This window comes from Halomonas sp. I1, from assembly GCF_032334135.1.
Taxonomy (GTDB): Bacteria; Pseudomonadota; Gammaproteobacteria; order Pseudomonadales; family Halomonadaceae; genus Halomonas.
In genome coordinates, this window is the sequence record NZ_JAVXUS010000021.1 from 1 (window position 1) to 57,097 (window position 57,097).

At 65.2% G+C, this 57,097-nt stretch carries 50 protein-coding genes (1 of these 50 cut by a window edge); 27 read left to right on the top strand and 23 right to left on the bottom strand.

The window, feature by feature from the left end; all coding sequences use genetic code 11:
• Window positions 1–267: 267 nt before the first annotated feature.
• Genes RSO41_RS16480 through RSO41_RS16490 form a run of 3 tightly spaced genes read right to left on the bottom strand, consistent with a single transcriptional unit; the run spans window position 268 to window position 3,499 of the window.
• Window positions 268–1,671 (bottom strand): bifunctional DedA family/phosphatase PAP2 family protein, encoded by a 1,404-nt coding sequence (locus tag RSO41_RS16480; protein ID WP_315620310.1) that lies wholly within the window; start codon window positions 1,669–1,671, stop codon window positions 268–270.
• Between the two features lie 15 nt (window positions 1,672–1,686).
• Window positions 1,687–2,637 carry a GGDEF domain-containing protein gene (locus RSO41_RS16485; RefSeq protein WP_315620311.1) on the bottom strand — a complete coding sequence of 317 codons (951 nt, stop codon included), beginning with the start codon at window positions 2,635–2,637 and terminating at the stop codon, window positions 1,687–1,689.
• Window positions 2,630–3,499, bottom strand: a complete 870-nt coding sequence (locus tag RSO41_RS16490; protein WP_315620313.1) for a hypothetical protein — start codon at window positions 3,497–3,499, stop codon at window positions 2,630–2,632. Before RSO41_RS16490 ends, RSO41_RS16485 begins: the two co-directional genes overlap by 8 nt.
• A gap of 91 nt (window positions 3,500–3,590) precedes the next feature.
• Between RSO41_RS16490 and RSO41_RS16495 the strand changes: the two genes are divergently transcribed.
• The 11 genes from RSO41_RS16495 to lipB all read left to right on the top strand — a co-directional run bounded on the left by RSO41_RS16495 (window position 3,591) and on the right by lipB (window position 14,035).
• Window positions 3,591–4,904: a glutamate-5-semialdehyde dehydrogenase gene (locus tag RSO41_RS16495; RefSeq protein WP_315620314.1), complete on the top strand. Its 1,314-nt coding sequence runs from the start codon at window positions 3,591–3,593 to the stop codon at window positions 4,902–4,904.
• A complete protein-coding gene (nadD, locus tag RSO41_RS16500) occupies window positions 4,885–5,574 on the top strand; it encodes a nicotinate-nucleotide adenylyltransferase (protein WP_315620315.1) in 690 nt (229 codons plus the stop codon). Before RSO41_RS16495 ends, nadD begins: the two co-directional genes overlap by 20 nt.
• A gap of 134 nt (window positions 5,575–5,708) precedes the next feature.
• Entirely contained in the window at window positions 5,709–6,080 is a 372-nt protein-coding gene (gene rsfS, locus RSO41_RS16505) for a ribosome silencing factor (RefSeq protein ID WP_315620317.1), read from the top strand.
• The gene (gene rlmH / locus RSO41_RS16510; RefSeq protein WP_315620318.1) at window positions 6,077–6,544 is read left to right on the top strand and encodes a 23S rRNA (pseudouridine(1915)-N(3))-methyltransferase RlmH; all 468 of its coding nucleotides are present in this window, start codon (window positions 6,077–6,079) and stop codon (window positions 6,542–6,544) included. The genes rsfS and rlmH overlap by 4 nt, the downstream gene beginning before the upstream one ends.
• A 33-nt stretch (window positions 6,545–6,577) precedes the next feature.
• Window positions 6,578–8,488 (top strand): penicillin-binding protein 2, encoded by a 1,911-nt coding sequence (mrdA, locus tag RSO41_RS16515; protein ID WP_315620320.1) that lies wholly within the window; start codon window positions 6,578–6,580, stop codon window positions 8,486–8,488.
• A gap of 1 nt (window position 8,489) precedes the next feature.
• Window positions 8,490–9,650, top strand: coding sequence for a rod shape-determining protein RodA (gene rodA / locus RSO41_RS16520; RefSeq protein ID WP_315620321.1), 1,161 nt, complete (start codon window positions 8,490–8,492; stop codon window positions 9,648–9,650).
• Window positions 9,651–9,724: 74 nt separating this feature from the next.
• Window positions 9,725–10,780, top strand: a complete 1,056-nt coding sequence (gene mltB, locus RSO41_RS16525; protein ID WP_315620322.1) for a lytic murein transglycosylase B — start codon at window positions 9,725–9,727, stop codon at window positions 10,778–10,780.
• Window positions 10,777–11,670: a septal ring lytic transglycosylase RlpA family protein gene (locus RSO41_RS16530; RefSeq protein ID WP_315620323.1), complete on the top strand. Its 894-nt coding sequence runs from the start codon at window positions 10,777–10,779 to the stop codon at window positions 11,668–11,670. Before mltB ends, RSO41_RS16530 begins: the two co-directional genes overlap by 4 nt.
• A gap of 52 nt (window positions 11,671–11,722) precedes the next feature.
• Window positions 11,723–12,952 carry a D-alanyl-D-alanine carboxypeptidase family protein gene (locus RSO41_RS16535; RefSeq protein WP_410000353.1) on the top strand — a complete coding sequence of 410 codons (1,230 nt, stop codon included), beginning with the start codon at window positions 11,723–11,725 and terminating at the stop codon, window positions 12,950–12,952.
• 112 nt (window positions 12,953–13,064) lie between these two features.
• Window positions 13,065–13,379, top strand: a complete 315-nt coding sequence (locus tag RSO41_RS16540) for a DUF493 domain-containing protein (protein ID WP_315620326.1) — start codon at window positions 13,065–13,067, stop codon at window positions 13,377–13,379.
• Window positions 13,376–14,035: a lipoyl(octanoyl) transferase LipB gene (gene lipB / locus RSO41_RS16545; RefSeq protein WP_315620328.1), complete on the top strand. Its 660-nt coding sequence runs from the start codon at window positions 13,376–13,378 to the stop codon at window positions 14,033–14,035. Before RSO41_RS16540 ends, lipB begins: the two co-directional genes overlap by 4 nt.
• Before the next feature lie 89 nt (window positions 14,036–14,124).
• On the opposite strand, the gene lipA is transcribed toward lipB, so the two are convergent.
• Together lipA and RSO41_RS16555 are read right to left on the bottom strand one after the other, a co-directional pair.
• Window positions 14,125–15,192 (bottom strand): lipoyl synthase, encoded by a 1,068-nt coding sequence (gene lipA, locus RSO41_RS16550; protein ID WP_315620329.1) that lies wholly within the window; start codon window positions 15,190–15,192, stop codon window positions 14,125–14,127.
• A 155-nt stretch (window positions 15,193–15,347) separates the two neighbouring features.
• Window positions 15,348–16,337 (bottom strand): LysR family transcriptional regulator, encoded by a 990-nt coding sequence (locus RSO41_RS16555; RefSeq protein ID WP_315620330.1) that lies wholly within the window; start codon window positions 16,335–16,337, stop codon window positions 15,348–15,350.
• 94 nt (window positions 16,338–16,431) lie between these two features.
• On the opposite strand from RSO41_RS16555, the gene RSO41_RS16560 reads away from it, so the two are divergent.
• From RSO41_RS16560 to RSO41_RS16585, 6 genes are all read left to right on the top strand, one after another.
• Window positions 16,432–17,340 carry a hypothetical protein gene (locus RSO41_RS16560; RefSeq protein ID WP_315620331.1) on the top strand — a complete coding sequence of 303 codons (909 nt, stop codon included), beginning with the start codon at window positions 16,432–16,434 and terminating at the stop codon, window positions 17,338–17,340.
• Between the two features lie 146 nt (window positions 17,341–17,486).
• Window positions 17,487–19,733, top strand: coding sequence for a DUF3141 domain-containing protein (locus tag RSO41_RS16565; RefSeq protein ID WP_315620332.1), 2,247 nt, complete (start codon window positions 17,487–17,489; stop codon window positions 19,731–19,733).
• A 276-nt stretch (window positions 19,734–20,009) separates the two neighbouring features.
• The gene (gene topA / locus RSO41_RS16570; protein ID WP_315620333.1) at window positions 20,010–22,646 is read left to right on the top strand and encodes a type I DNA topoisomerase; all 2,637 of its coding nucleotides are present in this window, start codon (window positions 20,010–20,012) and stop codon (window positions 22,644–22,646) included.
• Window positions 22,643–23,116, top strand: a complete 474-nt coding sequence (locus RSO41_RS16575) for a DUF6586 family protein (RefSeq protein ID WP_315620334.1) — start codon at window positions 22,643–22,645, stop codon at window positions 23,114–23,116. The genes topA and RSO41_RS16575 overlap by 4 nt, the downstream gene beginning before the upstream one ends.
• Before the next feature lie 293 nt (window positions 23,117–23,409).
• Window positions 23,410–24,054 (top strand): L,D-transpeptidase, encoded by a 645-nt coding sequence (locus RSO41_RS16580; protein ID WP_315620335.1) that lies wholly within the window; start codon window positions 23,410–23,412, stop codon window positions 24,052–24,054.
• Window positions 24,055–24,264: 210 nt separating this feature from the next.
• Window positions 24,265–24,528 carry an Lpp/OprI family alanine-zipper lipoprotein gene (locus RSO41_RS16585; RefSeq protein WP_315620336.1) on the top strand — a complete coding sequence of 88 codons (264 nt, stop codon included), beginning with the start codon at window positions 24,265–24,267 and terminating at the stop codon, window positions 24,526–24,528.
• Window positions 24,529–24,649: 121 nt separating this feature from the next.
• Here RSO41_RS16585 and RSO41_RS16590 read toward each other — a convergent pair whose 3' ends face one another.
• The gene (locus tag RSO41_RS16590; RefSeq protein ID WP_315620337.1) at window positions 24,650–25,717 is read right to left on the bottom strand and encodes a L,D-transpeptidase family protein; all 1,068 of its coding nucleotides are present in this window, start codon (window positions 25,715–25,717) and stop codon (window positions 24,650–24,652) included.
• 125 nt (window positions 25,718–25,842) lie between these two features.
• Window positions 25,843–29,289, bottom strand: coding sequence for a transcription-repair coupling factor (mfd, locus tag RSO41_RS16595; RefSeq protein ID WP_315620338.1), 3,447 nt, complete (start codon window positions 29,287–29,289; stop codon window positions 25,843–25,845).
• 181 nt (window positions 29,290–29,470) lie between these two features.
• Here mfd and RSO41_RS16600 point away from each other — a divergent pair, with 181 nt between their 5' ends.
• The 8 genes from RSO41_RS16600 (at window position 29,471) to nqrM (ending at window position 37,636) form a co-directional block, all read left to right on the top strand.
• A complete protein-coding gene (locus RSO41_RS16600; protein WP_315620339.1) occupies window positions 29,471–30,934 on the top strand; it encodes a glyceraldehyde-3-phosphate dehydrogenase in 1,464 nt (487 codons plus the stop codon).
• 294 nt (window positions 30,935–31,228) lie between these two features.
• Window positions 31,229–32,578 (top strand): Na(+)-translocating NADH-quinone reductase subunit A, encoded by a 1,350-nt coding sequence (locus RSO41_RS16605; RefSeq protein WP_315620340.1) that lies wholly within the window; start codon window positions 31,229–31,231, stop codon window positions 32,576–32,578.
• The gene (locus RSO41_RS16610; RefSeq protein WP_315620341.1) at window positions 32,578–33,804 is read left to right on the top strand and encodes an NADH:ubiquinone reductase (Na(+)-transporting) subunit B; all 1,227 of its coding nucleotides are present in this window, start codon (window positions 32,578–32,580) and stop codon (window positions 33,802–33,804) included. The genes RSO41_RS16605 and RSO41_RS16610 overlap by 1 nt, the downstream gene beginning before the upstream one ends.
• On the top strand, window positions 33,804–34,616 hold the full coding sequence (locus RSO41_RS16615) for a Na(+)-translocating NADH-quinone reductase subunit C (RefSeq protein ID WP_315620342.1): 813 nt from the start codon (window positions 33,804–33,806) through the stop codon (window positions 34,614–34,616). The genes RSO41_RS16610 and RSO41_RS16615 overlap by 1 nt, the downstream gene beginning before the upstream one ends.
• A gap of 2 nt (window positions 34,617–34,618) precedes the next feature.
• Window positions 34,619–35,287, top strand: coding sequence for an NADH:ubiquinone reductase (Na(+)-transporting) subunit D (locus RSO41_RS16620; protein WP_315620343.1), 669 nt, complete (start codon window positions 34,619–34,621; stop codon window positions 35,285–35,287).
• Window position 35,288: 1 nt separating this feature from the next.
• Window positions 35,289–35,906 (top strand): NADH:ubiquinone reductase (Na(+)-transporting) subunit E, encoded by a 618-nt coding sequence (gene nqrE / locus RSO41_RS16625; protein ID WP_064701539.1) that lies wholly within the window; start codon window positions 35,289–35,291, stop codon window positions 35,904–35,906.
• 69 nt (window positions 35,907–35,975) lie between these two features.
• A complete protein-coding gene (gene nqrF, locus RSO41_RS16630) occupies window positions 35,976–37,208 on the top strand; it encodes an NADH:ubiquinone reductase (Na(+)-transporting) subunit F (protein ID WP_315620344.1) in 1,233 nt (410 codons plus the stop codon).
• Between the two features lie 173 nt (window positions 37,209–37,381).
• Complete coding sequence (gene nqrM / locus RSO41_RS16635; RefSeq protein ID WP_315620345.1) at window positions 37,382–37,636, top strand: (Na+)-NQR maturation NqrM; 255 nt, start codon at window positions 37,382–37,384, stop codon at window positions 37,634–37,636.
• A gap of 160 nt (window positions 37,637–37,796) precedes the next feature.
• Here nqrM and RSO41_RS16640 read toward each other — a convergent pair whose 3' ends face one another.
• From RSO41_RS16640 to leuS, 6 genes are all read right to left on the bottom strand, one after another.
• A complete protein-coding gene (locus tag RSO41_RS16640) occupies window positions 37,797–38,228 on the bottom strand; it encodes a DUF488 domain-containing protein (RefSeq protein WP_315620346.1) in 432 nt (143 codons plus the stop codon).
• Window positions 38,229–38,345: 117 nt separating this feature from the next.
• The gene (locus RSO41_RS16645; RefSeq protein WP_315620347.1) at window positions 38,346–39,290 is read right to left on the bottom strand and encodes a PA2778 family cysteine peptidase; all 945 of its coding nucleotides are present in this window, start codon (window positions 39,288–39,290) and stop codon (window positions 38,346–38,348) included.
• 16 nt (window positions 39,291–39,306) lie between these two features.
• Window positions 39,307–39,696, bottom strand: a complete 390-nt coding sequence (locus RSO41_RS16650; protein WP_315620348.1) for a PA2779 family protein — start codon at window positions 39,694–39,696, stop codon at window positions 39,307–39,309.
• Window positions 39,697–39,831: 135 nt separating this feature from the next.
• The gene (holA, locus tag RSO41_RS16655; protein WP_315620349.1) at window positions 39,832–40,890 is read right to left on the bottom strand and encodes a DNA polymerase III subunit delta; all 1,059 of its coding nucleotides are present in this window, start codon (window positions 40,888–40,890) and stop codon (window positions 39,832–39,834) included.
• A 10-nt stretch (window positions 40,891–40,900) separates the two neighbouring features.
• A complete protein-coding gene (gene lptE, locus RSO41_RS16660) occupies window positions 40,901–41,392 on the bottom strand; it encodes an LPS assembly lipoprotein LptE (protein WP_315620351.1) in 492 nt (163 codons plus the stop codon).
• Between the two features lie 21 nt (window positions 41,393–41,413).
• Window positions 41,414–44,008: a leucine--tRNA ligase gene (leuS, locus tag RSO41_RS16665; RefSeq protein ID WP_315620352.1), complete on the bottom strand. Its 2,595-nt coding sequence runs from the start codon at window positions 44,006–44,008 to the stop codon at window positions 41,414–41,416.
• A 313-nt stretch (window positions 44,009–44,321) separates the two neighbouring features.
• Between leuS and RSO41_RS16670 the strand changes: the two genes are divergently transcribed.
• On the top strand, window positions 44,322–44,843 hold the full coding sequence (locus RSO41_RS16670; protein WP_315620353.1) for a zinc ribbon-containing protein: 522 nt from the start codon (window positions 44,322–44,324) through the stop codon (window positions 44,841–44,843).
• Window positions 44,844–44,848: 5 nt separating this feature from the next.
• Here RSO41_RS16670 and RSO41_RS16675 read toward each other — a convergent pair whose 3' ends face one another.
• The 10 genes from RSO41_RS16675 to RSO41_RS16720 form a co-directional block, all read right to left on the bottom strand.
• On the bottom strand, window positions 44,849–46,189 hold the full coding sequence (locus tag RSO41_RS16675; RefSeq protein WP_315620354.1) for a hypothetical protein: 1,341 nt from the start codon (window positions 46,187–46,189) through the stop codon (window positions 44,849–44,851).
• A 63-nt stretch (window positions 46,190–46,252) separates the two neighbouring features.
• On the bottom strand, window positions 46,253–47,266 hold the full coding sequence (locus RSO41_RS16680; RefSeq protein ID WP_315620355.1) for a GlxA family transcriptional regulator: 1,014 nt from the start codon (window positions 47,264–47,266) through the stop codon (window positions 46,253–46,255).
• 9 nt (window positions 47,267–47,275) lie between these two features.
• On the bottom strand, window positions 47,276–48,010 hold the full coding sequence (locus tag RSO41_RS16685; protein ID WP_315620356.1) for a class II aldolase/adducin family protein: 735 nt from the start codon (window positions 48,008–48,010) through the stop codon (window positions 47,276–47,278).
• A 186-nt stretch (window positions 48,011–48,196) separates the two neighbouring features.
• Window positions 48,197–49,690: an aldehyde dehydrogenase family protein gene (locus RSO41_RS16690; RefSeq protein WP_315620357.1), complete on the bottom strand. Its 1,494-nt coding sequence runs from the start codon at window positions 49,688–49,690 to the stop codon at window positions 48,197–48,199.
• 24 nt (window positions 49,691–49,714) lie between these two features.
• Window positions 49,715–50,665 carry a PDR/VanB family oxidoreductase gene (locus tag RSO41_RS16695; protein WP_315620359.1) on the bottom strand — a complete coding sequence of 317 codons (951 nt, stop codon included), beginning with the start codon at window positions 50,663–50,665 and terminating at the stop codon, window positions 49,715–49,717.
• 9 nt (window positions 50,666–50,674) lie between these two features.
• The gene (locus RSO41_RS16700) at window positions 50,675–52,339 is read right to left on the bottom strand and encodes a choline dehydrogenase (RefSeq protein WP_315620361.1); all 1,665 of its coding nucleotides are present in this window, start codon (window positions 52,337–52,339) and stop codon (window positions 50,675–50,677) included.
• A gap of 190 nt (window positions 52,340–52,529) precedes the next feature.
• Window positions 52,530–53,471: an ABC transporter substrate-binding protein gene (locus tag RSO41_RS16705; RefSeq protein ID WP_315620362.1), complete on the bottom strand. Its 942-nt coding sequence runs from the start codon at window positions 53,469–53,471 to the stop codon at window positions 52,530–52,532.
• Window positions 53,472–53,508: 37 nt separating this feature from the next.
• Window positions 53,509–54,276 carry an SDR family NAD(P)-dependent oxidoreductase gene (locus RSO41_RS16710; protein ID WP_315620363.1) on the bottom strand — a complete coding sequence of 256 codons (768 nt, stop codon included), beginning with the start codon at window positions 54,274–54,276 and terminating at the stop codon, window positions 53,509–53,511.
• A complete protein-coding gene (locus RSO41_RS16715) occupies window positions 54,273–55,430 on the bottom strand; it encodes an aromatic ring-hydroxylating dioxygenase subunit alpha (RefSeq protein WP_315620364.1) in 1,158 nt (385 codons plus the stop codon). The genes RSO41_RS16710 and RSO41_RS16715 overlap by 4 nt, the downstream gene beginning before the upstream one ends.
• Before the next feature lie 192 nt (window positions 55,431–55,622).
• On the bottom strand, window positions 55,623–56,519 hold the full coding sequence (locus RSO41_RS16720) for a LysR family transcriptional regulator (RefSeq protein ID WP_315620365.1): 897 nt from the start codon (window positions 56,517–56,519) through the stop codon (window positions 55,623–55,625).
• A gap of 391 nt (window positions 56,520–56,910) precedes the next feature.
• Between RSO41_RS16720 and leuC the strand changes: the two genes are divergently transcribed.
• A protein-coding gene (leuC, locus tag RSO41_RS16725) for a 3-isopropylmalate dehydratase large subunit (protein ID WP_315620366.1) crosses the window boundary here: on the top strand, window positions 56,911–57,097 show its beginning. The gene runs 1,253 nt beyond the window's last position; only the first 187 of its 1,440 coding nucleotides appear in the window; it begins with the start codon at window positions 56,911–56,913; the stop codon falls past the right edge of the window.

The window sequence follows — 57,097 nt, forward strand, 5'->3', positions numbered from 1 at the left end:
CCCGGGCTTCGCCCGGAGCTGTAAGCCTTAAGCTATAAGCGGTAAGAACCCCCTGGACCCGAAAAGGGCTGGGGGTATGCTGCCTACGAGCTACGAGCTACGAGCTACGAGCTACGAGCTACGAGCTACGAGCTACGAGCTACGAGATACGAGATACGAGATACGAGATACGAGATACGCTGCCTTGGGGTTGCCCTTCGAATCTCGTGGCTCGATGCTCGCGGCTTACGGCTTACGGCTTACGGCTTACGGCTTACGGCTTACGGCTTACGCCGGCCCCAGCCAGGCGACTCGGGCGGTGATGAGGGCGAGGGAGGCGGTGCCCAGTATCAACCAGGGACAGGGCGAGAGCCGGGGCCGTTCGTGGCGTTGCCAGGCGAGCTGGACCAGGGCGCAGACCACCAGTCCCAGCAGGGCGCCGCCGATCAGATCGCTCAGCCAGTGCACGCCGATCACCAGGCGGGAGAGTGCCATGGGCACGGCCAAGGCGATCGCTCCCCAGTAGGCCCAGAAGCGTTGCGTCGCCGGGAGTTCCCGAGCGATGAAGGCGGCGGCCATGCCGAGCAGAACGACGATGGTGGAGGTGTGGGCACTTGGATAGGACATCGAGCCGGTCAGGTGTTCCGGCGTCAACGGGCGGGCCCTGCCGATCAGCGTCTTGCCCAGGGTGTTGAGCGCGGCAATGCCGAACAGGCCGGCACCGAAATGGCCGATGATGTCCCAGCGTCGCTGACACAGCCACCAGAGTGTCCAGGGCAGGATCAGGGCGATGATGCCGATGATGTCGCCGATCTCCGCGAGAATGTGGCCGGCCCGGCCCAGACCGGGCATCGACATGGCCGAGAGCAGGTCGTTGAGGCGTTGATCCATGGCCATCGGGCCATCGTGCTGCAGGACTGCCAGGGTCCAGGCCGATAGGGCGGCAAGCGATGACAGCAGCAATAGCCAGGAAGCCAGCGGCGGGTCGCGGTCACGCTGAATGGCCAGGAGCCGCCAGGCCATGCGTCCGGCTGCATGGCGCCGGGACAGCCAGGCCAGGCCACGATAGACATGGCCGTCACGGTAGGTCTGATGACGCAGCCAGGAAAAGATCAGGGCCAGGGCCACGACCAGGCCGCCGAGGCCGGCCAGCCAGGGCTTCAGCCCATCGGGCAGGCCTGGCAGTCGCTGCCAGGCATGGCCGAGCAGATAACCGGGCAGCACATAGGCCGGTGCCCAGAAGGCCGCCGAGATCAGGTTGGCCCAGGTAAAGGTGCGTGGCGGCATGTGCAGCATGCCGGCGATCAGCGGAATGACCGGGCGCACTGGGCCGACGAAGCGCCCCAGAAAGACCGAGAAGGGGCCATGTGTCCGAAAGAAGCGCGCCCCCCGCGCGAGCCATTCTGGATGGCGCGAGAGGGGCCAGAGGGCGGTGACCCTTTCGCGTTGGGTATAGCCTAGCCAGAAACTCAGGCCGTCACCGGCCACGGCGCCGAGAAAGGCGGCAAGAATGACCAGGGTCACGGAAAGTTCCTGATGACCGGCCATGGAGGCGGCGGCGGTGATCAGGACCACGCCGGGTACTAGCAGGCCGACCAGGGCCAGAGATTCCACCAGGGCGATGGCGGCGACGATCAGCAGCAGCAGGGTCGGCGAGGGCGAGAGCTGATAGAGGGCGTCGGTCAGGTTCAAGGGGGTCTCCGTGGGTCAGGCATCCCGGGCGTTCGTCAGGCGTCGAGTGGCGGTGTGCAGCCGGTGTTCGAGCGATGATTCGTCTTCCCCTTCATGTCGCATGACGAGTCGGGTACGCGTCTCCAGAGGCCCGGTTTCCACCAGCACCACCGGCTCGAGGGCTCTCGACAGTCGCTGCTGAACCAACAGGGCGCCACTTTCGGTCGTGTTCGGCATGACCAGCCAGAAGACATCTTCCTCGGCTCGGCCCAGGATGTCATGGGCGCGACAGCGCCCGGCAACGGTCTGGCACAGGCCGTCGAGCACTGCCTGACGAGCCTTGGCGCCGAACTGTTCATCCGCGACCTCCAGTTGGGGAAGGTGGAAGAGCAGAACGGCAAGGGGCTGGCCGAGCAGGTCGGCCCGATCGATTTCGCCGGCCAGTCGTTCACGTAGATACGCAGGACTGACCGCCCGGCATTCCGGGTCGCCGGGGTCGGTGGCACGTAACCATGCCTGCTGGCGGAGGCGTCCCCAGGGCACCAGGGCAGCGGCTGTCACCAGGCTAAGATAGGCCAGCAGTACATCGATATCGGGCCGAGGGGCACCCAGCAGTGCCATCCAGATCGGCGTCAGGCCGAGATTGAGCAACATGGCCGGTGCCAGGGGAAGCAGCAGCAGGGCGAGTACCGGGGGCAGGCCGATCCACAGAGATGGCAGGCCGGTCGGGCGAGATAGCTCCACGGCAATCAGCAGCAAGCCGCAGGCCAGGACCAGGCAGGCGGCGGCACGGGCATGATCGCCGCCCATCGGCGCGAGCAGGGTGGCCATCAGCATGACCGGCGTCAGCAGTGCCGGCGGTGGCATGCGGTGATACTCGCCCATCAGGTAGAACCACAGGGCCTGGCCCAGCAGCAGCAGGGTGCCGATGGTCAGCACCAGAGTGAGCGGCCGGTGTCGGGCGAGGTTCGGCTCAGCATCATGCATGCGTTGCGCTCTCCTTGATCCATCGTGCGGGCGTCTGGCGAGACAGAGCGTGCACTTCGTCGGTCAGCGATACCAGACAGGGTAAAGGAATGGCTCGGGCGGTGACCGGGGGCTCCAGGGCGTCGAGCAGACGCTCTCGGCGTTGTGCCGACTGCTCGGCATCGCGGCTGATCAGCAGGACGCCGAGGGTGCGTCGGTCGATGCGATAACCGTTCTCGAAGCGCTGGAGGTGATGGCGCAATCGGCCAGCCTGGGGCAACAGGCGCCGCGGCGGCAGGCGCAACAGCAGCAATTCGGCATGCGCCGACTCGCGGGTCGCGCGACGTCGCTCGCGGTCCAGGTCATGTTCGAGCTGAGGGCGTGGCCAGAGCGGCCAGCCGGCGACCAGTCTGGCGCGATGACGTGTGGCAAGATGGCGAGCCTGAAGCGCACGGGCATGCGACAGGCCGAGGAACATCAATCCAGCCAGCAATAGTCCGGATAGCCACCACGGTTCGCTGCCCAGTGCGTCGTGCTGGGCATGCCAGCTCATGACCGCCAGCAGGCCATGAAGCAGCAGCATCCAGGGTGGCTGCGGCCACATCAGCAGGAGGGGCCAGGCCCAGAGCCAGGTGATGTGGCGCTCCGGCGCCGACCCGAGCAGGGCTGCCAGCAACAGGCCCGGCACGAGCTGCCAGAGTCTGGCAATGAGATGTCGATGGCCGAGTCGCAGGCGCGCCCCGGTGATCACCAACCAGGCCGCCATCGCCCACAGCAGGAGTGCATCGACCGCGTTATCGGCGGCGACGGCGCGCAGGGCGACGAGTGTCGACGCGACCAGCAGGTTGATACGCAACAGACCGGTTTTGTACTTGCTCCGCATGGTGACTTAGTATGGGCTCCTTCCCGATTCGACTTGTACCAGGGGCGCGGCCGCCACCGCGGCAGTCCACCTTCAGGAGATACTCTACGGCATGACTGCGCACGCCACACACTCTGTTATCGGCACCGCCGAGGCCGGGGGCATCGACGATGTCGATGCCTACATGCAGCGCCTCGGACAAGGTGCCCGCGATGCCGCTACTGCCATGCGGCGCGTCGATACCGCCTCCAAGAACGCGGCCCTGGCTGCCATGGCCCGCCATCTGGAGGCCGCGCGAGCCGAGGTGCTGGCCGCCAACGCCCGAGACCTGGAGCGAGGGCGAACCAACGGCCTGGACGCCGCACTGCTCGATCGGTTGGCGCTCGACGAGGCCCGCCTGGATGGCATGATCGACGGGCTCGCCCAGGTCGCGGCGCTGCCGGACCCGGTCGGCGAGATCGATGGCCTGCGTGCACGGCCCAGCGGCATTCAGGTCGGACAGATGCGCGTGCCGCTCGGTGTGATCGGTATCATCTACGAATCGCGCCCCAACGTCACCCTGGAAGCGGCCAGCTTGTGCCTCAAGTCGGGCAATGCCTGCATCCTGCGCGGGGGGTCCGAGGCCCGCGAGTCCAATGCGGCCATCGCGTCGTGCATCCGTCTTGGACTCGAAGAGGCGGGGCTGCCGCTGGCGGCAGTGCAGGTGGTGGCGACCACGGATCGTGCCGCCGTGGGGCGTCTGATCAGCATGCCGGCGTATGTCGACGTGATCATTCCGCGCGGCGGCAAGTCGTTGATCGAGCGCATCACGCGTGAGGCCAGCGTGCCGATGATCAAACACCTCGAGGGTATCTGTCACGTCTATATCGAGGCCAGTGCCGACCCCGAGAAGGCCCTGGCCATCGCCGTCAACGCCAAGACCCAGCGCTACGGAACCTGCAATACGCTGGAGACCCTGCTGGTCGACGGTTCCATGGCGGTGTCGCTGTTGCCTCGTCTGGCGGCGGCCTATGCCGAGCACGAAGTCGAACTGAGGGGCTGCGAGCGGACCCGGGAAATCCTCGGCGCTGACGTCACCCCGGCCAGCGAGGCCGACTGGGAGGCCGAATACCTGGCACCGGTGCTGGCCATCCGCGTGGTCGACGGCATCGAGGAGGCCATGGCGCATATCGAGCGTTACGGTTCGCGCCATACCGATGCCATCGTCACCGAGAACTATGGTCTCGCGCGGCGCTTCATGGCCGAGGTCGATTCCAGCTCGGTGATCGTCAATGCGTCGACTCGCTTCGCCGATGGGGGCGAGTATGGGCTGGGCGCCGAGATCGGTACTTCTACCGATCGCCTGCACGCCCGGGGCCCGGTGGGGCTGGAGGGCCTGACCACCCGCAAGTACGTGGTGTTCGGTGATGGTCAGATCCGCAGCTGAGGCGCAGCGGCCACTGCGTATCGCCATGCTGGGGGGGACCTTCGACCCGGTGCATCTCGGCCACCTGCGCAGCGCCGTCGAGCTCCGCGAGGCGCTGGCGCTGGACCGAGTGCACATGGTGCCGGCGGCACGTTCGCCGTTGCGTGACACGCCCCGGGTGGCGCCCGAGGATCGCCTGGCTCTGCTTCGCCTGGGCATCGGTGATACGCCGGGCCTCGTGGCCGATGCGCGAGAGCTCTCCCGTCATGGCCCCTCGTACAGCGCCGACACCCTGGCCGAGCTGCGCGAGACCTATGGGCCCGAGGCGCGGCTGGTCATGGCGCTGGGGCACGATGCGTTCATGCGACTGCCCGAATGGCGCGATCCCCACCGGCTCTTCGAACTGGCGCATCTGGTGGTCGTCGATCGACCCGATCACGAAGCACCGCTTCCCGAAGCACTCGAGGAACTGCTGGGCGATCGCGAGGTCGATGGGGTCGCCGATCTGATGGCCGAACCCCATGGCCGGTTGCTTCGGCTGGCTCTGCCGTCACGCATGGCCATTTCCGCCACCGAGGTGAGACGGCGGCTGGCAGGCGGTGACAGCGTTCGCTATCTATTGCCCGAGGCAGTGGAGTCGCATGTCGTGGCGCATGGCCTCTATCGTGACACGAACCGTGACGATGGTTGAGCCGGTCGAGAAGGCGACGTGCACGCTTGGCGTGAATTTCGTGCATTTTCGGTTGCCGGGGCGCTGCCATGCTGGCCGTGAGCCGGTACAATGAAGAGATGATTTCCCCGCTGACGAGGGCTGATACGAAGGGTATGCACATCGACGCACTCAAGACTCTGGTGATGGACTCGCTGGAGGAACTCAAGGCCCGGGACATCGTGCAGCTCGATGTGTCTCGGTTGACCAGCGTGACGGAGCTGATGGTGGTGGCCAGTGGAACGTCCAATCGCCATCTTGCGGCGCTCGCCGAAAACCTGATTCAGGCTGCCAAGGACAGTGGCATGCCGCCGCTCGGTGTCGAGGGAGAAAGCGGTGCCGAGTGGGTGCTGGTGGATCTGGGTGACGTGGTGGTACATCTGATGATGCCCGAGACCCGGGAGCTCTACGACCTGGAGCGGCTGTGGGCGGATCTCCCCAGTGACGGTCTCGAACCTCTGGAGGAAGAGGCGAACGGCATTTCATGAGGGTGCGTCTGCTGGCGGTGGGCACTCGCATGCCGGACTGGGTGACGCGGGGTGTCGAGGAGTATCGCAAGCGTCTGCCGCGGGATTTTGCCCTCGAGATCGAGGAGATTGCGCCCGGCGCACGAGGCAAGAATGCCGATACCCGTCGTGCCATGGTCCTCGAGGCTGAGCGTATCCGTGCTCGCTTCAAGAGCGGTGAACATCGGGTGGCACTGGAAGTGGGCGGCAAGGCCTGGAGTACCGAACAGCTCGCCGAGCAGACCGAAAAGTGGCGCCTCGAGGGCCGCGATGTGGCCCTGCTGGTCGGTGGTCCGGAAGGCCTGGAGCCGTCGTTGTCGGCACAGGCCGACCAGCGCTGGTCACTGTCGCCCTTGACCCTACCGCACCCCCTGGTGCGAATCCTGCTGGCCGAGCAGCTATACCGCGCCTGGACCCTGATGGTCGGCCATCCCTATCACCGTTGAGCGATCCCAAGCGTCTCGGGGGCATCATCCAGCATGCGTCAGCAACGCGACACCCTGAAGAACCCTGAACAGGAGCTTCGCGTCTTCCGCATGCGAGCATTGCTGGCCGCGGTCGTCGTCATCCTGCTGAGCGGAGGGCTGGCCGGGCGCCTGTTCTATCTGCAGGTGGTGCAGCACGAGGTCTTCAGCACCCGCTCCGAAAAGAATCGGGTGCGTGTCGAGCCCTTGCCGCCGACCCGCGGTCTCATCTATGACCGCAATGGGCAGCTACTGGCCGAGAATCGCCCCACCTACAATCTTACGCTGGTACGTGAACGGGTCGATGACCTGGACGAGACCCTGTCGTTGCTGGTCGACCTGCTCGATCTGCCCGAGGAGGAAGTCGAGGCCTTTCGCGCGCGCTCACGCCAGCGACAGCGGCCTTTCCAGCCAGCGCTGCTGATGAGCGATCTCGATGAAGAGCAGATCGCCCGCCTGGCCGTGAATCGTTATCGACTGCCCGGGGTCGAAGTGGAGGCGCAGCTGTTGCGCTATTACCCGGACGCCGAGTTGATGTCCCATGCACTGGGCTATGTCGGTCGCATCAATACCCAAGAGCTCGAACATCTGGATAGCGGCAATTATGCCGGGACCCATTTCATCGGCAAGACCGGCGTCGAACGTTTCTACGAAGAACAGCTGCATGGCCAGGCCGGCTTGCGCAAGGTGGAGACCAACGCCCGAGGTCGTGTCCTGAGAGAGCTGGATCATACCGACCCGGTGCCCGGCAAGGACCTGACGCTGACATTGGACAAGCCGCTCCAGAAGCGGGCCGTGGATCTGCTCGATGGACGGCGTGGCGCCATCGTCGCCATTGCCCCGCAAACCGGTGAGATCCTGGCCATGGCGTCGGTGCCCGGGTTCGACAGCAACCAGTTCGTCACCGGCATCGATGTGTCGTCCTATCGTGCCTTGCAGCAGGATCTCGACTTGCCGCTGTTCAATCGTGCCAGTCGAGGCAGTTATCCGGCCGGCTCGACGATCAAGCCGTTCATGGCCATGGCCGGCTTGCGCGAGGGCGTGATCACCCCGGAGGAGACCATCTATGACCCCGGCTACTATCAGTTGCCCAACGATGACCGGCGCTATCGCAACTGGTTGCGCTGGGGGCATGGCCGAGTGGATCTCGAGCGCGCCCTGGCGGTGTCGAACAACACTTATTTCTACTCCCTGGCCCATGACCTGGGCATCGATCGTATCCACGACAACCTGTCGCGCTTCGGTTTCGGTCAACGTAGTGCCTATGACGTCTATGGGCAGGGCTCGGCGCTGCTGCCGTCCCGTGACTGGAAGAAGGAGCGCTTCAACCAGTCCTGGTATCCGGGGGAAACCTTGTCGGTCGGTATCGGACAGGGGTATCTGCAGATCACGCCCTTGCAGATGGCGACTGCCACGGCAGTGCTGGCCAATCGCGGGCACTGGGTCAGGCCACGTCTGGCTCTCGAGGTCGGTGATCAGTCGGTGCCCACCGAACTGCCGGATACGCCGCCGGACATTCAGGTCGACAATGAAAACTGGTGGGATCGGGTGTTTTCGGGCATGGAAAAAGTGATGTCCGGCAATGAGGGAACGGCACGTCGCAGCGGTGTGGGGCTGGAATATCGCATGGCGGGCAAGTCGGGTACCGCCCAGGTGTTCTCGTTGGGGCAGGACGAGAAGTACAACGCCGACGAGCTCAAGGAACGGTTGCGTGACCATGCGCTGTTCATGGCGTTCGCACCGGTGGAGGATCCGCAGATCGCGGTATCGGTAATCGTCGAGAACGCCGGGGGCGGCAGCAGTCACGCCGCCGGGTTGGCGCGCGCCATGACCGATTTCTGGTTGCTCGAGCGGCAGGGCCTCGGTGCGGACGACACGACCGAAGGGGATGCAGCCGACGCTCGCCCCGGGGCGCAAGGAGACTGAGATGACGAGGTTCGATCTGTCCCTGGGCATGCGCGGACATCCGGTTCGTCCGCCGCGCAGCGGCATGTCACGTCGGCGAAGTCTTTGGGAGCGTATCCACCTGGACCCCTGGCTGCTGGGTCTGTTGCTGCTGCTGATGCTGGCGGGCCTGGTGGTGCTCTACAGTGCCAGTGGGCAGAGCCTCGACATGGTGATCGCCCAGGGACTTCGTTTCGGCGTGGCGTTGACGGTGATGGTGGTGGTGGCACAGTTCTCGCCGGCTACCCTGTATCGCTGGGCGCTGCCCGCCTACCTGGTGGGTGTGCTGATGCTGGCGGCGGTGGAAATCATGGGCGATATGGGCATGGGCGCACAGCGCTGGCTGGTGATCCCCGGCGTGATACGCTTTCAGCCTTCGGAGTTGATGAAGCTGGCGATGCCGTTGATGGTCGCCGCCTGGTTGAGTCGCCGCCCATTGCCCCCGAAGTGGCGAGAGCTGGCGGTATGTGCCCTGCTGATCGGTGTGCCGGTGCTGTTGATCGCGCGTCAGCCCGATCTCGGTACCGCCTTGCTGGTGGGCACTGCGGCGATCTTCGCGATCCTTCTGGCGGGGCTTTCCTGGCGCGTCATCTTCGGTCTGCTCGTCCTGGCGGCTGCCGCGTTGCCCTTGTTATGGATGAACATGCACGACTATCAACGCCAGCGTGTGCTGACCTTCCTGTCCCCCGAAACCGATCCGCTCGGCGCCGGCTGGAACATCATCCAGTCGACCACCGCGCTGGGTAGCGGGGGACTCTGGGGGAAGGGGTGGTTGCATGGAACCCAGTCGCAGCTGGAGTTCCTGCCCGAGCGTCATACCGACTTCATCGTGGCGGTGCTGGGCGAAGAGTTCGGCCTGGTGGGCATGCTGGCCTTTCTCTTCCTCTATCTGTTGATCGTCTGTCGGGGACTATGGCTGGCGGGTACGGCGCAGGAAACCTTCGGGCGCCTGCTGGCCGGGAGCATCATCCTGACGTTTTTCATCTATGTCTTCGTCAATATCGGCATGGTGAGCGGTATCCTGCCGGTAGTCGGTGTGCCCCTGCCGCTGGTCAGTTTCGGTGGAACCTCCAGCGTGACCTTGCTGGCCGGTTTCGGTATTCTCATGGCGATTCATTCGCATCGTCGCCTGTTGCCGCGTTAGTGCCTGAAAATCGACGGGTGCAGGGGCTTTCGGCCGGGGCAGGCGCGGTTTTCAGGGTTCAAGGAGAAGAAACGATGACGAGGGTGTCACGGAGCGCAAGATGGATCCTGATGGCGAGTGGGTGTCTGGTGCTGGCCAGTGCCGCGGCATCGGCCGGGGACTTCGACCCGCACCATGGCGACGTCAAGGCGCTGGTCGACGAGGTCGGCGCCCGGGGGGTCGACCGGAGCTGGCTGGAAGGCGCCATGAACGAGGCGCACTTCAGTCAGGAGGTGCTGGACGCCATGTCCGGTGCGGCCGAATATCACCTGGTGTGGCACGAATACCGCGATATCTTCCTGGACGAGGAACGTGTCGCCAAGGGGGTGCGTTTCATCGATCAGCACCGGGATGCCTTCGAGCGCGCGCAACGCGACTACCAGGTTCCCCCTGAGATCATTGCCGCCATTCTTGGCGTCGAGACACGCTATGGCGAGGTGACAGGTGATCATCGCGTGCTGGACTCGCTGTCGACCCTGGCCTTTCATCATGGCTCCCGGGGCGACTTCTTCCGTGGTGAGCTGGCCGCCTTTCTGGAAATCGCCTACGAGCAGGATGTCGATCCAGGCGACCTAGAAGGCTCCTATGCCGGTGCCATGGGCTATCCGCAGTTCATTCCCACCAGTTATCGCGCCTACGCCGTGGACTTCGATGGCGATGGCGCGCGTAACCTCTGGACCAACCCGGTGGATGCCATCGGCAGTGTCGGTAACTATTTCGCCGAGCATCGCTGGCAGGGCGATGCCCCGATCTACCTGGACGCCGAAGGGCCGGACGAGCCGCCTGCTGGTCTCGATGTCAATCAGGCGAAACGGCCCTATGTCTCGATGAGTGAGCTGCGAGATGCCGGCATTACGCCAGAGTCGGGGTTGCCGTCGGAGGCACGGGTGATTCCCCTGGCCCTGAAGCTGGCCGACGGCGACTATCGTTACCGCCTCGGCCTCGACAATTTCTACGTCATCACCCGCTATAACCATAGTTACCTGTATGCCATGGCCGTCACCGAACTCGCCGAGGCGATCGCCGAGGCACGTGGAACCTCGACACACTGGTTCGAAGCGACGGCCAGCGAGTCCGAGGAGCGTCCATGAAGTCCTGGTGGAGTGTCTTGTGTGCCGGCCTGCTGCTGGCCGGTTGTGCCAGCGATGGCGGCAATCGTACGCTGAAGGATGCCGCCGATGACGGCGCCTCCGCAGGCAGTGGCGGGGGGCGCTATGCGATGTCCAGCGATGCCTACCCTCAGCAACCGCCGGATGTCAGCCGAGTGCCGGATGCCGTGCCGCGCCCTGAACCCCGCTCGCGGGCCGGCAACAAGTCCCGTTATGAGGTGTGGGGCAAGACCTACCATGTCATGTCCGATGCCAGCGGTTATGAGCGCCGGGGGACGGCATCCTGGTATGGCAAGAAGTTTCATGGCTATGCCACGTCCAACGGCGAGATCTATGACATGTACAAGATGAGTGCCGCGCATCGTACCCTGCCGTTGCCGACGTATGCCCGGGTCACCAATCTCGACAATGGGCGTTCGGTGATCGTCAGGGTCAATGATCGCGGGCCCTTCCACAGCGAGCGGGAAATCGACCTGTCCTACGCCGCCGCCTCCCGCCTTGACATTCTCGATCGGGGGACCGGCCGTGTCAGGGTCGAGGCCATCAATCCCGAGGCCTGGCAGGCGCGCCAGAAAGGCCAGCCCACGCCGCCCAGCACCGCCGAGCCTGATCCTGTCGCGCAGGATAGCGGACGAGATGCCGCCGAGCCTGTCTACCTGCAGGTGGCGGCACTCGGCTCGGCGGATAATGCCGAAGCGCTCAAGGAACGGCTGGAGGGGGCCTTGTCCCGGCCGGTCAGGATCGCCAGCGCCGCCGGACTCTACCGCGTTCAGGTCGGTCCCCTGAAACATGCCGACCAGATCGACCCCGTGCGTGGCCAGTTGAGCCGCGTCGGTTTCGGCCAGGCCTTTGTCGTCAACGGCGCCGATTGAGTGGCGCCATACCAATGATCATCCTGTGATGCACCCGAAGAGATTGCCATCCATGAAAGTGTCGTGCTCGTTCCCTTTCCGCCAGTTGATGCCAGCCCTGCTGGTATGCTGTTCCCTGGTCGCTGCGCCGCTCCAGGCCCAGGAGACGTCGCCGTCTCCCGAGCCCCAGGTGCAGCCTCAGCCGCAGACCATGATTCCGGCGCCGCCGCGCCTGGCCGCCACTTCCTGGATTCTGATGGATGCCGGCAGCGGGCGCGTGATTGCCCAGCACAATCCGGATGAGCGACTGCCGCCGGCGAGTCTGACCAAATTGATGACCGCCTATCTGGTCGAGCGTGAGCTCAACAAGGGCAACATTTCCCCCGACGACCAGGTACCCATCAGTGAAAAGGCCTGGCGCACCGGTGGCTCGAAGATGTTCATCGAGGTTGGTGATCGGGTGCCGGTCAGTGAACTGCTGCACGGTATCGTCATCGTGTCCGGCAATGACGCCAGCGTGGCCATGGCCGAGTATCTGGCGGGAGGCACCGAGCCCTTCGCCGATATCATGAACCAGCATGCGGCACGGCTGGGCATGGAGAACACTCACTTCGTCAATCCCACCGGCCTGCCGCACGAGAATCATTATTCGTCCGCCCGGGACCTGGCGTTGCTGTCGCGCCACATCATCAACGACTATCCCAAGCATTACAGCATGTATCGCCAGAAGGCGTTCACTTATGGCGGTATCGAACAGCCCAACCGCAACCGCCTGCTGTGGCGCGACAGCAGCGTGGACGGCCTGAAGACCGGCTGGACCGAGGCGGCAGGCTATTGCCTGGTGTCGTCGGCCAAACGGGAGGACATGCGTCTGATCTCGGTGGTGATGGGAACCGACTCCACGGAGGCACGAGTCCAGGAGAGCCAGAAACTGCTGAGCTATGGTTTCCGCTACTTCGAGACCCTCAGGCTCTATGACAAGGGTGCGGTACTCAATACGTCCCGGGTGTGGGGGGGCGACAAGGACGAGCTGAAGATCGGCGTCGACAAGAATGTCTTCATGACGGTTCCGCGGGATCGCAACCAGGAACTCACCGCCAAGCTCGATATCCGACAGGATCTGACTGCCCCGATCGAGGCCGGCGAGACCATCGGTACCATGGAGGTGCGCCTGGGCGATGAAGTCGTCGGCAAGCGTGATCTGCTGGCGCTGGAAAGCGTCGAGGAGGGTGGTTTCTTCAAGCGCCTGATCGACAAGGTTCATCGTTTCTTTGCCAACCTGATGGGCGGCTTCTTCGACTGACGAAACGTTCGGACCCGGAGTGCTCGGCTCACCGGGCGCTCGATGCCCCATGTTTGGTAGCGGGGCCGCGGGTTGCGTAGAATATCTGTAGATACTGTCATCAAGGTGCGGGATGAACGACAAGCCCCTGCGCGATTTGCGCCAACCGAGTGCGGCCGACCCGAAGGGCGAGCCGCCGAAGATTACCTTTCCCTGCGACTATCCGATCAAGGTAGTGGGCGATGCCGACGAGGCGTTCGTCGCCATGGTCTGTCAGACGGTCACGCGCCACGATCCCGCCTTCGATCCGAAGGGCATCCAGGTGGTGGACAGCCGCAATGGACGCTTCCAGTCGGTGCGGTTGACCATGCGGGCCACCAGCGAAGCGCAGCTCCAGGCGCTGTTCGCCGAGCTCAAGGCCAGCGGGCTCGTGCACATGGTGGTTTGAGCGTGGACGCCATTCAGGTGCACCGCCTGGGGCGTCGCCCCTATGAGCCGGTCTGGCGAGCGATGCGGGAGCTCACCGATCAGCGCGATGCCTCGACACCGGATCAGTTCTGGCTGGTCGAACATGACCCGGTCTTTACCCAGGGGCGGGCGGGGAAGCCGGAACATGTGCTGATGCCCGGCGATATCCCGGTGGTGGAGACCGATCGTGGCGGTCAGGTGACCTATCATGGCCCCGGTCAGGTCGTCGTCTATCCGTTGCTGGATGTGCGCCGCGCCGGTCTCGGCGTGCGCGAGCTGGTCAATTGCCTGGAGCGGGCGGTCATCGCGTTGCTCGCCGATCTGAACGTGGAGGCGCGTGCCCGGCCCGATGCCCCCGGCGTCTATGTGGGGGAGGCCAAGATCGCCTCATTGGGTCTGCGAATTCGACGCGGCGCCAGCTTCCATGGCGTTGCCCTCAATGTCGACGGCGACCTCTCGCCCTTCGACCGCATCAATCCCTGTGGCTATGCCGGCATGGCCATGACGCGCGTGGCCGATCTGGTCTCCGAAGCGCCCGATGTGCCGACGGCGGCAACACGATTGGCCCATTGCCTGGCTCGGGAGCTTGGTCGCGAGCTGTCCTTCGTTGATCGAGCTTCTCCTGAGAAGGGCTGACGTTCCTGTAGCGTGGGATACCTGGAAGCAGGACGCCGGCCCCGTGGCGGGGCCGGCGTCCTGCGTCATGCCGGGTGACGTCGCGTGACTCAGCCGACGTTCAGGGTGGGGATCAAGTTCGGGTCCGCTTCTTGCTCCGACTGGCCGGGCACCTTGCCCGGTGAGGCCAGTTCGAGCCCCAGGTTGTTGTTCTCGAAGACCCGGTCGGCACGATAGCTGGAACGCACCAGCGGGCCCGATGGCACTTCCATGAAGCCTTTCTCGAGTCCCAGTTGACGATAGCGCTCGAACTCGTCGGGCGTCACCCAGCGTTCCACCGGCAGGTGGTTACGGGTGGGGCGTAGATACTGGCCCAGGGTGACGATGTCGACGCCGATGGCGCGCAGGTCATCGAAGGTCTGGAGGATTTCCTCTTCGGTCTCGCCCAGGCCGAGCATCAGACTCGTCTTGGTGAGTACCTCAGGACGGTGACGCTTGGCATGGGCCAGCACATCCAGGGTCTTGCGGTAACCGGCTCGTGGATCACGGACCCGATGCGTCAGGCGCTCCACGGTCTCGACGTTCTGGGCGAAGACTTCCAGTCCGGAGTCGACGACTCGCTCGACGGCGTCGGGATCGGCGTCGAAGTCCGGGGTCAAGGCCTCGACGGCGACCTCGGGTGTGCGAGCCTTGATGGCACGGATACAGTCGGCGTAATGGGTGGCCCCCCCATCATGAAGGTCATCCCGGTCCACCGAGGTCAGCACGATGTAGCGCAGGCCCATCAATTCGACGGACTTGGCCGTATTCTCGGGCTCTTCGGGGTCCAGCCAGCCCTTGGGGTTGCCGGTGTCCACGGCACAGAAACGGCAGGCGCGGGTGCACACCGAGCCCATCAGCATGATGGTGGCGGTACCGTTGCTCCAGCACTCGCCCATGTTGGGGCAATGAGACTCGGCGCAGACGGTGCTGAGCCGGTGCTCGTCGACGTTGCGCTTCACGGCGTCGAAGCGTTCCCCGCCGGGAATCTGCGCACGCAGCCACTTCGGCTTGCGGCCGAGGGAGGGACTGTCCTCCTGCTGACTGCGGTGTTTCATGCCGTCCTTGATGGCGGTGGCACCGTGCTCGTTGCGGTACTTCTCACCGCTGGACACCTGCTTGACGGTCCTGTTGCTCATGATCTGCAAGCCTCTCCATTCGGCGGCTGTGCGTCACGCCCACGCGGTCGTGGGGTGTCCGCAAAAAAGCGAAGCGGGACGGCCGGCGTCGGGCATGGCGTGTATACATTCTGGACGCTAACTTATCATATTCGTCGTTGATCTGGACAGGCAGGTCACGTCCGTGCGGTATCGGGCAGGCAGGCAACGCCGTGGCTGGGCAACGGCGAGAGCTCTGCAGCGAAGTGTTCATGCAGCTCGTCGAGATGGTCGCGCACGAACCGCAGGAAGAGTTCGGTGACCGGTGTGGGGAAACGCTCGCGATGATAGACGGTGCACCAGGAATGGCGTAGCGGGAAACCGGGGAGGTCCAGCCGTTTCAGCAGGCCGGCCTCGAGCTCCAGGCGGACTGCCAGGCGTGGCAGCACGGCGACGCCGAGTTGCGCCATGACACCTTGCTTGACGGCTTCATTGGTCCCCATCTCGATGATATGAGCCAGGTTGACGTCCTCGGCGGCGGCATGATCTTCCAGCGCACCGCGGACGCCGGAGCCGGGTTCGCGCATCAGCACATAGTGGCGCGCCAGATCCTCCAGGCCAGGTCGCTCGGCCTCGAGAAGCGGATGGCCGGGCCAGACCACGGGAATCATCTCATTGTCGAGAATCGGCATGAATACCAGGTCATCGTCTTCGGGGACTCGCGCCATGATGACCAGGTCATCGCGCTGCTCGGCCAGTCGTGTCAGGGCCTGGGCGCGATTGCAGACCCGCAGGCGAATCTGGACATTGGGATAGTAAGCCCGGAAACGTGCGAGCAGGTGGGGAACCACATACTGTGCCGTCGAGACGGCGGCCAGGTTGAGCTCGCCGCTGATGGTGCCGGCCAAGTCGGAGAGACTCATCTGCAGTCGCGAGACCTGTTCGAAGATGGCGTGTGCCGAGCTGGCCAGGGCATCCGCCGCCGGCAGTACATGCAGGGTGCGGCCGGCGTACTTGAACAGGGGTTGCCCCAGGGCCTGTTCGAGCTGGCGAATCTGGGCGCTGACCGCCGGCTGCGTCAGCCCCAGAGCTTCTGCCGCCCGGGAGTAGGACTGTCGCTCGTAGACGGCACGGAACACCTGGAGCTGGCGGAAGGTGAGGCGGTTGAGCAGCTTGGGGGCAGTCATGACGTCGTCCATCGAGCCGGGACGCGGAGGCGTCCAGTCTGTCTGGCCGCCATGCTAGCATCGCGGCTCGATATACGGCTATTCAGGAGTGCCCATGCCCATACGCTTCACGCCGTTTTCCTGTCCGCTGGTGGCGGGGCACGGCGTTGCCGCGCAACGGATACGTCAGGCCTGCATCGAGCGAGGCATGACACCTGTCGCTGCATTCGGCGGCGAGGCCACGCTCATCGATGAAGCGCGGGCGGCAGGGTGCGATGCCCTGCATCCTGGCGAGCGCGATGCTGTCATGCAGGTGTCGATCGCCGAACGCTGCCGGCATCTGGGACTGCGTTTTCTGGGCAGCGAGCCCGCGTTGCTGGAGACCATGGCGGATCCTCGACTCATGCGCCAGCGAATGCGTGAGGCCGGCCTTCCTCTGGCGACGCTCGGCCAGGGTGGCGAGATCATCGCGATGTCCTTGCTGGCCGACCGGTTCGGGCGCGTCCTGTACCTGTCGCCCCGCCAGCGTCGGGGGGCTGGTGCCATGGCCCCGCTCGGGTGGTTGACGATGGAGCGTTATCGTTACCTGGGCGAGCTGGCGGCGCGAGGCGTCGCCAGTCTCGGTGTGGTCGGGCTCGTCGAGGTACGCTTCCAGGTGGCGGGTAATCGCCTCGGCTTCGTGGACATGAAGCCCGGCCCGACCGGTGATGAGGGGCTGGATGAGGCCTTGCTCGGGCTGGACCCGCTGGTCGAACAGCTCCGCGTGCTGGCCGGTGAGAGGCTTCGGATGCGTCAGTCGCGAATGTCGCTCGACGGACAGGCCCGCCTGTGGCGGTTCGAACTGCCGTCGAGTGCCGTTTTCAGCGGAGGCCCCGGCATACGACTCGACCAGTGTGGTCAGACCGGTGAGGCGCGTCTGCTGGCCTGGGGGCGTCATTCAGGCGAACTCGAGGCGCGTGCCAGGCGAGTCCTGGCCGAATGGTGGGGGGAGGAGCAGGCCAGCCACTGGCTCGTGACATTGTAAGCACCCTCGGAGAGGAGAGGGTGATCCGCGATAGCCCGGGAGGGCGCATGTCGAGATTTCCCTTGTGACGCGGGATTCGCTATATTGCATTGCAGCAACCGGGTTGCCCGCCGGTACCGGTCCGGCTCATGCCTTGGAGCCCCGCGATGTATGCCATGATGCCTTCCTCGCCATCGACGGCGATGTCCCTGCTGGATCCTTTCGGTTTCGGTCGTGCTGCCTGCGAATACTGGGGCGATGCCCTGGAACGCGGCACGCTCTACCTGGATGTCCTGCGTCAGCGTGGCAATCAGTATCTCGAGCATATCGAGAAGACCAAGCCCAATGTGCTCGGTTTCGAGGCCGAAGTATTGGTCGACGGGCGTGACCTGCCGCGCCCCGTCAACTACGAGCTGCTGCGCATCCTGCCGCCGGAGGGAGTCGAGATCGATCCGCTCAGTCGGCCCTTTGTGGTGGTCGATCCGCGTGCCGGGCATGGTCCCGGCATCGGGGGATTCAAGCCGGACAGCGAGGTGGGCGTGGCACTGCGCGCCGGGCATCCTTGCTACTTCATCGGCTTTCTGCCTTTCCCCGAGCCGGGCCAGAAGGTCGAGGATGTGGTCGAGGCGGAAGTCGCCTTTCTGCACCATGTCATCGAACGCCATCCCGAGACTTCCGAGAAACCCATGGTGGTGGGCAATTGCCAGGCCGGGTGGCAGATCATGATGGCGGCGGCACTGGAGCCCGATGTGTTCGGTCCCATCCTGATCGCCGGTGCGCCTTTATCCTACTGGGCCGGCGAGCGGGGGCGCGCGCCGATGCGCTATACCGGCGGGCTGGTCGGCGGCAGCTGGATGACCGCGCTGCTCGGCGACCTGGGCGCCGGCCTCTTCGATGGTGCCTGGCTGGTGCAGAATTTCGAACGTCTCAATCCGGCCAACACCTGGTGGGACAAGCAGTATCGTCTCTATGCCGATGTCGATACCGAGGCCGATCGCTATCTGGAGTTTGAACGCTGGTGGGGTGGGCATGTGGTGCTGGGGGCCGACGAGATTCAGTATATCGTCGATAACCTGTTCATCGGCAACCGACTGTCCACCGCCCAGCTGGTGACCTCGGACGGGCGACGCATCGACCTGCGCAACCTGCGCTCGCCGGTAGTGGTGTTCTGTTCCCGGGGCGACGACATCACGCCTCCACCCCAGGCGCTGGGATGGGTGCGGGACCTCTATGAAGATACCGAGGACATCGTCGCCAACGAGCAGACCATCGTCTATTGCCTGCACGACAGCACCGGTCATCTCGGTATCTTCGTCTCGGGAAGCGTGTCGCGCCGCGAGCACACCGAGTTCACCGCCAACATGGACTATATCGATGTCCTGCCGCCGGGGCTTTATGAAACCACGGTGACCCCGGCCGAGAGCCACCCGGACGCCGAACTGATCGAGCGGGATTATCTGCTCGAGTTTCAGCGCCGCGACGTCGAGGAGCTGGATCGCGAGGTTCATCACCGTCCGGACGATGACCGGCGTTTCGCCACGGTGGCGCGGCTTTCCGAGATCAATCTGGGACTCTACCGGCTTTTCTGGCAGCCCTGGGTGAAGGCCCTGGCAACGCCGGAGTCGGCACGCTGGATGCGGCGAATGCATCCGAACCGTCTGGGCTATCGGCTGCTGTCGGATCGCAACCCCATGATGGGAGTGGTCCCGGTGATGGCCGAGCGAGTGCGACGCGAGCGCCATCCGGTCGGTGACGACAATGTCTTCCGTGCCATGGAAGGCGTGGCGTCCACCGGCATCTCCCATGGCCTGGACGCCTGGCGCCAGTATCGTGACGGCCTCATCGAACAGAGCTTCCTGGCGTTCTATGGGCAACCTTTGCTGCAGGCGCTGGTGGGGCTGGATGGTGATGCTCAGGCGCCGCGTCGTCGCCCCGGTGCCGAACCCGAGCATCGACGCTTCATCGAGCAGCGGCGCCAGTCCACCCGTGACAGGATGGCAGAAGGGGGGGATCACGAGGCGGTAATGCGCTCGGTGATCTATGTGCTGGGGGGGGCGCCGGCCAGTGACGAGCGCAACTTCAAGCGGCTGCGTGCATCACGGGCTGAGCTCGAGCCTGGTATTCAGCTCGCCGATTTCAAGCACCTGGTACGCGACCAGTTCTTCATCCTCAAGCAGGATCGCGATGCCGCCCTGAACACGATTCCGGCGCTATTGTCGGGACAGACTGCCGAGCAGATCGACGCGCATCTGGAGCACATTGACCATGTGCTGGCGGCCAGTGGAGAGCTTTCCGAGCATGCGGCAGCGCGCTTCGAGCGGGTGCGCGGCCTCTTCGAGTCGGCCAAGCCGCAACCGGACGCCAAGGGAGCACGAAGGCGGCGAGCCGGCCCATCCCCGGAGCGTGATGGTTGATCTCCGGGGCCTTGCTCCAACGCCCCCGCCGGCTCACCGGCGGGGGCGTTTCGTTGACAACGATGTCAGGCTTCGCTTGTGGTCTCCTTCGGCCTCGGGCTAGTGTCCTGTTTCGGAGGTTCGTTGAAAAGGTGGCGGGCACTAGGTTCATAGGTCGCGACTGGCGTGAAGGCGAGCGCTGGGGTAGGGTAAGCGCATTTTTCACCGCCGATAATATGGTGGGCCGAAACCGTTCGGCGCGAGCCTAGGCTGGCGTCAATAGCATTGTGGAGCACTATGGGCAAGTCACTGGTCATCGTCGAGTCGCCGGCCAAGGCCAAGACGATCAACAAGTATCTCGGCAACGACTACATCGTGAAGTCGAGCGTGGGGCACATCCGTGACCTGCCGACCAGCGGCTCGGGCAAGGCGGCCACGGATCCCAAGGAACGCGCCCGTCAGGCGGCGGCGACGCGCAAGATGTCCGCCGAGGAAAAGGCCGAGTATCGCAGGCGAAAGGCTCACGACCAGCTCATTCGGCGCATGGGCATCGACCCGGATCATGGCTGGGAGGCCGATTATGTGGTCCTTCCCGGCAAGGAAAAGGTGGTCGCCGAGCTGAAGAAACTGGCCGACAAGGCCGACCATGTCTATCTGGCCACCGATCTGGACCGCGAGGGTGAGGCCATCGCCTGGCACCTGCGCGAAACCATCGGTGGCGACGAGTCCCGCTATCGTCGCGTGGTGTTCAACGAGATCACCAAGAACGCCATTCATGAGGCCTTCGAGGATCCCGGTCAGTTGAACATGCCGCGGGTCGAGGCTCAGCAGGCGCGGCGTTTTCTCGATCGGGTCGTGGGCTTCATGCTCTCGCCGCTGCTGTGGGCCAAGATCGCCCGTGGCCTCTCCGCCGGTCGCGTGCAGTCGGTCGCGATGCGCCTGATCGTCGAGCGAGAGAGAGAGATCCGGGCTTTCGTACCCGAGGAGTTCTGGGACGTTCATGCCGATCTGTCGCCGAGTGATGGCAAGGGCGAGACGGTGCGCTTCGAGCTGGTGCGACAGGATGGCAAGACCTTCCGGCCGACCAGCGAGAGCGAAACCCTGGAACGCATCGCGGCGCTTCGTGGAGCCAGCCTGGCCGTCACGGCGCGGGAGGACAAGCCGACCCGCTCCAGACCGAACGCCCCCTTCATCACCTCGACCCTCCAGCAAGCTGCCAGCGGTCGACTGGGATTCTCGGTCAAGAAGACCATGACGCTGGCCCAGCGCCTCTACGAGGCCGGCTACATCACCTACATGCGTACCGATTCCACCAACCTCTCGCAGGAAGCGGTGGCCGGTGTGCGCGACTATATTGGCGAGTCCTACGGCAAGCGTTATCTTCCCGAGTCGCCGAACCGCTACAGCAGCAAGGAGGGCGCTCAGGAGGCTCACGAGGCCATCCGGCCTTCCGATGTGACGCGTCAGGCCGGTGATCTTGCCGGCATGGAGCGTGATGCCGAACGCCTCTATGAGCTGATCTGGCGTCAGTTCGTGGCCTGCCAGATGACGCCGGCCGAATACCTGTCCACCACCCTGACGGTGGAGGCCTCCGGCTATGAGCTCAAGGCCAAGGGGCGGGTGCTGAAGTTCGATGGCTATACCCGGGTCCTGAAGCCCATGGGGCGCAAGGACGAGGACCAGTCGCTGCCGGATATTGCCGAGGGCACCTCGCTGACGCTCGAGTCACTGGACCCGCAACAGCACTTTACCAAGCCACCGGCACGTTACACCGAAGCAAGCCTGGTCAAGGAGCTCGAAAAGAAGGGCATCGGTCGCCCTTCCACCTATGCCGCCATCATTTCGACCATCCAGGATCGAGGCTATGTGCGGCTCGAAAACCGGCGCTTCTACGCCGAGAAGCTGGGTGACATCGTCACCGAGCGGCTCAAGGAGTCCTTCCCCGACCTGATGGACTACTCCTTCACCGCGCGCATGGAGGATAGCCTCGACGAGGTGGCCGAAGGACAGCGCCGCTGGCGCGAGTTGCTCGATGCCTTCTACGCCGAGTTCCGTGAGGAACTCGACGAGGCCGAGAGCGAGGAGGGCATGCGCCCCAACCAGCCGGTGCCCACCGATATCGAGTGCCCGACATGTGGACGCGACATGCAGATCCGCACCGCCTCGACAGGCGTCTTCCTCGGCTGCAGCGGCTACAACCTGCCACCCAAGGAGCGCTGCAAGACGACCATGGACCTGCTGCCCGGCGACGAGGCCGTGGCCGCCGATGCCGGCGAGGAGGCCGAGACCGATGCCTTGCGTGCCAAGCACCGTTGCCCGAAGTGCGGCACCGCCATGGATAGTTATCTGATCGATGAGCAGCGCAAGCTGCATATCTGCGGCAACAGCCCTGACTGCGATGGCCACGAGGTCGAGCATGGTCGGTTCCGCATCAAGGGATATGACGGGCCCACCATCGAGTGCGACAAGTGCGGCAGCGAGATGCAGCTCAAGTCCGGGCGTTTCGGCAAGTACTTCGGCTGTACCAGCGAGGCCTGCAAGAACACGCGCAAGCTGCTTCGGAACGGAGAGGTGGCGCCGCCCAAGATGGACCCCATTCCCATGCCCGAACTGGCCTGCCAGAAGGTCGAGGACCACTATGTACTGCGCGATGGCGCCAGTGGGCTCTTCCTGGCGGCGAGTAAGTTCCCCAAGAATCGTGAGACGCGTCCGCCCCTGGTCGCCGAGCTCAAGGCCCATGCCGAGGAGCTTCCCGAGAAATATCGTTACCTGCTCGAGGCGCCAAGCGCGGATCCTGATGGGCGTCCGGCCCAGATCCGCTTCTCGCGCAAGGCCAAGGAGCAGTTCGTGATGACCGACGATAATGGCAAGGCGACCGGCTGGAAGGCCACCTTCGCCGACGGTCGCTGGCAGGTGGAGGACAAGCGCAAGTGACACCGCGTGCACGAACCAATCAACTGCTCTATCAGGCTGAGCTGTTGCTCGCTGTCGCGCCGGGGGATGACGAGCACAGCGAGGCACGTCGCATGGCCGCCGAGGAGGGGGCACTGGCATTGTGCGAGCTGGCGCTGGAGTCGCTGACGAGGGAGGTCACCGAGCTGGCCGAGCATGCCACGCCGGCGAATGGTGACTGGCGAACCTTGTTGTCGTCCGATGAGGTGCAACTGGCCGAACTCGAGCGATTGCGCCGCCTCGCCGAGCGTCCCGACAGCTGGCTGGCTCGCTTGCTGGTGCGGCTCGAGGCGTTGCACTCCAGCGACGGTGTGGCACGCCGTTCGGGCGGCGCGGCTCAGGGGCTGATCGCCGTCGGTGGTGCAGAGGACCTGGGGTCGGAACTGCTCGACTGCCTGAGCCAGGCCAAATGCGAGATCGGTGCCCTGCGACAGACCAGCGAGGAATGGTAACTAGGCACTGAGAGGGTGTTTACAAAACAGGCGAACGAAGGCAAGACAAGGCGAAATTGAGTGAAAAAGCGCAGTTTACGATAGGTAAATGAGCATTTTGAGGTCAATTTCAACGCCGTATTGCCGAGTGTAGGCATTTTGTAGACACCCTCTGATCCGAGGTTGGGTCTGCCTGTCGCTCGGACGCAACAGTGTTGTCTCGTGTCATTGGCTGCGTTGAACTGACACTTGATGCCAGGTGCGGTATAAACGTCATCGATTTCATCGCTCATCGCCGACGAGTTCTGCCTATCATGATATCGTTTTCCCGCCGTCGATTCGGCTTGCTGCTCGCGAGTCTCTGTCTGTTCCTGTTGGTGCCTTCCTTGTCCCGTGCCGGTCTGATGGAGGCCGTTCAGACGCGTAATGGGCCGATGGACGAGATCCTCGCGCGTGCCGACCAGCCCAGGTACAGCAATGAAGTCTGGGTATTGATCGATGATGAGGCGGCCAGCCTGAGTCTCTATCGCGGCAATACGCTGCTGGAGCGGTTCTCGCCGATATCGCTGGGGCGGGGCGGTGCCGAGGCTCAGCGCCTGCGAGGCGGTCGCGTGACGCCGCTGGGCGAGTTCCGCGTCACCCGTTTCAATTTCGATAGCAAGTACCATACTTTCATCGGCCTGAATTATCCGACGCCTACCCATGCGCGCATGGCACTCCAGACCGGGGTCTACAGTCAGCGGGATTACGATGATTACTTCGCCTATTATCGTCGGCATGGCCAGCCGCCTCAGAGCACGGTGCTGGGCGGATATATCGGCATCCATGGCATCGGAGTGGCGGACCCGGAGATTCATCGCCGCTTCCACTGGACGGATGGGTGTGTCGCGGTCACCGATGGTCAGGTCGACACCCTGTCGTCGATGATCGACATTGGCACAAGGGTCGTCATCCGCTAGGCTTTATATGCGCTAGGGACGTTCTCGTCTAGAATCCTTCGCTGGGCGTTTTTGAACAGCGTTTGACTTCTACGGCGCTCAGCGTAATCTTGCAAAAGAAGTGCTGATAGCTGTACGGAAAGCAGCACTTCCCTGAAACCCCGCCTCGCGGGAAGCCTGCCTCGGCAGGCATCGTCAATGAAGTTCCAAGGAAGATCCAAGGAGAACACCATGACCCTCAAGACGACTCTCAAGCTGACCGCCGCTGCTGCCTCTCTGGCCGTACTGGCCGGCTGTGCCTCTTCCAGCGCTCTGGAAGAAGTGCGTACGACCGCCGAGTCTGCCCAGGCCGACGCCGCCGAGGCTCACAGCATCGCGACCCAGGCTCAGAACACTGCCAACCAAGCGCAGCGTGACGCTCAGCAGGCTCTGCAGATGTCTCAGCAGAACCGTGAAGAGATGAACCGCATGTTCGAGCGTTCCATGCGCAAGTGATCGTGTTGCATGCCGCCCTCGGGCGGCGTGCCGACATGATGGATACGACAAGGGCCCCGCCATCCGGCGGGGCCCTTGTCGTAGGTGAGGCCACCGGCTCGGGCACCGGTGGCTATCGGCATCAGTCGCCGAAGGAGAGGTGGTTCATGAAGCCGGGTTCGGCAAAGACCAGTTCCAGGCGATCGTAGAGCGTTCTCGGGGTCGGGGCCGGTTCGGGTTGCTCGGGTTCTTCGGGTGCCTTCAAGGCGACCGGCATGCCGCTGGGGACTTCGACGACTTCGCGCAACCGTCCGTAATCCACGGCATAGTCATCGGAATCGATGCTGGCTTCGACCTGGGCGAGCGCTTCGGTGACACGCTGGATGGTCGTGCCCTGCTTTTCGTCCAGATAGGGGTAGGACTGAACATAAAGGGTGTCATCGGTCCAGCCGAGCTTGAAGCTGTCGTTGACCAGTCGGACCTGGGTGCCCTGGGGCAGGCGGGGGAAGAGGGCGTCGATGTCCTCGGGCAGCATGCGGATGCAGCCATGGGTGACGCGCATGCCGACACCTTCCGGCTTGTTGGTGCCATGAATCAGGTAGCCGGGAATGCCCAGGCGCATTTTGTACCGTCCCAGGGGATTGTCGGGGCCGGGGGGGACCACGCTGGGCAGCGAGCGGCCATCGGCGGCGTGTTCTTCGATGATCGATTGGGGCGGATACCAGGCCGGATCCTTGATCTTGTCGGTGATGGTCGTGGTGCCCAGCGGTGTCTGCCAGTCCATGCGGCCCACGGCGATGGGATAGGTCTCGACCGTGGCGGGCTCGCCCTCGGCGCGGGGAGGGTAGTAGTAGAGGCGCATCTCGGCGACATTGACCACGACACCCTCGCGAGGTGCGTCCGGCAGGATGAAGCGGCCGGGGATGGTGACCTCGGTGCCCTCGCCGGGATACCAGACACTGATGTCGGGATTGGCGCGCACCATGGCTTCGTACCCGATGCCGTGCTCGTGGCCGATGTCGATCAGGGTGTCTTCCTCGTCGGCCTCGACGGTGGTGATCTCGCCGATCAGGTCGCCGTCTTCGGGAAGTCGATAATGCCCCGGGGCGAGGTCGCCGTCGGCGGCCTGCAGCGGAGCGGCAAGCGCGCCGGTCAGGCCCAGGGTCATGGCGAGGCGGGCGGTGTGCCCGAAAAAGGAGGTGCGTGTCATCGCTGTCATCGTCTCTGATTGCCGTTCGTTCGGGGCCATGGCCGCATCCCTGGGCCAAGGGCCTGTGCGTAGGAGTGATCCGCAGGACGGAGGTTCTCCGTCCAGGGTCGGGTGACCGGCGAGCCTCACGCCGCCTCGGCCTTGCGATTGAGAGAGTCCATGAGTTGCTCCACGAACTCGAAGCGCGATGTTTCATCTTCCAGCTCCGCCGAAAAGCGCAGTGTGTCGGCGCCCTCGAGCCGGTAGGTCTGAGGGGCATGCTGGATCAGCTCGACCAGAATCAGCGGGTCGACCCGGGTATGCCCGGAGAAGATCACGCGACCTCGTTCGGCGCCGGCCTCGAGTCGGGCTATGCCCAGTCGTTCGGCTCGCTGGCGTAATCGGGTCTGGCGCAGCAGGGTCTTGACCGGTGCCGGAAGCAGGCCGAAGCGGTCGATCATCTCGACCTGAAGTTCCTTGAGCTCGGCCTCTGTCTCGGCGTTGCTGATGCGCTTGTACATGATCAGACGTTGCTGGATGTCGTGCAGGTAGTCGTCGGGGATCAGCGCCGGCAGGTTGAGGCTGATCTCGACCCCTTCGTCGAGTGGGGCCTCGATATTGGGTGTCTTGCCGTCGCGTATGGCCTTCACCGCACGATCCAGCATCTGCATGTAGAGACTGTAGCCCAGGGCCTCCATCTGCCCGCTCTGCTCGTCGCCGAGCAGCTCGCCGGCACCGCGGATCTCCATGTCGTGGCTGGCCAGGGTAAAGCCGGCGCCAAGGTCCTCGGCCTGGGCGATCGCCTCCAGGCGCTTGGTGGCATCCCGGGTCAGCACGCGCGGTGGCGGCGCCAGCAGGTAGGCGTAGGCCTGGTGGTGACTGCGCCCGACACGGCCACGCAGCTGATGGAGCTGGGCCAGGCCGAACTTGTCGGCGCGTTCGATGATGATGGTGTTGGCACTGGGGACATCGATGCCGGTCTCGATGATGGTGGAGCAGACCAGGACATTGAAGCGCTTGTGATAGAAGTCGGACATTACGCGCTCCAGTGAACGCTCCGGCAGCTGGCCGTGAGCCACACCGACCCGAGCATCGGGGATCAGTTCACGCACGGTTTCGGCGGCAGTCTCGATGGTCTTGACCTCATTGTGCAGGAAGTAGACCTGTCCGCCACGCAGTATTTCGCGCAGGACCGCTTCCTTGATCACCGATTCGTCACGCTGCTGGACGAACGTCTTCACCGATAGGCGGCGTGCCGGCGGTGTGGCGATGATGGACAGGTCGCGGATGCCGCTCATGGCCATGTTGAGGGTGCGGGGGATGGGGGTGGCGGTCAGCGTCAGGATATCCACCTCGGCCCTCAGCTGCTTGAGGCGCTCTTTCTGGGCGACACCGAAGCGGTGTTCCTCGTCGATGATCAACAGGCCCATGTTGGCGAAGCGCATCGACTTGGAAAGCAGCTTGTGGGTACCGATGACGATGTCGGCGCGGCCATCCTCGATGCGTTGCATCGCGGCGCTCTGTCCCTGGCCGCCCGTAAAGCGCGAGACCAGTTCGATATCGACGGCCGTATCGGCGAAACGGTCGCGGAAGTTTTCGTAGTGCTGGCGAGCCAGAAGGGTGGTGGGGACCAGCACCACGACCTGACGGTCGGAGTGCACGGCAAGGAAGGCGGCGCGCATTGCCACCTCGGTCTTGCCGAAACCGACATCGCCACACACCACGCGATCCATGGGGCGAGGGGCCGTCATGTCACCGACGACCGCCTCGATGGCGGCGCGCTGGTCCGGCGTTTCCTCGAAGGGGAAGCTGGCAGCGAAGCGGGCATAGTCGGCGTCCGGCATCTGGCAGGCGAAGCCCTCCCGAGCCTCTCGGCGCGCATAGATGTCGAGCAGCTCGGCGGCGGTATCGCGGATCTTCTCGGCCGCCTTCTTCCGGGCCTTGTCCCACTGCTCCGAACCCAGCCGATGCAACGGGGCCAGGTCATCGTCGGCACCGGCATAACGGGAAATCAGGTGCAGGCTGTCCACCGGCACATAGAGCTTGGCACCATCGGCATACTCGAGAGCGACGAATTCGGCGGCCTGGCCGCCGGTTTCCAGTGTCTCCAGGCCCAGGTATCGGCCCACGCCGTGCGCCTGGTGGACCACCGGGGCGCCCGGTCGAAGCTCGGAGAGGTGACGGATGGCCAGTTCATCATCGTCGGTGGCCTTTTCCCGGCGCCGACTCTGGCGAACGACCTCGCCGAACAACTCGGTTTCGCTGATCACCGCCAGGTCCGGCGTCTCGAGCCACAAGCCGGCGTCGATGGCGCCCTCGGTGATGGCCAGTCGGGACTCGCCCTCGAGGAAGGCGGGGAAGTCGTCGACATGGGGAAGATCGAGCTTGAGGGGGGCGAGGGTCTCTTCGAGGGCTTCGCGGCGTCCGCGGGACTCGGCAACGAACAGCACCCGGGTCGAATGCTCGCCGAGAAACCGGGAGAGGGCTGCCAGCGGCTCCTTTGCCCGGGCATTGATCGTCACTTCCGGCACGTCCCGCGCTGCCGGCGGAATGGCATGGGGGTGGCGGGTGTCGTCGGTGAGCTCGACTCGTGGGTACTGCTTGATGGCGGCAAAGACTTCGGGTACCGGCACGAAGGCGCGATGGGGCGGCAGCAAGGGACGCGTGGGGTCGACGCCAAGGTTCTCGTAACGACTCTCGATGGCCGCCCAGTGATGCTCGGCGGATTCGAACACCCCCGGCGTCAGCGCCACCCGGGTAGTGTCGGCGAGGTGGTCGAACAGTGTCGCCGTCTCGTCGAAGAACAACGGCAGGTACTGTTCCAGGCCCGGGGAAGGGATGCCCTTCAGGGCATCCAGATACAGAGGGCACTGACGCGGGTCGACATCGAAGAGTGTCTCGAAGCCTTCCCGGAAGCAGGCGATGGCATCGCGCGACAGGGAATACTCGTGTGCCGGCAGTAGCTCGAGGCGCTCCACCTTGTCCTGGCTGCGCTGGGTGTCCGGGTCGAAACGGCGCAGGGTGTCGATCTCGTCGTCGAACAGGTCGATGCGCAAGGGCATCTCGCTGCCCATCGGGTAAAGGTCGATGAGCGCGCCACGCAGGGCATACTCGCCGGGTTCGTAGACCGTCTCGACGGCCCGGTAGCCGGCCCGCGAAAGGCGTTCGCGAAAGCCTTCCCGGTCCAGTGTCATGCCAGTCTCGAGGGTCATCACTCGCCCGGCGATGTAGTCGACCGGCGACAGGCGCTGCATCAGGGTATTGATCGGTACCAGCACGATGCCGTGCTCGCCTTCCTGCAGGCGACGCAGGGTCCGAAGGCGGGCCGAGACGATGTCCTGGTGAGGCGAAAAGCTATCGTAGGGCAGCGTTTCCCAGTCGGGGAAAGGCAGTACCGGCAGGTGCGAGTAGAAGGCCAGGTCGCCTTCCAGGCGCTGAGCCGCGGCGGTATCGGCCGTGATCACCAGCAGCGGGGCGTCCTCGGCCAGGTGAGCCAGGGCCAGCGCCGTGGCGCTGCCGGGCGGTGTCTGCCAGTAGAGGGTGTCACGCAGCCCCTCGGGACGATGGGGGGCGAGTGGCGAGAAAGTCGGCATGGCGTCGTTCGCGTCGTGTCGAATGGGATGACTATGGGCATCATACCAGCCCCGGGTGTCATGTAGTGAGAAGCCGGTTGTTGTAATCCGCCTACACCGGTTGCGACTATCCCGTGATTGCCCTCGGGGGGCCGGCTTCGGATAATACCGGCGAATCTCAACCCCTACAGAGAGGCCTCTCGTGAGTCAGGAATCCCTCGATACCGTTTTCCAGGAATGGCACGACAACCAGGCGATCGCCGAGCAGATGATCCCGCTGATCGGTAACCTCTATCGCCGCAACAACGTCGTGACCACCATGTTCGGGCGTTCGCTGTTCAATCGTAGTGTCATCCGGATCCTCAAGGATCACCGCTTCGTCCGCAAGATCGAGGGAACGGAACTTTCCGTCCAGGACACCTTCCCGCTGGTTCAGGCCATGCAGGCGCTCAACCTGGGGCCGGCGCATGTCGATGTCGGCAAGCTGGGCGTGGCCTTCAAGAAGCGTGGTGGCGGGAATGCCGAGGCGTTTCTGCGCGAGGAGCTGGCCGAGATCGTCGATGCCCACGACCCGGATGCCGGCACCGGCGAGCCCAAGGATGTCGTGTTGTACGGTTTCGGCCGTATCGGCCGCATCCTGGCCCGTGTGCTGATCGAGAAGGCCGGTGGCGGCAACCTGCTGCGTCTCAAGGCGATCGTGGTGCGTGGTCGAGGCGACATCGCCAAGGACCTCGAGAAGCGGGCGAGCCTGTTGCGCCGCGACAGCGTGCATGGTCCCTTCGACGGTACCATCAGCGTCGATGTCGAATTTCGCACCCTGACTGCCAACGGCAATGTCATCAAGGTGATCTACGCCGATTCGCCCGCCGAGATCGACTATACGGCCTATGGCATCGACCATGCCGTGGTGGTCGACAATACGGGTATCTGGCGTGATGAAGAGGGGCTGGGGCAGCACCTGGCCTGCAAGGGCGTTTCCAAGGCGTTGCTCACGGCGCCGGGCAAGGGGGACGTCAAGAACATCGTCTACGGCATCAACCACCAGGACATTACCGGCGATGACCGCATCATCTCGGCGGCATCCTGTACCACCAATGCCATCGTGCCGGTGCTCAAGGTGCTCAACGACGAATTCGGCATCGCCCACGGCCATGTCGAGACAGTGCACTCTTACACCAACGACCAGAACCTGATCGACAACTACCACAAGGGCGACCGTCGTGGCCGTAGCGCACCACTCAACATGGTGCTGACCGAGACCGGTGCTGCCAAGGCGGTTGCCAAGGCGTTGCCCGAGCTGTCCGGCAAGCTCACCGGCAATGCCATTCGGGTGCCCACGCCCAACGTGTCCATGGCGATTCTCAACCTGACGCTGGATCGTGATACCGATGTCGAGGCGCTCAACGACTACCTGCGTCGCATGTCCATCGGCTCCGACTATCAGAAGCAGATCGACTTCGTCGATTCGCCCGAGGTGGTATCCACCGACTTTGTCGGCAACCGCCATGCCGGTATCGTCGATGCCCAGGCGACCATCGCCAATGGCAAGCATGTGGTGCTCTACGTCTGGTACGACAACGAATTCGGTTACAGCTGCCAGGTCATCCGTATCCTGCAGCAAGTGTCCAACGTGAACTTCCTCAAGCTGCCCCGCTCACGGGGGTGAGTGCAAGGCCGCTCCCGCCGAATGGCGGGGGCGGCCGCGTCCTGCCAGGATCCGCGCTTCTCGCGGCCAACGTTTTTTCCACTCATCGACAGGCCTCATCCGCAGGCCGTCAATGCTCGCCTTGCGACCTTCGGTCGGTAGTCATCGCACCGGCTTCTCTTTATAATATCCGGGATTTTCGGGGTGGTTCGAGCTCGTCTCGGGCCCGACTGGTAACATTCTGACAAGTAAAAGAATCTGAACCCATTCGTACCCCTTTCCTTCGTATATCCGATCCATCAACTGGGCGAGACTATGATCGAAGTCAAGAAAGGCCTGGATCTCCCCATCACGGGTGCCCCGGAGCAGCGCATCGAGGATGCGCGTCCGGTGCGTCACGTGGCCGTCCTAGGAACCGACTATATCGGCATGAAGCCGACCATGGAGGTCCGGGAGGGGGACAAGGTCAAACTGGGCCAGCTGCTCTTCACCGACAAGAAGATCGAGGGTGTTCGCTTTACCGCACCGGCAGCCGGTGAAGTGGTGGCCATCAACCGTGGCGAGAAACGCAAGCTGTTGTCGGTGGTGATCAAGGTCGACGGCACCGAGGAAAGCGTCTCCTTCACCGCCCACGGCCGTGACAGGCTGGCATCCCTGGAGCGCCAGACCGTGGTCGACCAGCTGGTCGAGTCGGGGCTGTGGACCGCCTTGCGTACACGCCCTTACTCGCGGACGCCGGCCCTGGATGCCGAACCGGAGAACATCTTCGTTACCGCCGTCGATACCCACCCGCTCAGTGCCGACCCCGCCGGCATCATCAACGAGCAGGCCGAGGCCTTCGAGGATGGTCTCAAGGTGCTGGCGCGCCTGACCGAGGGCAAGGTGTTCCTGTGCGGTGGGCCGGAGACATCGTTGCCCGGCAGCGATGTCGACGGTGTCGTGACGGAAACCTTCTCCGGCCCCCATCCCGCTGGCCTGGTCGGCACCCATATCCATCATCTCTCGCCCGTGGCACTTCACAAGTCGGTCTGGCACATCGGCTATCAGGATGTCATCGCCTTCGGCAAGTTGTTCGCCGAGGGCAGGATCGATGTCGATCGGGTCGTCGCCATCGGGGGGCCGCGTGCCGAGCAACCGCGGCTGGTCCGCACCCGCCTGGGCGCCAGTACCGAAGAGCTGCTGGATGGCGAGGTCGTGAATCCCGAGGACACCCGGGTGATCTCCGGCTCGGTGTTCTCGGGTTTCACCGCCGAAGGCAGTCTGCGCTACCTGGGGCGCTTCAACAGCCAGTTGAGCCTGATCGAGGAAGGCAACAAGCGGAGCTTCATGGGCTGGATCTCGCCCGGTATCAATCGTCACTCCGTGATGGGTGTCTATCTTTCCAAGTTCAAGGGGCTGCGTGACTACGCACCGACGACTTCCACCAATGGCTCGGAACGTGCCATGGTGCCTGTCGGGGCTTACGAGGAAGTGATGCCGCTGGACATCCTGCCCACCCAGTTGCTGCGTTCGCTGATTGTCGGCGATATCGAGACGGCGATGCAGCTTGGCTGTCTGGAGCTGGATGAGGAGGACCTGGCGCTGTGCACCTACGTGTGCCCCGGCAAGTACGAATACGGTCCCATCCTGCGCGATAATCTCACCATGATCGAGAAAGAGGCCTGATGATGGGTATCCGACAGACACTCGACAATCTCGAGCCGCACTTCCACAAGGGCGGGAAGTACGAACAGTTCTACCCGCTCTACGAGGCGGTGGACACCATCTTCTACACGCCGCCGAGCGTGGCCAAGACCACGGCCCATGTGCGCGATGGCATCGACCTCAAGCGCATCATGATCACGGTCTGGCTGTGTACCTTCCCGGCCATGTTCTTCGGCATGTGGAATGCCGGCTGGCAGGCCAACTTGGCCATCGCCGATGGCTTCGGTGCGGCGACCGGCTGGCGCGAGGCCATCGTCATGACCCTGGGGGGCGGGCATGACCCGGGCAGCCTGTGGGGCAACCTCGTGCTCGGTGCCACCTACTTCCTGCCCATCTATCTGGTGACCTTCGTGGTCGGGGGCTTCTGGGAAGTCCTGTTCGCCATCAAGCGTGGCCACGAGGTCAATGAGGGCTTCTTCGTCACCTCGGTGCTCTACGCCCTGATCCTGCCGGCGACCATCCCGCTGTGGCAGGTCGCCCTCGGTATTACCTTCGGTGTGGTGATCGGCAAGGAAATCTTCGGCGGCACCGGCAAGAACTTCCTCAATCCGGCGCTGACCGGACGTGCCTTCCTTTACTTCGCCTATCCGGCGCAGCTTTCCGGTGACTCCGTCTGGGTGGCAGCCGATGGATTTACCGGGGCCACGGCACTGTCCACGGCCTATCAGAGCGGCATGAGCGCCCTGAGCGATCAGTTCAGCTGGTGGGATGCCTTTCTCGGTTTCATGCCGGGGTCGATCGGCGAGACCTCCACGCTGGCGATCCTGATCGGCGCGGCCGTGCTGCTGTGGACCAAGATTGCATCCTGGCGGATCATGCTCGGCGTCTTTCTCGGCATGGTCGTGACCAGCGCACTGTTCAACCTGATCGGCTCCGATACCAATCCGATGTTTGCCATGCCCTGGTACTGGCATCTGGTCATCGGCGGTTTCGCCTTCGGCATGGTGTTCATGGCCACCGACCCGGTGTCCGCCTCCATGACCAACCCCGGGCGTCTCATCTTCGGTGCCTTGATCGGCGTCATGACCGTGCTGATCCGTGTGGTGAACCCGGCCTTCCCGGAAGGCATCATGCTGGCGATCCTGTTCGCCAACCTGTTCGCCCCGCTGATCGACCACTTCTTTGTTCAGGCCAACATCAAGCGCCGTCAGCGGCGCACCGGTGATCCGGCCGAGGAGAATGCCTGATGGCACAGAGCAACAACTCCATCAAGAAGATCCTGACGGTGGCGTTCGCACTCTGCATCGTGTGCTCGATCATCGTTTCCACCGCTGCGGTGGCGCTGCGCTCGAAGCAGCAGCTCAACCAGGAGCTGGACCGCAAGACCAACATCCTCAACGTGGCCGACCTCTACGAGCCCGGCGACGATGTGGCGGAAGAGTTCCAGAAGGTCACACCCAAGGTGGTCGACCTGCGCAGCGGCGAATACACCGATGAGTTCGACCCGGAAAAATTCAGCGGTTTCGAGGCTGCCAGGGATCCTGCCCAGTCGCGGACGCTTTCCGGTGAGAAGGATATTGCCGGTCTTTCCCGCCAGGAAAACTACAGCACCGTCTATCTGGTGGGGGATCCGCAGGACCCCGAGCAGTTGATCCTGCCGATTCGTGGTCAGGGCCTATGGGGCCTGATGCGCGGCTATCTGTCGGTCGAGGGTGACGGCAATACCATTGTCGGTATCACCTATTACTCGCACTCCGAAACGCCTGGTCTGGGTGCCAAGGTCGACACTCCCAGCTGGAAGGCTCAGTGGGAAGGCAAGCAGATCTATGGTGAGAGCAGCGATCTCCAGCCGGAAATCGGCCTGGTCAAGGGTGGCGCGAGCGAGAAGACCGAAGTCGATGCGCTCTCGGGGGCCACGCTGACCAGTAACGGGGTGACCAACATGCTGCAGTTCTGGCTCGGGCCCGAGGGCTTCGGCAACTATTTGGCCAAGTTCCGCAGTGGCACCGATCAGGAAGCGGTGAAGTCTGCTTCCACCGACGAGACTGAAGGAGCCTGAAGATGTCTGCACCGACTGCAAAAGGCGTCCTGACGACGCCGATCTTCAAGAACAACCCCATTGCACTGCAGATCCTGGGGATCTGTAGTGCGCTGGCGGTGACCAGCAGCATGAGTGTCTCGCTGGTCATGTCGTTGGCGGTAATCTTCGTGACGGCCTTTTCCAACTTTTTCGTTTCGTTGATCCGCAACCATATTCCGTCCTCCATCCGTATCATCGTCCAGATGACGATCATCGCCTCGTTGGTGATCGTGGTGGACCAGATTCTCAAGGCCTATGCCTACGAGATGTCCAAGCAGCTGTCGGTCTTCGTCGGCCTGATCATCACCAACTGCATCGTGATGGGGCGCGCCGAAGGTTTCGCCATGACCAACACGCCGGGGCTGTCCTTTCTGGACGGTGTCGGCAATGGCATCGGTTATGGCTTCATCCTGATGACTGTCGGCTTCTTCCGTGAGCTGTTCGGCTCCGGGAGCGTGTTCGGGTTCACCGTGCTGGAGACGGTGTCCAGCGGTGGCTGGTACGTGCCGAATGGCTTGATGCTGTTGCCGCCGTCCGCCTTCTTCATCATCGGCCTGATCATCTGGGTGCTGCGTGCCATCAACCCCGAGCAGGTCGAGGAGAACGAGTTCGAGATGAAGGCCAACACCCAGCCGAAGGAGGCCGTGTAACATGGAACATTATCTGAGCCTGTTCGTCGCCTCGGTCTTCGTCGAGAACATGGCCCTGGCGTTCTTCCTGGGCATGTGTACCTTCCTGGCGGTGTCCAAGAAGGTTTCCTCGGCGTTCGGCCTGGGCATCGCCGTCATCGTGGTGCTGACCATCACGGTGCCGGTGAACAACCTGATATTGACCTATCTGCTCGGCGAGGGGGCGCTGGTCTGGACCGGGATCCCCGGTGCCGAGAACATCGATCTGACGTTCCTCGGCTACCTGAGCTATATCGGCGTGATTGCCGCCATCGTGCAGATCCTGGAAATGTTTCTGGACAAGTACGTGCCGGCGCTCTACAACGCCCTGGGCGTCTTCCTGCCGCTGATCACCGTGAACTGTGCGATCCTCGGGGCGACCCTGTTCATGTCCGAGCGCAATTACAATCTCGGTGAATCCGTGGTCTACGGCCTGGGCGCCGGTGTCGGCTGGGCGCTGGCGATCACCGCCCTGGCCGGCATCCGCGAGAAGCTCAAGTACAGCGACGTGCCCGCCTCCCTGCAGGGCCTGGGCATCACCTTCATCACTGTCGGTCTGATGTCGCTGGGCTTCATGTCCTTCTCCGGCATCCAGCTCTGAGGTGGGTCGTGTTCTGCCGGCGGCCCCGAGTCGCCGGTAACCAGGCAACGCAAGCAATAGGAAACCGACATGGTTGATACAACAGTCATCTTGCTCGGTGTGGTCATGTTCACCGTGGTCATCATCGGTCTGACGGCGGTGATCCTGGCCGCCCGGAGCAAGCTCGTGAGCACCGGGGACGTCGCTATCGAGATCAACGGCGACCCCGAGCACACCCTTACCACCCAGGCGGGCGGAAAGCTGCTCAATACCCTGGCCGCCAATGGCATTTTCCTGTCGTCCGCCTGTGGCGGCGGCGGCTCCTGCGCCCAGTGCCGGTGCCGCGTGGAAGAGGGGGGCGGCTCGATCCTGCCCACCGAGGAGTCTCACTTCACCCTGCGCGAGAAGAAGGAAGGCTGGCGCCTGTCCTGCCAGGTACCGGTGAAGCAGGACATGAAGATCGAGGTGCCCGAGGAAGTCTTCGGCGTCAAGAAGTGGGAATGCGAGGTCATCGAGAACCCGAACGTCGCGACCTTCATCAAGGAGCTCAACCTGCGTCTGCCCGAAGGCGAGGATGTTGCCTTCCGCGCCGGTGGTTACGTGCAGCTGGTGGCACCGCCCTATGACATCAAGTTCTCCGACTTCGATATCGAAGAAGAGTACAAGGGCGACTGGGAGAAGTTCGGCCTCTTCGACATTTCCCACAAGAACACCGAAGAGATCATCCGTGCCTACTCCATGGCCAACTACCCGGAAGAGAAGGGTATCCTCAAGTTCAACGTGCGTATCGCCACGCCGCCGCCCAACACCGGTCATCCACCGGGGTTGATGTCGACCTATGTCTTCAACATGAAGCCGGGCGACAAGGTGACCGTGATGGGGCCCTTCGGCGAGTTCTTCGCCAAGGACACCGATGCGGAGATGGTGTTTGTCGGTGGCGGCGCCGGCATGGCGCCGATGCGCAGTCACATCTTCGATCAGCTCAAGCGCCTGGATTCCAAGCGCAAGATCTCCTTCTGGTATGGTGCCCGTTCCTGGCGGGAGACCTTCTACAATGAAGAATATGACAAGCTGGCCGAAGAGCACGACAACTTCGAGTGGCACCTGGCACTGTCCGATCCCTTGCCCGAGGACAACTGGGAGGGCGCGACCGGCTTCATTCACAATGTGCTCTACGAAGAGTACCTCAAGGACCACCCGGCCCCCGAGGACTGCGAGTACTACATGTGCGGGCCGCCCATGATGAACGCTTCGGTGATCAAGATGCTGGTGGACCTCGGCGTCGAACCGGAAAACATCATGCTGGACGATTTCGGTGGCTGACACCGAAGACGCTCAGGGCCGGCCTTCGGGCCGGCCCTGTTGGGTCTTCTCGTCGGGTATGCCGATCGCATTGCTGTCGGCATACCCGACAAGGAGTCCGATGGGGATCACGTGACCGGATGTCGTGGTCATACCGGGTACAGGTCCCATTCCCTTCATTCTGGAGAATCATCATGAGTACCTTTCTGGTCGTTCTGGCCCTGATGCTGGTCATCGTGGCGGCCATGGCCGTGGGCGTCATTCTGGGACGTCGCCCCATTCAGGGGTCCTGTGGCGGGCTCAACAATCTGGGCCTCAAGGAAGGCTGCGAAGTCTGTGGTGGCAAGGATGACGTCTGCGAGGAGGAAAACCGCAAGCAGGGCCGCGTACGCCGTCGCAGTGACGAGAACAGCGGTGCCGACCTGGGGTACGACGCCACGCGGCGCTGATCGCACGCACGCTATCAGCCTATAGCCCCGATACCTGACGCTGCCCAACCCTGACCCCCGGTGGCGTCAGCTGCCGGATCATGGCGCCGCGCATTGCGTCAGGCCGAGCTTCCGTGGGAAAGCGACGGCGACATGGGCGTGCGTGGATATTCCCTGGAACTCAGGTGTCATCGGATGGCCGCTCATGGCCGAAGCAGGGCGGCGAGGCTGGTTCGTTGTCTGCCGCATCCTCTTCGTACAAGGCCGCCAGCACGGCTTCCTTGAGTACCGGCAGGTGGGATGTCTCCAGGTCGCGTGACGCGGAAAGCAGTGTCAGGCGTCCGGCCCTGGCGTGGCGCATCAGTGGCAATAGGTGGTCGGGTGCGTCACGCAGCTCGCCTCGATAGCGGGTAGCGAAGACGCTCGGACTGATCTCTCCTTCGTGATACTGGCGACGCAGCGTCAGCGATGGCGAGGCATCCCGATACCAGTCGGTCAGTGCCAGCGATTCGCGGCGTTTGCCGCGCGGCCAGAGCCGATCCACCAGCAGGCGAGCGCCGTCGTCGGGCTCGATGGGCTGGTAGACGCGCTTGAGCACGATCTCATAGCTCACGTTAGGCTCTCCTCTCCTGTTTGCATGCCGTTACCGGTCGTGAGTCCGGCAACGGCAGCAGATTCACACAGCCACGTCGTGATGGCGAGGGCGTCATCAGGGCGACCGCCCTGGTGGTCAAGTCGATAGCGCCTCCCTGGCACGCGATTGCCAGGGGCCGGGCAGCGCCGCCGCCTGTTCAAAGGCGTGTCGTGCCTGTTCCGTGTCACCCCGAGCCTTGAGCAGCAGGCCGAGATTGAGCCAGGCGGGTGCCAGCCCGGGGTCTGACTCGGTCGCCGCGCGAAAAGCGTCGATGGCGCCAACGACGTCGCCGATGGCATGACGGGCGTTGCCTTGTGCGAAGCGTGTCATGGCGGAGTCAGGACGGCGTTCGGCCAGCGTGTTCCAGGCCGGCAGGGCAGCCTCGGGACCTTGTACGGACGCGAAATCGGTGATGGCTCGGATGACGCTGTCGACATTGTTACCGGCCGGCAGGTCGCCGGGGCGCAGGGCAACGAACGCCCAGCGATCACTGCGAGCCCAGGTCGCGTCGAAACGATCGAAGGCCATTCGTCGCTCGGGTGTCATGCCGCTGTGAAGAACCATTTCCTCGGCTGGTCGGTCGTAGCCGATGGCCACCGCGTAGTGCCAGACCGGCCACAGGGGGAGTGACAGGTTCTGCATCACCACCACGGGATGGCCGGCGTCGAGCTCGCCGAGCAGCGCCTCGAAGCCGCCTTCGATCGGAAAGGGAATGCGTCCATGGCGGCGCACCGTGGCCAGCATCTCGGGCTGCACGCTGCCTTCCCGGCCGGGCAGGAAGACCTGAGGAATCAGGGTGTCGACGCTCACCGAGATGCCGCTGGCGCCGAGTGCCATGGCCAGGGAGGCAGGGCCGCATTGGTAGTCGCGTTGTCCATGGAAAGGTACGTCGTCGAGCAGGACCCGCTGAGGCAGTGTGCGGGCGCTCTCGGGCGACAGGGTAGGTGTCGAGGCACAACCCGCGAGCAACAGGATGAGACCCAGCAACGCGAAAACGCCCGCGAGGCGGGCGTTTCCTGGCTGCCGAAGCAGGCGAATCATCTGTGGCACCCCGCGATCAGCGAGTGAAGGGGTAGACGTCGGTGAGGCCGAGAATATCGGTCACCAGCAGGATCACGAAGACGGCAAACAGAGCGCCGACGACGCTGGCCCCGGCGGGCATCTGGTCGAGCCGGTCGGCCATCTCGCTTACCTCGGCGTCGGAGAGCGCCGCCACTCGAGCTTGTACTTCATCGGCATCGACGCCCTGCAGTTGCAGCTGACGCTGTACATCATCACGGGCCAGGACGTCACGAATGCGCTCGCGGTCCTGCTGAATGGTGCTGGCATCGAGTACCTCGGCGGTCCCGACCAGGTCGCTGTTCGGGGCCGCAGCGACGGCCGGCAGGCTGCCGATGACCAGGGCGGCGATCAGCAGGGGGCTGAGGAGACGGCTGAGTCGTTTCATGGGGCAGTATCCTTTGGTGGAAAGTGGTTACGACGGCTCGTGTCGGCTCCGCGTGTGCATCCTTGCGTCGCGATGATGACGATGACGCTCCATTATAGCGGATAAGTGTCTGACATTTCACGAATCGCTCGGGCGTCATCCGCCGATTCGATAAGAGGACGGCAGCTCCGCCAATGGCCCGCGACCACCGGCCAGTGTCAGGGCCAGGTCGTGCAGTCCGTCCCACAGGGGAATGGTGCCGGCCCCCTTGATGGTCAGGTCGAGACGCTGGGCAAACAACAGCAGTTTGTGCAGCCGCTTCATGGGCAGGCGCTGGATGGCCTGCTGGTAGGCGGGACGTCGCTTGTCGAAAATCGGCGGTTTCTGGGCCTTGCAGGCATGCTCGAGGCTCTGGCCCTGATCCAGGTGCTGGTGAATCGACAGCAACAGGCGCAGTTCGCGGGTGAGGGCCCACAATACGATAGGCGGCTCGACGCCTTCGCCACGCAAGCCTGACAGTATGCGCGATACCCGGGCACGCTCCCCCTTGAGGCAGGCATCCAGCAGGGTGAAGACATCGAAGCGGGCGCTGTCTTCCACGCCGCCGGCGACCTGCTGGGGAGGAACGCGTGCCCCGGGAGGCAGGGTCAGGGCCAGCTTCTGGAGCTCCTGGTCGGCGGCCAGCAGGTTGCCCTCGGTGCGTTCCCCGAGCAGGCGGGCGGCATCGAGATCCAGGGTCAGCCCATGCCGCGAAGCGCGGTCGCGCAGCCAGAAGTGCAGACGCGAGGCGTCCACCGGCCATACCGGAACGAAGAGCCCGGCCTTGTCGAGGGCCTTGAACCAGGCGCTCTTCTGTTCGCGGAAATCGAGCTTGCCGGCGGCGACCAGCAGCACGTTGTCGCCGCCGGCCATGCCTTCGGCGTACTCCTTGAGGGCCTTGGCGCCTTCCTGGCCGGGCTTGCCGTTCAGGCGCAACTCGATCAACTTGCGCGAGGCGAACAGCGACAGGCTGGCGGAACTTTCGAGCAGGCGTCCCCAGGCAAAGTTGGCCTCGACATGAAGCACTTCGCGCTCTTCGATACCGGCGTTGCGTGCCGCACCGCGCACGGCGTCGCAGGCCTCCATGTGCTGAAGAGGCTCATCGCCGGCGACGATCACTACCGGGGGCAGGGACTTGGCCAGGGCGTCCTCCAGCTTGTCGGCGAAGACCTTCACGGATGCCTCCTCATTGGTCGCCCAGAGCCCGCAGCCGGTCGAGAAGCTGGCCGGTTGCCTCGCGACGCAGCCGATGTCGTACCTTGGCGCGCCGCTCATCGCCGGCGAGCAGGTTGTCGCTGCTCAGGGTGAAGCGCTCCTGGACCTCGATGCGCTGCTGGTCGAGTCGATAGGCGCCATCCTCGCGTCGCTGCACCGAGAAGGGCACAACGAGGGTCATGTCATACTCCTGGCGGCCGGAATCCAGCACGCTCAGACGCTGCTCGTTGAAGGCTTCCGGCCCCAGGTTCAACACCTCCGGGGCTGTTCCGTCGACGCTGACACCTGCTGCCTGAAGCCGTTCGACCGTGAGCCGGGAGACGTCATCCCCTGCGCCATCCACGCCCAGCGAAGCGAAAGGCAGGGTGGTCGTGTCCAGCCCCCTCAGGCGAAAGCCGCACCCTCCCAGTGCCAGGGAGGCGCCGACGGCCAGGGTCAATCGGAGCAGGGTTCGACGCTGCATGGGAACTCCTTGGGCAATGGATCAGCCGACGACGATGTTGACCAGCTTGCCGGGTACCACGATCACCTTGCGAATCGTCTTGTCCTCGATGTGGCGCTTGACGTTCTCGGTGGCCATGGCCTGGGCCTCGATGGCCGCCTTGTCGGCATCGGCGGGCACCTCGAGGCGAGCACGCAGCTTGCCGTTGACCTGGGCCACAAGCTCGATGGTATCCCGGGCAAGCGCTGATTCGTCGAGTGCCGGCCAGCGGGCATCGATGGCCGGCTCGTCGTGGCCGAGCTCGGCCCACAGGGCATGGCAGACATGCGGGGTGATAGGGGCCAGCAGCAGCACGCAGGCCTCGACGGCCTCGCGGGCCACGGCCAGACTCAGCGGCGAGGCGTCGTCGCTCTCGTTCTGGAACCGGCCCAGCGCGTTGGTCAGCTCCATCACCGCGGCGATGGCCGTGTTGAAGGTGGTACGCCGACCGATGTCGTCGCTGGCCTTCTGAATGGTCTCGTGGGTCTTGCGACGTAGCTCGCGCTGGGCATCATCCAGGGCGGCGACGTCGAGCTCGCCCGGGGGGCCGGCCTCGAGGTGCTCGGTCACCAGCCGCCACAGGCGCTTGAGGAAACGGTGGGCACCCTCGACGCCGGAGTCGGACCACTCGAGGGACTGCTCGGGCGGCGCGGCGAACATCATGAACAGGCGCACGGTGTCGGCGCCGAAACGCTCGATCATCGCTTGGGGGTCGACGCCGTTGTTCTTCGACTTGGACATCTTCTCGATGCCGCCCATTTCCACCGGTTGGCCGTCCGCGACCAGGGTGGCACTGAGCGGACGCCCCTTGTCGTCGCGGCTGACTTCGACATCGGCGGGATTGAACCACGCCTTGCCGCCATTGGCGGTGGGGCGGTAGTAGGTCTCGGCAATCACCATGCCCTGGGTCAGCAGGCGCTGGAAGGGCTCGTCGGTTTCCACCAGGCCGAAGTCGCGCATCAGCTTGGTGAAGAAGCGCGCATAGAGCAGGTGCAGGATGGCGTGCTCGATGCCGCCGATGTACAGATCCACCGGCAGCCAGTAGTCGGCGCGTTCATCGAGCATGGCCGTCGGATTGTCGGCACAGCAGAAGCGCGCAAAGTACCAGGACGATTCCATGAAGGTATCGAAGGTGTCGGTCTCGCGTGTCCAGCCGTCGCCCAGGTCGCTGAAATCGGGCATCTTCTTCAGCGGCGAGCCGGAGGCATCGACGGTCACCTCGAGGGGCAGCTCTACCGGGAGCTCGTCGTCGGTGAGTGGCACGGTCTGGCCTTCGGGGCCGTACTTGACCGGAATCGGTGCCCCCCAGTAACGCTGACGCGCCACGCCCCAGTCACGCAGCCGGTAATTGGTCTTGATCTCCCCGCGACCCTGCTCGGCGAGCCGGGCGGCGATGGCGTCGAACGCCGCTTCGAAGTCGAGGCCATCGAATTCCCCGGAATTGATCAGGGTGCCGTGTTCAGTATGAGCGCCGGCAGAAAGGTCCGGTGTCTTGCCATCGGCATCAGCGATCACCGGCTCGATGGGCACGCCGTATTTGGTGGCGAACTCCCAATCACGCTGGTCGTGGGCCGGTACCGCCATCACTGCCCCGGTACCGAATTCCATCAACACGAAGTTGGCGACATAGACCGGCACATCGCGACCGGTGAGAGGGTGGCGCGCCGAATGACCGGTGGGCATGCCTTTCTTTTCCCTGGTGGCCAGCTCGGCTTCCGAGGTGCCACCGCGGGCACACTCCTCCAGGAATTCGCCCAGCGCCGGGTTGCCCTCGGCGGCCGACCTGGCCAGGGGGTGGTCGGCGGCCACGGCCAGATAGGTGACGCCCATCAAGGTGTCGGGCCGCGTGGTGTAGACCGAGAGCGGCTCCAGCGGCGAGCCGTCGGCGTCATGGGTCTCGAAGGTCATCTCCACGCCGCGCGACTTGCCGATCCAGTTGCGCTGCATGGTCTTGACCTGCTCGGGCCAGTCGATCCGGTCGAGGTCGGCCAGCAGCTCCTCGGCATAGTCGGTGATCTTGAGGAACCACAGCGGGATCTCCTTGCGCTCCACCAGCACGCCGCTGCGCCAGCCGCGTCCCTCGATGACCTGCTCGTTGGCCAGCACGGTCTGATCGACCGGGTCCCAGTTGACCATGGACATCTTCTTGTAGACCAACCCCTTCTCCACCAGTTTGGTGAAGAACCACTGTTCCCAGCGGTAATAGTCGCTGTCGCAGGTGGCGAACTCGCGACTCCAGTCGTAGGCAAAGCCCAGCGACTTGAGTTGGGTGCGCATGGTGTCGATGTTCTGGTGGGTCCAGCGAGCCGGGGGAACCTGGTTCTGGATAGCCGCGTTTTCCGCCGGCATGCCGAAGGCGTCCCAGCCCATGGGCTGCAGCACGTTCCTGCCCTGCATGCGCTGGTAGCGGGAGACCACATCGCCGATGGTGTAGTTGCGCACATGCCCCATGTGTAGCTTGCCGCTGGGATAGGGAAACATCGACAGGCAGTAGAACTTCTCGCGGTTGGTATCCTCCACCGCCTTGAAGCACTGGTTATCGTCCCAGAACCGCTGGGCCTCGCGTTCGATATCAAAGGGCTTGTATTGTGCGTCCATCGCTGTATTCGGATACCTTGCTGGTGAGGGCAACGCGGGCGGCGCTGTACATATCAGCGGGTCGGCGCAGGGTATCGCCTCGAAGAGGCGAAGAGAGCTTGATTCGCCGACGGCGTGCCGTCTAAATGGAAGAAGCGTAGGCTCGCAAGGATACCCCAGCACGACGGGGTTCGGCTACGGGCCGGCCCAATGCCGTAGGGCTATCGCAGTTGGATCTGGCGAGTGGCGCCGGCCTGTCGACGGATCAGCCCGAGCGACAACGCTTAACGGCGATAGCCCTGCCCAATGTCGGGCGCCAGACGAGGAGAAGCAGATGAGCGAGCAACAGGACCCGAAATCCCGGGATCATCGCCTGAAGGCGGCCTATGAGCGCATGCTGGACCGTCTCAAGGAAGGTGCCGGCGAACTGAACCGCGACGCTCTGCAGCATGAGCTCGACGAGGCCGTCGAATTCGAGGCCGAGGTCGAGGAGTTCACCCGCGACGAGCTGGCGTTGTTGCGCGCCTGGGTCGAACGTGACCTCAAGGAAATGCGTCGCTACCTGGGCGCCGGAGGCGAAGGCGTGGCCAGCTGGCTGGGTATCGATCTGTCAGTGTTGTCGCGCAAGGTGACCGAGTCATTGTTTTCCATAGCCGACCGCAGTCTCATCGAGCGTGAACGACTGGCAGACGACCTGGAAGCTTCACGGGCTGATTACACCGCCGGTGAGATGGCCGTGCCCGGTCGCATGGCCTGCGTGCACTGCGACGCTGTCGTCGAGCTTGCTAGCGTGGCGCGCATCGAGCCTTGCCACCAATGCGGGCATCGGTACTTCGTGCGGGCTCCGGTGGCCTGACTCTCTCAGTCGGCGAGCAACCAGAGAGTGCCCACGACCAGGAGGGCCATGACCAGTGCATAGCCCAGGTTGTGGCGCATCATGTGGGTGCCGGCGACACCGTAGCGGCCTTGCAGCGAAAGGTTGATGCCCGACAGCGGCCCGACGCTGGTCCCCACTGCCCAGGCGCTCAGGGCAACGAAAGCGAACAGCGTCTGGTCGTCCGCGGCCAGGTCGAGTACCGAGGCCAGCACCGAGACGCCGATGATCGGGTGCAGGCCGGCCACGGCGCTGGCGACGATGGCCAGGAAACTCAGTGTCGCCTGGGGAACGCCGAAGTGCGTGAAAAGCGTCCAGTCGCCGCCGGTGGCGGCGTCGACCAGGGTCGACAGCCCCTGCGTCAGCAGGCCGGCGCAAAGGAACAGCGATATCTCGCCGCGCATGGCTGGTAGTCGGGTTACGGTATGCTGGCGCACCCGTCCCAGGGTCCAGCGTGGCCCTCGGGAAAGGTTGGTGGCCAGGGCCACGGTGGGCATCAGAAAGGTGATGATGCTGACGATCGTCAGATCAGGGGTCAGGCCGTAGTGGAAGAGCATCACCAGCCCGGCCATGATCACCGGCATCAGCAGGCTGCGCGGCGACATCGAAAAGCCGGCGGTATCGGTGAGATCGAAACGGCGCGGCAGTTCCAGCAGCGTCAGCAATCCCGAGCACAGTGCCAGTGGCAGGCCATGGGCGACGATGGTGGCGTAATCCATCTCCGGTGCCAGGGTCATCACCACCCCCATGGACGCGAAAAACGGCGACCAGAGCGCCGCGCTGGATAGCCCGCGATTGAGCCCCAGCAGCTGCGGCGTGGTCAGCGGCGCGCGTCGCTCCAGCCGGTCGCCGACCATGAACACCGTCGACAGGTTGAGAATCGTCCCGAGCAGGTGAACGCCCAGCCAGGTGCCGGCGAGCCCGCGACGTCCGGTCACGGCGTGGCCCCCCGGAGGGCGTGACTGACCGCGGAGGTTGCCGAGCAGACCGATGAAGCTCACGCCCACCAGCATGGCGACCACATAGGTGTTGCCGTCGAGTATCGCCCACCAATCGATCGTCGCGCCGAAACCGAAGCGCGCCAGTAACAGCAGGCCGAGCCCGATGGCGGCCAGCCAGCCCGCTTGACGTCGATTGCGGGAGGGGATGTCACGCCACAGCAGGGCGGTGCCCAGCCAGAGGGCGTGACCGACCAGGTGTGGGCTGAATGGTGAGGCACCGCTGAACTGGGTGATCTGGATGACCAGGCCGGCCAGTATCGTCAGGCCGGCCAGGGCACGTCGGCGTCGTGTGGCCTCGTCGGGTCCATGGTCTCGTGTCGGCTGCATGCGGGACGTTCTAGAGAAATTCATAGCATCCTAAGCAAGATGCCCGCCGGCCTCAAGGCGCCTTCATTCCCGGCGCGGCAGATAGCGCAGGGGCAGCACCGGGGCATCGCGGGACTGCAGGCGGTCCTGGCTCGGTGCACAGCCGAAGAAACGGCGATAGGCCCGAGAGAAGTGCTCCAGGGAACCGAAGCCGGCGCTGGCCGCCACTTCGGCCACGCCGAGACCGGTCTGCTGCAACAGGCGATGGGCGCGGTTGATGCGCAGCCAGAGGTAGTAGCGCTTCGGCGTGACTCCGAGCTCGGCCTTGAAGCGTCGCTCGAGCTGGCGGATCGAGAGCCCGACCTCGCCGGCCAGCTCGGCGCTGGTCAGGGGTGTCTCGATGGCTCGGCGCATCAGCCGGATCACGCGGCGCATCTGGGCGGACGTCTGGGGCCGGTGCTCCGGGGCGGCGGCCAGCTGGATGGCATCACCCGGGCGCTGGCGGCGTTCCAGCAGGTGGTTGCGGAGTTCATCCATCAATGGCGCTTCCACCCGAGTCGCCAGCCAGGCCAGCACCATGTCGAGCACCGCCGTACCACCGGCGCAGGTCAGGCGATCCCCGTCAAGGGTGTAGAGCTCACCCCCGGCATCCACCCGGGGATAGAGCTCTCGGAAGCCTTCGAGGTTGTCCCAGTGCACCGCCGCCCGCCGCTCGTCGAGCAGGCCCGCCGCGGCCAGCACCTCGCTGCCCATCTCGATGCCGCCCAGGGTGACGCCGGCGGCGGCGCAGTGGCGCAGCCACATGGTCAGCGGGCGGTCGCCGGTGAGGGCCTTGGTCTCGAAGCTGGCCAGCACCAGCACGCCATCCAGCTCGGTGGGGGCCGGCCAGTCCACTTCAACGCCCAGCGGTACGCCATTGGAGGCCGACACCATCGGCTCTCCGCCCAGCAGCCGCCAGGTGAAGCGTGGCTCCTGAGCCAGCCAGTTGACGATGAACAGCGGGTCCAGCAGCGCCCCCAGGCCGGCGAAGGAGAACTGCGGCTGCAGCAGGATCCCGAGCCGGTACGGCGGGGTGGCGGTGGCAAGCGTGTCGGGCATGTCGTGGTCTCAGCTCCGGTAGTCGTCGCCTTCCTTGTCGAGCAGGCGCATCAGCGCCGCGAAGTGCGCCTGGGGAGCGCCCGCCAGGATATGGTCGTCCCACTGGGCCGCGGTCTTGCGGGCCACCTCGGGGGCCACCGGCGCCAGTGGCAGGCCGCTGGCCCGGGCCACCAGGTACGAGCGGCAGGCGCGCTCGAAATAATAGAGGTTATCGAAAGCCTCGGCGACATCGGCGCCGGTGGCGAGCACGCCGTGGTTGCCCAGCAACAGGATCGGTGCCTCGCCGGCCAGTCGGCCCAGGCGCTCGGCCTCGTCGCCCAGGCCCATGCCGTCGAAGCCGCGGTCGATCGCCACGCGCTCGAAGAAGCGCATGGCGTTCTGCTCCACCGGCGGCAGCTCGGGACGCTCCAGGCAGGCCAGGGCGGTGGCATACAGCGAATGGGTGTGCAGGATGCAGCCCACCTCACGGCCCTGGCGATGCATGGCGCCGTGGATGGCCCAGGCGGTGGGGTCCAGGCCGATGGGACGCTCGTCGCCCCCGGCCTCGACCTCGAGCAGGTCGCTGGCGCGCAGCTCGGCGAAGTGCCGGCCCGCCGGGTTGATCAAGAAGCGCTCGCCGCCCTCGCCGGTGGCCAGGCTGCAATGATTGGCGGTGGCCTCGTGCAGGTCCAGTCGCGCCAGCCAGCGCAGGGCGCAGGCCAGCTGCTCCCGGGCGTTGCCCGGGACCTCGGGGATCTCGCTCATGGTTCGTTCCTCGCTCGACATTAAGCTTTCTGGCCGGATAGCTCCTTCGCTCGAGGCTGATCCGGCGACAAGCCTCAGAGGAGGCGCTGTGAACCCCTCCCAGGGCGCTACCGACGCCGTCCCTGGCGTAGGACCTCCTCTTCAGCATGTCCCCGGCGCCTCTCGCAGCACGTAACCGGGTTAGTGCTAGGTGGTGGAGTAGTGGATCCAGCGGGTCTTGAGTGCCATGTACTTGCGCATACCGGCCAGTTCGTAGTCGCGGCCGATGCCGGACTCCTTCATGCCGCCGAAGGGCGTCTGGGGGCTTACCGCATCGACGCCGTTGACCGTCACCGTGCCCGCCTGCAGGGCATCGCACAGTCGATGGGCGCGGCCCAGGTCGGCGGTCCACAGTGAGGCGGCCAGGCCGTAGCGGCTATCGTTGGCCAGCGCCACGCCCCGAGCCTCGTCGGCGAAGCGGCTCACCGCCAGCACCGGGCCGAAGATCTCCTCGCGGAACAGCCGGTGCTCGGGGGTGATCCCGGTGAACACCGTGGGGGCCACGAAGAGCTCGCCGCCGGCGGCCTCGAGGGGCTCGCCGCCGTGGCGCAGGGTGGCCTCCCGACGGCCGATGGCCAGGTACTCGCAGACCTTGTCGAACTGGGCGCGGCTGACCAGCGGGCCGAGCCGGGTGGCCGGGTCGAGGGGATCGCCGGGCACCAGGTTGGCCAGACGTGCGTCCAGGGCCGCGAGGAAAGCGTCGTGGATGCCGTCCTGGAGCAGCAGCCGCGAGTGGGCCGAGCAGACCTGGCCGGCGTGGGTGAAGATGCCCGCCACCGCGGCGTCCGCCGCCGCTTCCAGGTCGGGGCAGTCGTCGAAGATCAGCAGCGGGCTCTTGCCGCCGCATTCCAGCCACACCGGCTTCATGTTGGATTCGCCGGCATAGACCATGAAGCGCTTGCCGATCTCGGTGGAGCCGGTGAAGCCCAGGGCGTCCACGTCGTCGTGGCGACCCAGGGCCTCGCCGGCCAGATGGCCGTGGCCCGGCACCACGTTGAGCACGCCGTCGGGCAGGCCGGCGGCCTGGCACAGCTCGGCCAGGCGCAGGGCGGACAGCGAGGATTCCTCGGCGGGCTTGAGCACCAGGCTGTTGCCCGCGGCCAGCGCCGGGGCCAGCTTGACCGCGCTGTTGTGCAGCGGGTAGTTCCAGGGCACCACGGCGCCCACCACGCCCAGCGGCTCGTGGGTGATGGTGGCCTGGACGCCGGCCGGGGAGGGCGCGACCCGGTCGTAGGCCTTGTCCTGGACCTCGCCGTACCAGTCGAAGAGTACCGCGGCCTCCTCGGCGTCCTCCAGGGCCTCGACGATGCACTTGCCGCTCTCCAGGCTGTCGAGCAGGGCCAGCTCCTCGGCGTGGGCGCGGATCTCGCCGGCGATGGCCAGCATCACCCGGCGCCGCTCGCCGGGCTCGGCCCGGGCCCAGTCGCCGGCCACGAAGGCCGCCCGGGCGGCGGCCACGGCGCGATCCACGTCGGTCGCCTCGCAGGCGGCGATGGCGGCAACCGGGGCGCCGGTCATGGGGTTGATCGAGTCCAGGGTGGCACCGCCCACGGCGGGGCAGCGCCGGCCGGCGATCCAGGCGCGGCCGTCGGTTTCCAGGGTGGCGGCGCGGTGCTTCCAGTCGTCATGGGTCAGGGGCATGGGGCCTCCTCGGGGGCGTGGGTATCAGAGATCGAGCACCAGGCGCGCTCCCGCGGGGCGGGAGACGCAGGCGTAGAGGGTGTCGTTGGCGGCCTTCTCGGCGTCGTCCTGGAGGACGTCTCGGTGGTCCACGGCGCCCTCGATCACGCCGCAGGCGCAGGTGCCGCAGGCGCCCTCGCCGCACAGGGTGGGTGGGGCGACGCCAGCGCGGGCGAGGCCGTCGAGCAGCGACTCGTCGGGGGCCAGGGTGAGGGTCCGGTCGCTGCGTGCCAGCACGATCTCGCACTGGCCGTCCCGGGGCGTGGCATCCGGCGCCGCGCCGCGGAAGCGCTCCAGGCGCAGGCAGCCCGCGGGCCAGGCGTCGGCCTCGGCCTCCAGGGCGGCGAGCAGGCCCTCCGGGCCGCAGGCGTGGATCCGGGTGTCGGCGTCCACCTCGCCGACCAGCTCGGCCACCTGGGCGCGGCCGTCCCGCGCGGAGACGTGCAGGCGCAGCGCGCCCTCGGGCAGCAGGGCGGCGAGCTCTCCGGCGAAGGCGGCGTCCTCCTCCCGGCGCACCAGGTAGTGCACCTCCGGCGTGATGCCCCGGGCGCACAGTCGCCGGGCCATGGCCACCAGCGGGGTGATGCCGATGCCGCCGCCGATCAACACCTGGCGGCGGCCGGTCTCGTCCAGCGGGAAGCGGTCCCGGGGCGTCGAGACGGCGAGCGCGAGCCCTTCCCGGGCCTGGTCGGCCAGGAAGGCCGAGCCGCCCCGGGAGTCGGGCTCGCGCAGCACGCCCAGGCGATAGCGGCCGCCGGCCCCGTCATCCAGCAGCGAATAGTGGCGCGTGAGTCCACCGGGCAGCTCGAGCTCCAGGTGGGCCCCGGCCGGGGCCGGGGGCAGGGGCCCGCCGTCGGCGGCCTCGAGGGTCAGCTCGACGACGGACGGTGCCAGGCGGCGATAACGGGTCAGGATCAGTGACAGGCACTCGGACATGGGACCTCCTCAGCGTTGCTGGTGCTGCCAGTCGGGGTGGATCCACACCGGCGCTTCGCTGGGTGCCGGCGCGGGGCGGCCGAGGATCAGATCGCTGGCCTTCTCGGCGATCATCACGGTCGGGGCGTTGGTGTTGCCGCTGACGATGGTCGGCATGATGGAGGCGTCCACCACGCGCAGGCCCTCGAGCCCGTGGACGCGCAGCTCGGGGTCGACCACCGCCTCCGGGTCGCTCGCCGGGCCCATCTTGCAGGTGCCGGCGGCGTGGTAGCCGGTCTCGGTGGTGGCCCGGGCCCAGGCGTCCAGGGCCTCGTCGCTCTGGCAGTCCGGCCCCGGGGTGATCTCCTCGCCGCGCAGGCCGTCGAAGGCCGGCTGCTCGATCAGTTCGCGGACCAGGCGCACCGCAGCGCGCATGTCGGCCCGGTCGCGCTCGGTGGCCAGGTAGTTGAAGACGATCGACGGGGCCTTCGCCGGATCGCTGTCCGCCAGGCGCACCCGGCCCAGGCTGGTGGGGCGCATCAGGTCGATGTGCACCTGGAAGGCGTGTTCCTTGAGCACGTTGACGCTGCCGGGCTCGACGGCCAGCGACATGAAGGTCAACTGCAGGTCGGGATGCTCGACCCCGGCCCGGGAGCGGATGAAGGCGCCGGCGTCGAACAGATTGGTGCCGGCCAGCCCGCCGCGATCGGCGAACCAGCGCATGCCCAGCCACCACTTGCGTGGCGCCCGGGTCCAGGGGGCGTGGGAGACGGGCCGGGGGCAGCGGTAGGCGACCACGGTATCCGGGTGGTCGTTGAGTCGCCGGCCGACGCCCTCCAGGCGGTGGGCCTCGGGAATCCCCCAGCGCTCGAGCTCGTCCTGTGGGCCGATCCCGGAGAGCATCAGCAGCTGGGGGCTGTTGATGGCGCCGCCGGCCAGCAATACTTCTCGTCTGGCGGTCTCCTCGACGCGGCGGTCGCCTCGACGGTAGGCCACGCCTCGGGCGCGGCCGTCCTCGACCAGCACTTGCTCGGCCAGGGCGCCGGTGATCACCGTGAGGTTGGGGCGCGTGCGGGCCTGGGCCAGGTAGCCCCGGGCGGTGCTCCAGCGCCGGCCCTTCCAGGTGGTGCGGTCGACGCGGCCGAAGCCTTCCTGGCGGTAGCCGTTGACGTCGGCGCTGGCGCCGTAGCCGGCCTGCTCGCCAGCTTCCAGGAAGGCCCGGGACAGCGGGTCGGTGGGCCGGCCCGGGCTGACGCGCAGTGGCCCGTCGGCGCCGTGGTAGTCATCGCCGCCCAGGGCATGGCCCTCGGCGCGCCGAAAGTAGGGCAGCACCCGGGCGTAGTCCCAGCCCTGGCAGCCGGCCTCGGCCCAGGCATCGTAGTCCCGGGCATGGCCGCGGATGTAGACCATGCCGTTGATCGAGGACGAGCCGCCCAGGGTCTTGCCCCGAGGGGTGGCGACATAGCGGTCATCCAGGTGAGGCTCGGGGCCGGACCAGTAGTGCCAGTTGAAGTGTGGGCCGTCGATGGCCGCACCCATGGCCGCCGGCATGTGGATCGTCCAGGAATGATCCTTGGGGCCGGCTTCGAGCAGCAGTACCCGATAGCGGCCGTCGGCGGTCAGCCGGTCGGCGAGCACGCAGCCCGCCGAGCCCGCGCCGACGATGATGTAGTCGTAGTCAGGGGTAGGGTTCATCGTGACTCCAGGGCCTGGGTCCGGGGGAACTCGTGTCGAACTCCCGGGGACGATGGGCGCCGGGGGAGGCGGAGCGAGGGTCATTGACCAGGGAGGGCAAATGTAGCGCCCGGGAAAGGGGCTACAGCGCCCATACGCAGGCTTGCCGCCGGATCAGCCCATCTCATAGACAGAGGGATGGTGAGCGTGCTTAGCGGTCCGCCAGGTAGGCGTCCATATAGGCCTCCAGGGCGGGCGTGGCGCCATCGGCGCTGGTCACGCCCTCGAGCCACTGGCCGACCCGCTCGGGGTTGGCCTCGAGCCAGTCGCCGGCCACCGCGTCCAGGGGGCGCTCCTCGCGGCTGAAGGCGTGGACCCAGGCGTTCTGCACCTCGATGGGTACGACCAGCTGCTCGAGGAGGGTGGCGACATTGGGTTCGCGCTCGAGGAAGTCGGCATTGGCGATGGTGGAGACGGTGCTGGCATCGCCCCACAGGCCCTCCGGGTCCTCCAGGTAGTGCACGTCGTAGACGACGTTCATCCAGTGCGGCTCCCACCCGAGGAAGGCTGTCCAGCGCTCGCCGTCGTTGTTGGCCTCGAGCTGCGAGAGCATGCCGGTGACGCTGGAGGCCACCACCCGCCAGTCGCCCAGTCCATAGGCATCGTCCTCGATGGCGTCCTGCATGATCTCGTTGCCGACGTTGCCCGGCTCAATGCCGTAGAAGCTGTGGTCGAAGCGCTCGGCGTGCTCGGCCAGGTCGGCCATGGAGTGCACGCCGGCGTCCCAGACATGGCCGGGCACGGCGAGCTTGAAGCGTGCGCCCTGGATATTCTGTGCTACCTCGACCAGCTCGCCGCTTTCCAGGCGCGGGTCGAGCATGGCGCCCTGGGAGGGGCGCCACAGGGCCTGGTCGACGTCGATGTCGCCGCCGACCAGGCCTTCCAGGATGATGGCGGTGCTGGCCTCCTTGACGCTGGTCTCGTAGCCCAGGCGCTCTAGCAGCTGGCTGGCCACCTCGGTCTTGACGGTGGCGCCGGGCCAGGGCGGTGTGGCGAAGCGTATCTCGTCGGCCTGGGCGAGGCCGGGCATGACGATGGCGCCCAGGGTGGCGGCCAGCAGGCCGGTACGCAGGACATGGGGATGCTGGATCATGGGGAGTCTCCTCAATGTATTGTTATCGATATGCGATTCAGAAGCCGCAGACCCCGCCGCCATCCACCGAGAGGATGGCGCCGTGGGTGAAGCCGGCTCGGGGCGAGGCCAGGTAGAGGATGGCGTCGGCGACCTCCTCGGGGCTTGCCATGCGCCCCATCGGGGCGCGGGCCCGGGCGGCGGCCAGATAGGCCTCGCGATCGCCGCTGGCTTCGGCGGCGGCGTCGATCATCTCGGTGGCGACGTTGCCCGGGCAGACGCAGTTGACGCGGATGCGCCCGGCGAGCTCCAGGGCCAGCGCCCGGGTCAGGTTGACCACCGCGGCCTTGGCGCCGGAGTAGACGCTGCTCGGCGGGAAGCCGATCAGCCCGGCGTCCGAGCCCAGATTCACGGCGTTGCCGCCGTTGGCCTCCAGGTGGGGCAGGGCGGCCTGGAGAGTGAAGAAGGTACCGCCCGTGTTGACGGCGAAGGTGGTGTCCCAGTGGGCCTGGGTGACGGCCTCGAAGGGCACCTCCTCGAACACGCCGGCGGCGTTGACCAGGATGTCCAGTCCGCCGAGGCCGGCCACCGCGGCATCCACCACGGCGGCGCAGGAGGCGCGGTCTTCCAGCGGTCCCGGGGCGGCGACCACCCGGGCCTCGTCGCCCAGCTCGCGGCACAGGGCGTCGACGGAGGCCGCGCGGCGAGCGCCGACGGCCACCGTCGCGCCCTCGTCGAGGAAGCGGCGCACGGTGGCGGCGCCGATCCCGCGAGCGCCGCCGGTGACCAGCACCCGCTTGCCGGTGAAGGCACCCAGAAGGCTCATGACCCGGCTCCGTCCTCGCCGTGCAGGGCCCGATGCACCAGGCGGTGGAAGTTCAGCACCAGGTGCTCGCTCTCGTTGCTGCGCTCGGCGTCGATCATGTAGCGGCCCTGATCGTAGCCCAGGGAGCGCAGGCCCTTCTGGGTGGTGACGTTGAGCTCGATGTCCTCCGGTCCCAGGTCCTCGTTCATCCAGCGGATGCTGGCCCGGGTCACCTCGGGCAGGGCGTCAGTGTCATGGGCGCTGTAGTAGCCGAAGCGCAGGATGCTGCGCTCGGCGTCCAGCGGGATGATCATGAAGGTGCCCATGCACTGGGAGAACGGGAACTGGTAAAAGGTATTGTGGGGCCACAAGCCGATGTTGAAGAAGCCGTCGCCGTCCTCCACCGGGCGGCCGATGGACTCGCCGTAGGCCTCGGTGGCCTCGCGGTTGGGCGGGGCGCCGTAGGTCCACCAGTTGTCGTGGTGGCGCAGCTTGTAGCCGGAGAAGTCGATCAGCGACGCCAGGTCCACGTGACAGGGGCCCGAAAGCTGGAAGTGATAGCCCTCGATGGAGTTGTCCATGATCACCTTCCAGTTGGCCGGGACGATGACGTCGTCCTCCTGGATCAGGCGCATCTCGTCGAGGTGAGGGATGGCATCGCGGATCGCCGCCTCTGCGCCGGGGAAGAGGTCGTGCATGTCCGCGGCGTCGGGATCGAAGTTAAAGTAGACGCCGCCGGCGAAGACCTGCAGGCGGACCGGCGGGATCCGGTAGTCGTCGACGTCGAAGGCCTCGATGCGGTCGCTGCGCGGGGCGGCCTTGAGGCGGCCGTCGGCACCGTAGCACCAGGAGTGGTAGGCGCAGCGAATCACGCCCTTGCGCACGCCGCGGGGCTCGTTCAGCAGTCGGTTGCCGCGGTGCTGGCAGACGTTGTGAAAGGCATGCAGCTCGCCGTCGCGGTCGCGCATCAGGATCACGCTCTGATCGAAGATGTCGCGGACCACGAAGGAACCGGCCTGGTCGAGCTCATTGACGTGGCAGCCGAAGTGCCAGGCGCCCATGAAGATGCGTTCGCGCTCGGCCTCGAACAGTGCCGGGTCGTAGAAATAGCGGGAGGGCAGGGTCAGGGCACGCTCGGGCCGCTGGGCGGCCCAGGTCTGGGGAGACTGGCTCATGGCATTACCTCAAGCGTCACGGTGTGGTCATGTGATGCCCAAGGCTAGGCGGGGCCGTGCGCCGTGGCATGAGATTTTGCGACGTCTTTTCTATCCTTGTTTGATCTAAAGCGGCATTTATATGCCGTTTTTTGTCATAAATAAGCGAATTTACGCCGGTTTTTGCCGAAACGAGATTGATGTTTTTCGACGTCAGGTCGGCCAGTGTTGCGCTGCGTCGTCACGGGCCTGCTCGAGCAGCTCGAGCATGGCGCGAGCGGCATTGGAGAGGGTGCGGCTGCGATGCACCAGGTAGCCGAGCGGGCGCTGGATCGGGGGGTGGTCCACGTCGAGGACGTGAAGCTCGCCGGCCACCAGCCGCTCGGGGAGCAGGCTCCAGCCCAGGCCGATGGCGGTCATCATCTTGAGGGTTTCCAGGTAATTGGTGGAAATCGCCACGGGGAGGTCCAGTCCAGCGGCGGCGAAACGGCCCTCGATCAGCCCGCGGGTGAAGGTCAGCGGGCCGGGCAGCACGGCGTCGAAGTCGCAGAGTTCATGCAGTCCCAGCCGGCCCCGGTCGGCCAGGGGGTGATCCGGGGCGCAGACGAAGCACAGCCGGTCGATCCACACCGGCACCACCTCGAGCTGGGTATCCGGATGCGGCGCGAGCGTGACCACGGCGATCTCCAGCTCGCCGTCGAGCACGCCCTGGTAGGCCTGTTCGGAGTCCTGGAAGCGCAGGTCGAGGCGCACCTCGGGATGCTGGCCGGTATAGGCCTTGAGCAGCGGCGGCAGCCGATGAAGGCCGATGTGGTGGCTGGTGGCCAGTGTCAGGCTGCCGGCCACCTGGCCGTCCAGGTTGCCCAGCGCGCGGCGGCTGTCGTCCACCATCACCAGGATCTGGCGGGCCCGGGGCAGCAGTAGGCGGCCGGCTTCGGTCAAGGTCACTCGGCGGCCGATGCGATCGAACAGCCGGGCGCCCACTTGATCCTCCAGCACGGCGATGCGCTTGCTGACCGCCGGCTGGGTGAGATGCAGCTGCTCGCCGGCGCGGGAGAAGCTGCCGCCGTCGGCCACGGCGAGAAAGGCCTGTAGGCTCTGGGTATCCATCGGAGCTCCTGGTCGAAAAGTGGCTGCGCTCGGTTATACGGCGTTAAAAATCGCCTCGTGCGCGAGCCCGGTCGGAATGCTCATTTACGCCTTGTAAACTCGCACGCGAGCCCGGTCCGCTTCCTCGTTGATTTTTGCCTTGCGACCCACAGGGAGGTGGGAAGTGCGTTGCCCCGTCGGGAACGGGGCTAGCCCTAACCTTCGCTCGCCTACTTTTTCGTAAGAAATGGGTGCTCGTTCTCTTTGTATTCCTTTCAGGAATCCTTTGAATAAATAACATGAATTGCTTTTATGTGCGCGTCGCGGGACACTCCTGCAAAAGGCGCCGCCTGGCGTCAAAGACGAAAAGACCGACCGGACACGCACAGGGCCCGAGGCCCGGGAGAACGACATGGCAGGCCAGACCCTCTATGACAAGCTGTGGTCGCAACACCTGGTGAAGGAACGCGACGATGGCACCGCCCTGATCTACATCGACCGGCACCTGCTTCATGAGGTGACCTCCCCTCAGGCCTTCGAGGGGCTGAGGCTAGCGGGGCGTCGGCCCTGGCGGCTGGATGCCAACCTGGCGACCCCGG

Excerpts from the sequence above, each read along its gene's own strand:
- RSO41_RS16485 (WP_315620311.1), bottom strand. The coding sequence starts at position 2,637 with ATGCATGATGCTGAGCCGAACCTCGCCCGACACCGGCCGCTCACTCTG.
- RSO41_RS16490 (WP_315620313.1), bottom strand. The coding sequence starts at position 3,499 with ATGCGGAGCAAGTACAAAACCGGTCTGTTGCGTATCAACCTGCTGGTC.
- RSO41_RS16495 (WP_315620314.1), top strand. The coding sequence starts at position 3,591 with ATGACTGCGCACGCCACACACTCTGTTATCGGCACCGCCGAGGCCGGG.
- nadD (WP_315620315.1), top strand. The coding sequence starts at position 4,885 with ATGGTCAGATCCGCAGCTGAGGCGCAGCGGCCACTGCGTATCGCCATG.
- rsfS (WP_315620317.1), top strand. The coding sequence starts at position 5,709 with ATGCACATCGACGCACTCAAGACTCTGGTGATGGACTCGCTGGAGGAA.
- rlmH (WP_315620318.1), top strand. The coding sequence starts at position 6,077 with ATGAGGGTGCGTCTGCTGGCGGTGGGCACTCGCATGCCGGACTGGGTG.
- mrdA (WP_315620320.1), top strand. The coding sequence starts at position 6,578 with ATGCGTCAGCAACGCGACACCCTGAAGAACCCTGAACAGGAGCTTCGC.
- rodA (WP_315620321.1), top strand. The coding sequence starts at position 8,490 with ATGACGAGGTTCGATCTGTCCCTGGGCATGCGCGGACATCCGGTTCGT.
- mltB (WP_315620322.1), top strand. The coding sequence starts at position 9,725 with ATGACGAGGGTGTCACGGAGCGCAAGATGGATCCTGATGGCGAGTGGG.
- RSO41_RS16530 (WP_315620323.1), top strand. The coding sequence starts at position 10,777 with ATGAAGTCCTGGTGGAGTGTCTTGTGTGCCGGCCTGCTGCTGGCCGGT.
- RSO41_RS16535 (WP_410000353.1), top strand. The coding sequence starts at position 11,723 with ATGAAAGTGTCGTGCTCGTTCCCTTTCCGCCAGTTGATGCCAGCCCTG.
- RSO41_RS16540 (WP_315620326.1), top strand. The coding sequence starts at position 13,065 with ATGAACGACAAGCCCCTGCGCGATTTGCGCCAACCGAGTGCGGCCGAC.
- lipA (WP_315620329.1), bottom strand. The coding sequence starts at position 15,192 with ATGAGCAACAGGACCGTCAAGCAGGTGTCCAGCGGTGAGAAGTACCGC.
- RSO41_RS16555 (WP_315620330.1), bottom strand. The coding sequence starts at position 16,337 with ATGACTGCCCCCAAGCTGCTCAACCGCCTCACCTTCCGCCAGCTCCAG.
- RSO41_RS16560 (WP_315620331.1), top strand. The coding sequence starts at position 16,432 with ATGCCCATACGCTTCACGCCGTTTTCCTGTCCGCTGGTGGCGGGGCAC.
- RSO41_RS16565 (WP_315620332.1), top strand. The coding sequence starts at position 17,487 with ATGTATGCCATGATGCCTTCCTCGCCATCGACGGCGATGTCCCTGCTG.
- topA (WP_315620333.1), top strand. The coding sequence starts at position 20,010 with ATGGGCAAGTCACTGGTCATCGTCGAGTCGCCGGCCAAGGCCAAGACG.
- RSO41_RS16580 (WP_315620335.1), top strand. The coding sequence starts at position 23,410 with ATGATATCGTTTTCCCGCCGTCGATTCGGCTTGCTGCTCGCGAGTCTC.
- RSO41_RS16585 (WP_315620336.1), top strand. The coding sequence starts at position 24,265 with ATGACCCTCAAGACGACTCTCAAGCTGACCGCCGCTGCTGCCTCTCTG.
- RSO41_RS16590 (WP_315620337.1), bottom strand. The coding sequence starts at position 25,717 with ATGACACGCACCTCCTTTTTCGGGCACACCGCCCGCCTCGCCATGACC.
- mfd (WP_315620338.1), bottom strand. The coding sequence starts at position 29,289 with ATGCCGACTTTCTCGCCACTCGCCCCCCATCGTCCCGAGGGGCTGCGT.
- RSO41_RS16605 (WP_315620340.1), top strand. The coding sequence starts at position 31,229 with ATGATCGAAGTCAAGAAAGGCCTGGATCTCCCCATCACGGGTGCCCCG.
- RSO41_RS16610 (WP_315620341.1), top strand. The coding sequence starts at position 32,578 with ATGATGGGTATCCGACAGACACTCGACAATCTCGAGCCGCACTTCCAC.
- RSO41_RS16615 (WP_315620342.1), top strand. The coding sequence starts at position 33,804 with ATGGCACAGAGCAACAACTCCATCAAGAAGATCCTGACGGTGGCGTTC.
- RSO41_RS16620 (WP_315620343.1), top strand. The coding sequence starts at position 34,619 with ATGTCTGCACCGACTGCAAAAGGCGTCCTGACGACGCCGATCTTCAAG.
- nqrE (WP_064701539.1), top strand. The coding sequence starts at position 35,289 with ATGGAACATTATCTGAGCCTGTTCGTCGCCTCGGTCTTCGTCGAGAAC.
- nqrF (WP_315620344.1), top strand. The coding sequence starts at position 35,976 with ATGGTTGATACAACAGTCATCTTGCTCGGTGTGGTCATGTTCACCGTG.
- nqrM (WP_315620345.1), top strand. The coding sequence starts at position 37,382 with ATGAGTACCTTTCTGGTCGTTCTGGCCCTGATGCTGGTCATCGTGGCG.
- RSO41_RS16645 (WP_315620347.1), bottom strand. The coding sequence starts at position 39,290 with ATGATTCGCCTGCTTCGGCAGCCAGGAAACGCCCGCCTCGCGGGCGTT.
- RSO41_RS16650 (WP_315620348.1), bottom strand. The coding sequence starts at position 39,696 with ATGAAACGACTCAGCCGTCTCCTCAGCCCCCTGCTGATCGCCGCCCTG.
- lptE (WP_315620351.1), bottom strand. The coding sequence starts at position 41,392 with ATGCAGCGTCGAACCCTGCTCCGATTGACCCTGGCCGTCGGCGCCTCC.
- leuS (WP_315620352.1), bottom strand. The coding sequence starts at position 44,008 with ATGGACGCACAATACAAGCCCTTTGATATCGAACGCGAGGCCCAGCGG.
- RSO41_RS16670 (WP_315620353.1), top strand. The coding sequence starts at position 44,322 with ATGAGCGAGCAACAGGACCCGAAATCCCGGGATCATCGCCTGAAGGCG.
- RSO41_RS16675 (WP_315620354.1), bottom strand. The coding sequence starts at position 46,189 with ATGCAGCCGACACGAGACCATGGACCCGACGAGGCCACACGACGCCGA.
- RSO41_RS16680 (WP_315620355.1), bottom strand. The coding sequence starts at position 47,266 with ATGCCCGACACGCTTGCCACCGCCACCCCGCCGTACCGGCTCGGGATC.
- RSO41_RS16685 (WP_315620356.1), bottom strand. The coding sequence starts at position 48,010 with ATGAGCGAGATCCCCGAGGTCCCGGGCAACGCCCGGGAGCAGCTGGCC.
- RSO41_RS16690 (WP_315620357.1), bottom strand. The coding sequence starts at position 49,690 with ATGCCCCTGACCCATGACGACTGGAAGCACCGCGCCGCCACCCTGGAA.
- RSO41_RS16695 (WP_315620359.1), bottom strand. The coding sequence starts at position 50,665 with ATGTCCGAGTGCCTGTCACTGATCCTGACCCGTTATCGCCGCCTGGCA.
- RSO41_RS16700 (WP_315620361.1), bottom strand. The coding sequence starts at position 52,339 with ATGAACCCTACCCCTGACTACGACTACATCATCGTCGGCGCGGGCTCG.
- RSO41_RS16705 (WP_315620362.1), bottom strand. The coding sequence starts at position 53,471 with ATGATCCAGCATCCCCATGTCCTGCGTACCGGCCTGCTGGCCGCCACC.
- RSO41_RS16710 (WP_315620363.1), bottom strand. The coding sequence starts at position 54,276 with ATGAGCCTTCTGGGTGCCTTCACCGGCAAGCGGGTGCTGGTCACCGGC.
- RSO41_RS16715 (WP_315620364.1), bottom strand. The coding sequence starts at position 55,430 with ATGAGCCAGTCTCCCCAGACCTGGGCCGCCCAGCGGCCCGAGCGTGCC.
- RSO41_RS16720 (WP_315620365.1), bottom strand. The coding sequence starts at position 56,519 with ATGGATACCCAGAGCCTACAGGCCTTTCTCGCCGTGGCCGACGGCGGC.